This window comes from Solidesulfovibrio alcoholivorans DSM 5433 (assembly GCF_000702665.1).
GTDB lineage: Bacteria > Desulfobacterota > Desulfovibrionia > Desulfovibrionales > Desulfovibrionaceae > Solidesulfovibrio > Solidesulfovibrio alcoholivorans.
In genome coordinates, this window is record NZ_JNJA01000020.1 from 1 (window position 1) to 55,756 (window position 55,756).

Genomic DNA, 55,756 nt, shown 5'->3' on the forward strand with positions numbered 1-55,756 from the left:
GGGGATGATCCCCTCCTGGACCTCCCCGACGCGGGGGTGGGAAACGGGCGGGAGGACGGTCGGTGGGCGGGGCGTCGGGGGCTGTGGTCGCGGAAATGGGGCTGCCCCGCAGGCCGCAAAGCCGGCCAGCACGGCAGCCCCATTTCCGCGACCACGGGCGCCAGCGGCGAAGCGCCGCATCTTAAAATTAGGTCGGTAAAATCCCTTTAAACTCACCCCGAAGGGGCGACGGGCCTCGCCGACGTACTCCCGCCCACGACCACGCCTCCGCCCGGTCCCCTCTCCCCCGTCCAGGGCGGCCGGGGGGGATGATCCCCCCGGCCGCCGGAGGCATCTTCCTCTTATTATCCTACTATTTCACTCTTCCCTTGCCCATCCTCGAGCACCTTGATGGCGACGAGGGTCACGTCGTCTTCGGGCTGCACGTCGCCCAGGTACTCCCGGAGTCCTTCCAGCACGGCTTCGACGATGCGTTGCGCCGATTCGCCGTGGTGCGCGCTGAGCAGGGCGCGGACGCGGTCCTTGCCGAACATTTCGCCGGCGGCGTTGCGTGCTTCCCAGAGGCCGTCGGTGGCAAGCAGGGCGACCTGGCCGGGTTTCATGCCTTCGGCGGAGTTCTCGGCGTAGCGGGCTTCGGTGACAATGCCGAGCGGCGGGCCGCCTTTGTCCGGGATATCCTGGGCGAGGCCGGTTTCGGCGTCGAAAAGGATGATGGGGTCGTGGCCGGCGCGCACCCAGTGGAGGCGTTTTTTCTCGGTGTCGATGGCGAGGTAAAAAAGCGTCATGAACCGGCCGGTATCGGCGAGGTCGGCGCACAGGAGCCGGTTGACGTCGTCCATGACACTGGCCAGGGACCCGGGCTGGAACGAGCGCATGCGCAGGAAGGCGCGGGCGGTGGTCATGAGCAGGGCGGCGGCGATGCCGTGGCCGGTGACATCGCCGATGATGACGCCGAAGCGGTTTTTGTTTTCGTTGGGTTCGTGGATGAAGTCGAAGTAATCGCCGCCGGTTTCGTCGCTGTAGAGGCTGGTGCCGGCGATGTCGAATCCGTCCAGGCCCGGGGCGGCCTGGGGCAGGAGGTTGCGCTGCACTTCCTCGGCCAGGGCCAGGGCCTGTCGCAGCAGTTCGTTTTTGCGCTGGATTTCCATGCGCGCTTCGTTGATCTCCTGATTGATGACGCGCGTGAGCGCCTGGGAGCGGTCTTTTTGCGCTTCCAGGCGTTCACGCGAGTCGTTGGCCCGGGAAAGCGCCTTGGAGAGGGAGCGGATTTCGCGTTCGAGCGTTTCGGTTTCGCCGGCCGGGCAGGGCGGTTCGCCGGGCTGGGGCAGGGGCGCATGGGGCGGTTCGCCGCCGAGGACCAGGGCCACCAGCGAACCGTTTTGCAGGTGCAGGGGCAGGTCCGGCGCGGCGGCGCTCAGTTCGCCGTGGCAGTAGAAGCCGGCCACGGGCGTTCCCGGCGGCAGGGCGGCGGTCATGCGGGAAACTTCGTCGTCGGCCTTGGTGCCGAGGATGTCCTTGCGGGTGGAGCAGGAAAAGAGGAGCGCGCCGGCCGGGGTGAAGCGGGCCTTTGCGTCGGCGGCCAGGGCCTTGGCCGTTTCCCGGAGGTCTTCGAGCATTTCCGGGCGGTTGGCCTCGGCCAGCTGGACCATGGACCCTTCGGGCACGCCGGCGGGAAACTGGATACTGCCGTCGCCTTCGCTGAAAAAGGCCGGGGCGCGCAGGATGAAGTCCTTGTGTTGCTCGCAGGCCACGGCCAGCGGCAGTTCCACGGCGGGTTCGGCGTGGGGGCCGAGGTAGTGGCGGTAGAAATCGAGCGCCGAGCCTTCGCCGATGCGGCTGACCACGGACCCGGAGACGCCCGTGACGCGCGCCAGGCCGCCCACGGGCCGCCAGCCGCGCGCGAGGCGGAAGCGCATGGGAACTTCGCCGGAAAGGAGCAGGAACGGTGCGGCGTGCAGCAGGATTTCGCGGTTGCAAAACTGACGCACGGGCCGCCGGTCGCTGAGTTGCCGGCCGGCCACGCCGCCGAGCACGAGGCCGCCTGGGCCCACGACGGCGGCGAGCGCCTGGCCGAAGTCCTGGACGCCGCCCCGGCCGCCGTCGGGAAAGGCGAGGCAGAGTTTCACGTCGCCGGGCAGCGGCTCGCGGGCCTGTTCCAGGGCGGCCACGGCCGCGGCGCGGATATCGCCTCCGGGCGCGGCGAAATCGCGCACCAGACCCGTGGCGCAGGTTACGCCCTCGCCGGCGAACGCGACGAGCAGCACGGAATCGTCGCTGACGCCGCCGGCGGCGGACATTTCGCCGGCCGAGGTGGCCCCGGCCAGGGGCACGCCTGGGAAGGCCTCTTCGATGGCGGCCAGGATGGCCTTGTGGTCGTAGCTGACGCCGGCGAAAAGGAGCAGACCCACGGGCGTGCGCCCGCCGAGCTGTTCGCTGCAGGAAGCCGCCGCGCCACGGGCGGCGCAATCCGCGTCCAGGCACTTCGCGTGCCCCACGGCCATTCGCAACATGGAAAACCTCCCGGCATCGGGTGCAAGCGGCTCTTGTGGCCGCGACGCGTCGTAACGAAAGAATCGGTTCGTTGCGGCGAAAGGCAAGGGCCTACGTCATGTACCAGCCGCCGTTGACCGAGACGGTCTGGCCGGTGACGTAGCCGTTTTCCACGAGCGTGGCGACCACGGACGCGGTTTCCTCCACGGTGCCGAAGCGCCCGACGGGCAGGAAATCGGGCCGGGCCACGGGGTTTTCGGAAACCATGTCGGTGCTGATGAGCGCCGGGGCCACGACGTTGGCGGTGACGCCCTCCCGGGCGAGGTGGGCGGCGTAGAAATGGGCCAGTCCGTGCATGCCGGCCTTGGATGCGGCGTAGTGCGGGCCGACGATACCGCCGCGCTGGGCGGCCACGGAGGAGATGAAGATCAGGCGGCCGTAGCGGCGGCGGCGCATGTCCGGCAGCACGGCCTGGGCGCAGTAGAAGGCCGAGCTGAGGTTTACGGCCAGGGCGTCGTTGAATTCCTGCGCGGTGACGTCCTCGATGCGGCGCGGCACGGCCACGCCGGCGTTGGCCACGAGGATGTCGGGAGCGCCCAGGGCTTCGCGCACGGCCGCGACCATGTGCGCGACCTCGGCCTCCACGGCCACGTCCGCCGGAAAGACCTGGGCACGCCTGCCAAGGGCGGCCACGGCGGCCGCGACTTCCGCGGCGGCGTCGCGGCCCGTGCGGCATCCCACGGCCACATCCGCGCCGCGCCGGGCCAGGGCCAGGGCGATACCCCGGCCGATGCCCCGGCTTGCGCCGGTCACCAGGGCGACCTTTCCGGAAAGGGGCAGGGCTTCGGACATGGACGACCTCCAGGATGTCTTGCCGAAGCGGGCGGCGTTTGTCGCCGCCCGCTTCGGGGCATCATACGCTTAGCACTTTCCAACCGCCTTTCAAATAGGCCGTCAGCGGCTCGCCCGCGTATTGCACGGTGACGCCGAGCGCCCGCAGGGCCTCGGCCACGCCGTGGTGTTCGGCGCAGGCGCGGCAGGCCAGCACGGTCACGCCCGCGGCCATGCACTCGGCCACTTCCTCCTGCAGGGCCGGGTCTTCGGCGAGCAGCTGCGCCGAGGGGCCCCAGACCAGCAGGTGCACGGTGTCCCACCAGCCCTTGAGGCGGGAATTTTTCGCGTACATCAGCGCCATGTTGCGGGCCGCGTCGGGATCGCGGCTGATCCACAGGACCACGAGGCCGGGGGCCGTATCCTTGTCTGCGTTCATGGGCGGACGCCTCCTTCCGTACGCCGCCGCGCCGCCGGCCGGGGCGGCGCGGCGGCGACGTCTCAGCCGTTAAGCTTTTGCAGCACCCAGGCCATGTTCTTGCCGAGGTTGTCCATGGTCTGCATGCCTTCCTCGTCCTTTTCCACGTCCCCGGGCGAAAGGCCCCGGCCGAGGTTCCAGTAGCTCGAGCCCGGCACCACCACCTGGTTGATGAAGTAGAAGTGGTTGATGGCGTCGAAGACGGCGATGGCCCCGCCGCGGCGCACGGCCACGACCGCGGCCCCGACCTTGCGCGCGAGCAGGTAGCCGCCTGCCAGGGCCACCATGCCGGCGCGGTCGATGATGGACTTGATGTTGCTCGTCACGTTGGCGAAGTAGGTGGGCGAGCCGATGAGCATGCCGTCGGCCGCGACCATCTTGTCCATGATTTCGTTTAGCATGTCGTTCTTGACGACGCAGTGGCCGTCTTTTTTCTCCCAGCATTTCATGCAGGCGATGCAGCCGTGTATGTTCTTGCCGTGCAGCTGGAGCAGTTCGGTTTCGATGCCCGCGGCCTCTATGGGCGCAAGGGCGGCGCGCAGCATGGCGGCGGTGTTGCCGTCCTTGCGTGCGCTGCCGTTTATGGCCAGGACTTTCACGACGCTTCTCCTTTCCTGCGTTTTTTGCCCACGCTCCAGGCCTCGGCCACGTGTTCGCCGAGGGTCCAGTAGCGGTTGTCGGGCATGGTGAGCAGAAGCGGTTTGTATTTTTCCACATCCGGCCTGCCGTTGCTGAGGATCTCCGCGTCGGCCCAGCCGGCCTTGATTTCCCCGATGAAAAACGTGTGGTGGGGCAATCCCACGGCCTGCACGAGCGCCATTTCCAGGCAGAGCGGACACTGCCGGATCATGGGCGCGTGCGGCGTGTCGCCGTAGAAGACGTCGAAGAGCGCGGACTTGTCCACGTTTCGCCCGGAAACCAGGCCGCAATAGTCGGTCAGCTCCACGAGGTCGGGGCCGGGCAGGCACAGGGAGAACGCGCCGTTTTCCCGGATGCCCTTGCCCGTGTGCTGGCGGTGGTTGATGGAGACGCCGATCATGGGCGGCTTGTGCCCGACGCGCGTGACCCAGGCGGCGGCCATGAAGTTGACGCGGCCTTCGACCACGGCTCCGGCCAGGACCACGGGCATGGGCGGCAGGATCTCCGCATCGAGGCGGACCTTGTCGCTCATTTGATCGCCTTGCCGAGCGACCAGCCCGGGCCGAGGTCGACGCCGAGGCCGTAGTAGTGCCGGTCCTCGGGCGCGAACACGATGGGCTTGATCGCCAGGGGATCGGGTTTGCCGCCCTTCATGGCCGCTTCTTCCACCTTCACGTCCAGGACTTCGCCGACGAACATGGTGTGCACGCCCAGTTCCTGGATGTGGATCACCTTGCATTCGACCACGAGCGGGCATTGCGCCACGTAGGGCGCGTCCACGAGCTCGCTTTGAACGGGCGTGTAGCCGCAGGCCGCGAACTTGTCGTGGTCGCGGCCGGAGACCATGCCGCAGTAGTCCACCTTGGCCACGTCGGCCTCGCCGGCCACGTTGATGGTGAAGGCCTTGCGCTCCATGAGGGCGGCGTAGGAGTACCGGGGCTTTTGCAGGGAGACGGTCATGCACACGGGCTTCGAGCAGCAGATGCCGCCCCAGGCGGCGGTCATGAGGTTGGGCTTGCCGGCGGCGTCGTAGCTGCCGATCATCCAGGCCGGGGTCGGCAGGGTCATGGTTTTCGCGCCGAGGGATACTTTGGCCATGTCACTTCGCTCCTTTGGCGGCCACGTAGGCCGGATGGTCCCGTCCGGCCCGCCAGCAGGGGGCCACGGGTTCGCCGAGTGCGTAATACCAGCCGCTTGCATAGTCGAATAAAAGCGGCCGGACCTTTTCCAGATCGACCTTGTCGCCGTCGCGCAGGCAGTCCTCGTCCACGTAGGTGGCGACGAGCTCCCCCACGAACACCTCGTGGGCAGGCAGGTCCATGACGTCGTGCAGCCTGAGTTCCATGTTGACCGGGCACTCCCTTATCATGGGCACGTTGCCGCGCGCGCCGTAGAAGACGTCGAACACGCGCGACTTGTCCACGCGGCTTCCCGAAACGATGCCCACGTAGTCCGTCGCCACGGCCATGGACGCGCGCGGCAGGCAGATGGAGAAGCCGCCCGTGTCGCGGATGGCCTGGCTGGTGTGGCGGTACTTCTTGAGGCTGACCGTCAGGTACTGGGGCGCGGCGTTATTTAAGATGCCCACATGGGCGATGGCCAGGAAATTGGGCCTGCCGTCGGCCATGGCCCCGACGAGGGTCGCCGGCATGGGGTAGAGGGCGCACACGGGTCCGATCGGGCGTTGCATCGCGTGCCTGCTACCAGTGGTTTTGGTGGATACGCTCGGGCTTGAAGCGGTCCACGCGCTTGAAGTCCTGGGCCGGGTGGCCCATGACCACCAGGGCGTGGGCCTTGACGCCCTCGGGCAGGGCGAGCAGCCTCGCGAGCCCTTCCATGCGCTCGGGCCGGGGATAGATGCCGCACCAGACCGTGCCGAGCCCGAGCCCCCGGGCGGCCAGGAGCAGGTTCTCCACCGCGGCCGAACAATCCAGGGTCCAGTAGCCGAAGCCCGGGTATTTCTCCTGGGCCAGCTCCGCGACCACGGCGATGGCCAGGGGCGCCTGCCTGACCATGGCCGCGTGGGCATGAATGTCCGGGATGGCGTCGAGGACCGCGCGGTCGGTGATGACCACGAAATGCCAGGGCTGGGCGTTGCCGGCGCTCGGCGCGGCCATGGCGGCGCGCAGCACCGTGTCCAGGTCTTCCCCGGACACCGGGGCGTCGGTGAAGGCGCGAATGCTGCGCCGGGTATGGATGGCTTCCAGCAGTTCCATGGGGCCTCCTTTACGGTTTCCGCTTTACGATTTGGGGAAATTCTGTCAGTATACCCAAAAAAGCAAGTAGGCACAAAAAAGTTCAGTAGTACCTATTTGGATACCATGGAGGCAGACATGGCCGAACAAGGAATTCCATGCGGGCGCAAACGCTGCCTGGGCAAGGAATATTCGTGCAGCATGGAGCTGTCGCTGGCGGTCATCGGCGGCAAATGGAAGCCGCTGATCCTGTGGCATTTGCGCGACGTGCCCACGCTGCGTTTCTCGGCCTTGCGGCGCACCATGCCGATCATCACCCAGAAGATGCTCACGCAGCAGCTGCGCGAACTGGAATCCGACGGCATGATTTCGCGCACGGTCTTCGCCGAGGTGCCGCCGCGCGTGGAATACGGGCTCACGGACTCCGGCCGGGACATCATCCCCATATTGGAAGCGCTGTGCCACTTCGGCAAGCAGTTCGAGGCGCGGTTCGGGGTGGAAAGCGCGGAACACGTCCCGTCGCAGCCGGCCGATGCGCTGGCGGACGACACGGATCTGGCGCTGCCGGACGGCCCGGCCCGACGCCGCGCGGCGCGTTGAAGTGGATGCTTTCCAGGCGATGTATGATTTCTGGCCGCATTTCCTTCTGCGTTCGTATAGATTTTGTCCAGCGGGACGCCGCGTAGCGCAGCGGCGATGGGACGCGGCGCGGGAGGCGGGGAAGCGGGGTGCAAAAAATGCATAGTGATTTAGTCGGGTAAGCGAAAGGGGAGGCCCGACGGCGCGACGGCGCGGGCGCTTCTGGCACGGGCGATGCTTCAAGGCAGGCATACTCGCAAAGGAGGCGCACCATGCGCAAAAGCATTCGTATCCCCGCCGTTATCGCGTTGTCCCTGGCCCTGACCGTTCCGGCCCTGGCCCAGTCCACCCACCAGCAGCACGCCGCCGCCGCGACGGCCGATGCCGCGAAGGCCGCGCCCGCCGTCGATCCCAACAAGGCCTACGTCCTCAACCAGGAATACGTCGCCAAGACCGCCGAACTGCGCGGCAAGATCACCGCGAAAAAGGCCGAACTGGAAGCCCAGCTCGCCACCAAGCCCGACGATACGGCCGTCGTCAAAAAGCTCGTGGCCGACATTGCCGCCCTCCGCGGCCAGCTCGACGAACAGACGACCCTGTTTCGCATCCGCTACGCCAAGGAAACGAATACCCCCATCCGCATGACCCGGGGCTTCGGCCACAGGGGCCGGATGGGGATGATGGACGGCAAGGCCAAGGAAGACTGCATGATGATGGGCAAGGGTATGATGATGGGCAAGGACCATGGCGCGATGCAGGGCATGGATCATAACGCCATGCAGGGCCAGCCCCAGGGCATGAGCATGCCGGCCCCGGCCACCGACGCCAAGACCACCGCTCCCCGGCAGGCCGGCTAACGTCCTTTGACATCCTTCAAAAACGGCGACGGCAAGGTGACCAGGGAAGAATACGTCGGCTATGCCGCTTCCAGGAAGGCCATGTACGGCATGTAACACGCTTCGATCCCATCCTCCTTCCCCAAGGCAAGGGTCGCCGGTCCCTCCCCGGCGGCCCTTTTCCATGTCCGGCCCGGACTTGCCAACCCGCGCGGGCGGGACTATGACATCCCCGTTGTCCTCAGGGCGGGGTGGAAGTCCCCACCGGCGGTATCCCGGGAAACCGGGGAGCCCGCGAGCGCTTTCCGGCGCAGCGACAGGAACCGGCCGCAACCGGTCCCCACGGGGGAAACCCCGGCGTCGCCGCGCCACGGCCGCATGCCCGGCCGTGCGCGTCGGAAAGGTCAGCAGACCTGGTGCGAAGCCAGGGCCGACGGTCACAGTCCGGATGCAAGAGGAGCAGACGGCGTTTCCCGCCGCCGGGTCGTTCCGGCGCGTGGCCGACGCACCGCGTGTGCGATGCGTCCGGCCGTCCTTTTTCCGCCCTGATTCTGGCTCTCGCCACGACCTGTTACGGAGTGCGCCATGAATCAGTCCTATTCCGGTATCGCAAGCGAACATCAAAGCGTCCTCGCCGCCATCGCCTCCATGCGCCAGGGCGGCGGCATCGTCGTCACCGACGACGCGGACCGCGAAAACGAGGGCGACCTCATCTTCGCGGCCGAAAACCTCACCGTGCCCCAGATGGCGATGCTGATCCGCGAATGCAGCGGCATCGTCTGCCTGTGCCTGACCGAAGACAGGGCCCGGCAGCTCGAACTGCCGCCCATGGTCGCGGTCAACACCTGCGTCAACCGCACGGCCTTCACCGTGACCATCGAGGCGGCCTCGGGCGTCACCACCGGCGTTTCCGCCGCCGACCGCGTCACCACCGTCAAGACGGCCATCGCCCCGGACGCCGCGCCAAGCGACCTCGCCCGGCCCGGCCACGTCTTCCCGCTCGTGGCCAAGCCCGGTGGCGTGCTCGAACGCCGCGGCCATACCGAGGCCACCGTGGACCTCGCCCGGCTGGCGGGCCTCGCTCCGTGCGGCGTGCTGTGCGAACTGACCAACCCCGACGGCACCATGGCCAAGGGGGCGCAGATCGAAGCCTTCGCCGCGCAAAACGGCTTCCCTCTCGTCACCGTGGAAGCCCTGGCCGCCTACCGCAAGGCCATCGGCGACAAGTAGTTCCTCCGCTCCCTCCCCGACGGGCCGGCGGCGAGGCATGCGCCGCCGGCCCGCCTTGCCACCTCGCCCGGACTGGCCTACACAGGAGAGGATGCCGCCCCCTGAAACCGCTTCCCGGCGTTCCTGCCCCTTCAAGCGCAACCTGACGCTGCGCTACCTTGCGGCCCTGTCCCTGGCCGCCCTCCTGTCCGTGGCCACCTACGCCGTCTTTCGGGACGTCATGGCCTCCATTGATCATGCCGCCGAAATCACGGCCATAAGCGGCTCCCAACGCCTGCTCACCCAGCGCGTGCTGGCCCAATGCCTGCTCCTGGCCGCCGCCGACGACGAGGAGGCCCGGCGCGATATCCGCGCCCATCTGCTGCGCGCCGTCAAAAGGCTTGAAGACAACCACGCCCGGCTGCTGGCCGACTTAAACGACCCCGATTCCCTCGTCGCCCACTCCAAGGAACTCGCCGCCATCTACTTCCAGCCGCCGCTGGACCTCGACGCGCGCATGCGCTTTTTCATCAAAAGCACCCGTGAATTCGCCCAGGCCGAGGGCGGCCGGCCCGCCCTGTCCGACCCGAAATTCCTCAACGTCCTGGCGTTCGGCGAAAACGAACTGCTCCAGGATTTAAGCGTTGTGGTCCAGGCCTACCAGCGCCGCGCCGTTTCCCGACTCGCCGCCCTGCGCCAGATGGAACTCGGCGCGACCGTCGCCATGCTCGCGCTGCTCGCCGGCGTGGGTCTGTTCCTGCTGCGTCCCATGGTGGCCCGCATCTGCGCCGACCGCAACAGCCTCACCGCCGCCAACCAGGCGCTGACCGAACTCGCCGTCACCGACCAGCTCACCGGCGCGCACAACCGGCTCAAATTCAACGAGGTCATGACCCGAGAAATCCACCGCGCCAAACGCTACGACACGCCGCTTTCCGTCATCATGTTCGACATCGACCACTTCAAACGTGTCAACGACGAACACGGACACGCCGCCGGCGACGCCATGCTGCGCGAACTCACCGACCGCGTGCGCCGCTCCATACGCCGCGTGGACTGGCTGTTCCGCTACGGCGGCGAGGAATTCGTCGTGGCCGCGCCCCATACCCCGCTGCCCCAGGCCGTGTCCCTGGCCGAAAAACTGCGCGTCCTCGTGGCCGCAACCCCCTTCCCCGGCGATATCCACGGCTCCATAAGCCTCGGCGTGGCCCAGGCCAGACCCGGCGAAACCGTCGAATCCCTCATGGGCCGTGTGGATGCCGCCCTCTACGCCGCGAAGAACCGCGGCCGTAACCGTGTGGTGGCGGATGCGCAGGTGGAAGGCGAGGGGGAAGAGAAAGGCGGAGAGGAAGATGCCTCCGGTGGCCGGGGGGGATCATCCCCCCCGGCCCCCCTGGGCGGGGGGATTGGGTAAGCGGATGGAGGCGTGGTCGTGGGTGGAGGTGCGTCGGCCTCGCCGGCCCGTCGCCCCTTCGGGGCGAGTTTGTAGGAATCTACCCCTTTAAAATGCGGCGCTTCGCCGCTGGCGACCACAGACCCCGACACCCCGCCCACCAACCGTCCTCCCACCCGCTTGCCAATCCCCCGCCGGGGAGGTCCAGGAGGGGATCACCCCCTCCTGGCCGCCGGAGGCATCTTTATCTTCTTCTCCTCACCCTCCTCTTTCCTTTCACCCTTCCCGCACGAACGCACCGGGCGTGATGCCGAACGCGTCGCGGAAGGCGGCGATAAACGCCGAGGTCGAGTCGTAGCCGCATTCGAGGGCGGTGGTGGTGACGTTTTTGCCGGATTCGAGCAGCGACAGGGCGGTGAGCAGCCGCGACCTCCGTCGCCAGCCGCCGAAGGTCAGGCCGGTTTGGGCCTGGAAGAGGCGGCCGAGGGTGCGTTCGGTCATGCCGGCGTTTTGGGCGAAGTTTTTGGCGGTGCGGTTGTCCTCGGGGGTGTCGGTGAGGGTCTGGCAGATGGCGGCCAGGCGCGGGTCCTGGGGCCAGGGCAGGCTGTAGGCGGCTTCGGGCAGCGTGGCGAGCTGGTCGAGGAGCACGGCCACGAGGCGGCCGGGTGGGCCGTTTTCGTCGTAGGCGGCGGGCAGGGCGGCCACGGCGAGGAGGAGTTCCCGGGCCAGCGGCGTGACGGAGAGCACGAGGCAGCGGGGGGGCGAGAAGACGTCCTGGTCGGCGCGGATGTAGAGGCTGCGCATTTCGGCGCGGCGCGTGGCGGCGACGGCGTGGCGCATGCCGGGCGGCACCCAGACGGCGCGTTGGGGCGGGGCGACGTGGCTGCCGGATTCGGTGCGCACGAGCAGCACGCCGTCACCGGCGAAGGAGAGTTGGCCGAAGGGGTGGCTGTGGGCCGGGGAGGTGGAGTCCGCGGCCAGGCTTTCGCTGCGCGGGAAGACCAGCCGGGGCAGCGTCTCCAGGGGGGGCAGGGTGCGCAGCGTCGCCATGTCTGTTTCTCGCTATATGTTGTCAACCTAGCGCGAGACGGCGCGGCTGTCCATGCTTAAGTACGTTTCAGGCGCGGATGCATGGCGATGCGCCGCAACATCAGGCGGCCGGATGGCCGGGGAGACGGACATGGTGGGCAAACTGTTGCGCAAGATGGCCAAGGATTGGTTTCTGGCAGGGATGATCACGGCGGTGGCTTTGGCCACGCTTTTCCCGGAGTTCGGTTCCTCGGGCGGGACGATGCATGCGGAGACGGTTTCGGATGCGGGCATTTTCGCGGTGTTTTTCCTGCATGGCCTGGCGCTTTCCACGCGCAGCCTGCGCGAGGGCATGTCGCGCTGGAAGTTGCATCTGCTCGTGCAGTCGCTGACGTTCGTGGCGTTTCCGCTGCTTTTCATTCCCTTCAAGGCCGTGTTTGGCGGTATTATTCCCGAAGGGCTGATGCTCGGGTTTTTGTATCTGTGCGCCTTGCCCTCGACGATCCAGTCCTCGGTCGCGATGACGGCCATCGGCAAGGGCAACGTGCCGGCGGCGATTTTCAACGCCACGCTGTCGAGCCTGCTCGGCATCCTGCTCACGCCCGCCATCGTGGGCCTGGCCATCGACATGCAGGGCTCGGGCGGCATGTCGTTTGGCAAGTCGGTGGTCAACATCGCCACCATGCTGTTTTTGCCGTTCGTGCTCGGGCAGGTGTTGCGGCCGCTTTTCGGCAACCTGGCCGCGCGGCACAAGAAGTTCATTAATGCTTTCGACAAGCTGGTGATTTTGATGCTGGTGTACGGCTCGTTTTGCGACTCGGTCAAATCGGGTCTTTGGACCAACAACGGCATCGAGGTGATCGCCATGACCATGGGCGGCGCGGCGGTCTTTCTGGCCATGGCGCTCGCCCTCTCGTCGAAGCTGTCGAAGTGGCTCGGGTTTTCCATGGAGGACCGGATCACGGCGATTTTTTGCGGCTCGAAGAAGACCCTGGCCTCGGGCGTGCCCATGGCGCGGTTGCTTTTCGGCGCGCATCCGGCGCTCGGCATGATCGTGATGCCGATCATGTTCTACCACCAGCTCCAGCTCTTCGTGTGCTCGATCATGGCCGGCCGTTTCGCCGACCGTTTCAAGAAGGCGGAAACGCTTGAAGCGGAGTCCGTCGGGACGGCGCGGAAAGGCGAGCCGGTCCTGGCGGCGGTGCGCGCACGCGGCTGACGCTGCGTTGCGAAGAGGCGAATGACGCACGGGCGCGTCCTTGGTCACTGGAAATCGGTGGCCAGGGGCGCGCCCGCCGCTTGTTCGCCGGGACGGCTGACGGGCACGGGCGGCGGGGGGCAGGCTTCATTGGGGGGAATGGCGAGCACCCGGCCCACGGCGAGCTTTTTGGGATCGAGGTCCGGGTTGGCCCGGGAGAGCGTTTCGAGCGCAATGCCGAAGCGCTCGGCGATGGCCGCCGGGTTGTCGCCGGGGATGACGACATAGCGCACGCCGGCCGGTTCCTCGTCGGGCAGCGGGATGGGCGCGGCGGCCGCGTCCGGCGGCGCGCCCGCTGCGGGCGAGGCTGTCACCGCGCCCGGCGAAGGCGGGGCTTGCGGCGGCTCTTCGCCCGGCCGGGGCACCAGGATCACGTCGCCGACCTTGATGCGGCAGGGGTCGAGGCCTTTGTTGCGGGCCAGGATGGCGGGCACGGAGACGTGGTAGGCCTTGGACAGGCGAACGGGAGTGTCGCCGGGCCGGGCGACGTGGGGGATGTCCTGGGCCTGGGCTACGCCGGCCGCGAGGGTAGCGGCCAGAAAGAGCAGCGCGCGCCGGAACATGGCGATCCTCCGGTTTGCGGTGAAGATATCCTGTTCGTAGCAGCCCGTCTGCGGTTTGACAATCGGGACAGGCTTTGGGATAGCCTTGGAATCGCTTGTAAAGCCAACGGAGGTGGGGTCATGACCTTTCGCCGTCTTGCCACGCCCGTGTGCCTGGCCGTGCTGCTTTTCGGCCTACCCGGCTGCGGTTCCATGAAATTCTCTTCGTCCGAACCTGCCGGGGGCGATCCCCTGGCCCTCGGCAACGCCGCCTACGACAGAAAGGACTATGCCGCGGCCTGTCGGGAACTGTCCAAGGTCGGGTCCGCAGGGCCCGAAACCCTTGCCCGCGCCGGGGACGCCTGCGTCCGGGACGGCCGGGAAAAGGGCGAGCGCGCCTTCACCACGGCCCTGTCCGCCAATGCCTCCTACGCGCCGGCCATGGAGGGCATGGGCCTGATCGCTCTTTCCGACGGCAACGTGGGCCGGGCCCGGGACATGCTGGAAGCGGCGGCCAAGGCCGGGGGCAACGACCCGCGCGCGGCCGTGGCCCTTGGCGACGCGCTGCTGCTTTCCGGGCAGTGCGACAAGGCGTTGACCGCCTACCAGACCGCCGTGCGCGGCGGCGGGGCGGGCCAGGCCAAGTCCCGCCTGGACGCGGCCAGGGTGTTGTGTGCCGCGCGCGGCAAGGGCACGGCTTCCCCGGCCGCGACGTCCGCGCCGGCGTCGTCGCGGTCAGCGGGCGCTACCGGTTCCGAGCTGTCGCCGTCCGCGTCGCCCACGCCGTCGGCGGGCAGTCCCAAGGAGCCGGCCAAGCCCAAGGCCGCGCCGCGCACCATCGACCTCAACGACATCTGATCGGTGGGCCGCCCGACTCCGGCATGTCCCGGAGCCGGGCGGCGACGCCTCGGGGAACGGGCCGCGCGCGCCCGTCAGGATACGGGCAGGTCGGGTTCGGGGCGCGTGATTTCGGGCATCGCGGACGGGTCTCCGCCTCCGGTCCAGACGGGCAGTTCCACCACGAAGGCGGTGCCGTGCGGCGTCCTGTCCTCGGCCCGGATGCTCCCGCCGTAGCGTTCGACGATATGCTTGCAGATGGCGAGCCCCAGACCCGTGCCGCGGCGTTCGACGGGGGTGGTGTCGCCACGGCCGGCCTGATGGTATTTTTCGAAGATGCGTTCCCGCTCCGCGGCCACAATGCCGGGGCCGGTGTCGGAAACGCGCAGTTCCAGGCGTTTTCCGGGCAGGGACTGGGCCGAAAGCGTCACCTCGCCTTCGCCGGTATGGCGCACGGCGTTGGTGAGCAGGTTGACGAGCACCTGCATGAGCCGGTCCGGGTCCAGGCACAGGGGGGGAAGCTGCGGTGGCATGTCCACCACCAGGGCCATGGCCTGATTCTGCTCGTATTCGCCGCTGACGGCGTCGATGGCCGCGCGGGCCACCGCGCACGGGTCGATGACGCGGTCGTTCCAATCCAGGCGGCCGGACTCGATCTTGGACAGGTCGAGGAAGTCGTTGACGAGCCTGGTGAGGCGCGCCCCCTCGGCCTCGATGATGCCGAGGTTTTCGGCGATGCGCGTCCCCTTGCGGCGCAGCTTGTCGCTGACTTCGGAAAACGGCATGAAGTCCTTGAGAAAATCGCGCCTGGTCAGCTTGGCGAACCCGAGCACCGACGTCAGCGGCGTGCGCAGGTCGTGGGTGACCGTGGCCAGGAATCCGGATTTCAGGCTGTCGAGTTCGCGCAGCCGGGCGTTGGCTTCGGCCAGGTCCCCGGCCTGGCGGGCGAGGGTGTCCGTGCGCTCGCCCACGCGGCGTTCCAGGTCGCGGTTGAGGGATTTGAGCCGCGACAGTGCCATGTTGCGGTCGGTGATGTCGTAGTACAGGGACAGCAGCAGCGGTTCGCGCTCCGGCAGGCGCAGGGCCGTGCTGGTCATGGAATAGAACCTGCCGTCCAGGGGGCTTTGGATTTCCATGGTCACGCTCTGGCCGCTTTCGGCCAGATCCCAGGGGCACCAGGGACAGGGGGCGTCGCGGCCGTGCAACGCCTTGTGGCACGGGTCGCCCACCGGGTCGTGCCCGTTGCGGGAAATGACCGGCGCGTTGGCGAACGCCACCCGATGCTTGCGGTCGCAGGCCACGATGAAGCCCGGAAAGGCGGCGATGAAGGCCTCGCGCCAGGTTTCGGCCTGCCGCGCGGCCTGGGTCGCGTCGTCGCACACGGCGAGAATGTCGCACACCGCGGCGATGGACGCCGCATCGAGGCCGGAAAACCGCCGCAGGCCGGACCAGGCCGGGGCTGCGGCGTCGGCCTCGAGCAGGAAGACCACATGGACCGGCAGGTCGCGCCACCAGGCGAGCAGTTCGAGGAGCTGCCCGGGCGGCGCGTCGAAGCAGGGCACCACCGCGACGTCGGGCAGGGCGTCGCGGGCGAGTTGCAGGGCGGTTGGCAGGGAAAAGGCGGCGGTGCGCCTGCCGGGTGCGGCCAGTTTGGCGGCGAGCAGCCGGGCGTCCCGGTCCGGACCGCCGCAAACGAGCAGTCGCCCCCCGGTCATGTGGCCTTCTCCGGGAGCGGTGCAGTGGGCAAGACGAACGACGCGGCCGACGTCGTCCCGTCGGCGCTGCGCCAGGGCAGCTGTTGCATGGCAGGCTTCTCCATGCGGACGGGTCGGTCCGGGAAAGGATCGCCGCGTCGCTTCGGTGATTTCTAACATAGGCCCGCGCGGGGCACAACTCGCCGGGGACCCCTGCGCAAAAGGGCTTCCCATGCCGGGGCAACGGGGATACACACCGCGCTTTCGGTCAAGGAGGAAGCGTGACGGAGAGAACATGGACCGCACGCGCGGCCTGGCTGGTACGCCGGCTGGGGCTGCGCCATGCCCTGCGCACGGCCACGGCGGCGGTGGCGACGCTGGCCCTGGTCACGGTTCTGGCGCTGCCCCAGGGCTACTGGGCCGTGGTCACGGCCGTCATCGTCATGCAGGCCAACCTCGGCGGCTCCCTCTGGGCTTCCTGGACGCGGCTGGCCGGAACGGCCATCGGGGCCGTGGCCGGCGCTTTGGCCGCGCACTGGGGCGGGCAGTCGTTTCTCTCCGTGGGCCTGGCGGTCTTCGCCACCCTGGCCGTGTGCGCGGCCATCCCCCGCCTGCGCGAGAGCTCGCGCGTGGCCGGCATCACGGCCGTCATCGTCATCCTGGCCGGCCATCCCGGCACGTCCGCCCTGACCATGGGCATGGACCGCTTCATCGAAATTTCCATCGGCATCGTCACCGCCCTGGTCGTCTCCGCCGTGGTGCTGCCCTCGCGCGCCAGCCGCGCCCTGGAGCACGGGCTGGCCACGGTTTTCGACGACGCGGCCTCCTATTTCGCCCTGGTGGTCGAGGGCCGGCTGCACGACGACTACGTCGAACGGCAGGTCTTCGCGATCAAGGACCGCATCCTGCGCACCCTGGCCCGTTGCCGGGAACTGCGCCGGGAATCCGTGATCGAAGGCCGGGGCGGCGACGAGGGAACCCTGCGTTCCATGCTGCTCTACCGGGGCGAGCGGCTGTTCGAGCACATCCTGGCCATGGACCACGTGGCCGCCGAATGGCGCGGCCAGGGGCTGCACCGGCACCTGCCCGAGGAGCTCACGGTCCTCGAGGGGGCCGTGGCCGCGATGCTGCGCGGGCTGGCCGCGCACATGCGCCGCCAGGGGCCGCTGCCCGAAACGGACACGCTGTCCGTTGCCGTGGGCAAGGCCCGGGAGAAGCTCGCGGCCATCCGTCGCGAACGCGCCCCGGCGGCCTACGACCTGAGCGAGGTCATGCACTTTTTCAGCTTCATGCACGGCATGCTCTCCTGCGCCTCCGACGCCGGCGAGATCGTCCGGCGCATCCGCGCCTTCGAGGAGGAGACTTAAGCTCGCGCAGGGGTCACGCATGCCGCATGAATTTTTCCTTAAAAGATCCTGACGATTATTTTAAAAGCCGCGACATGGGGTCGCGTTGCCCGCGCGCCCCGGCGCTGCTACCCTTGGCGCGCGGGCCGGCCGGGCCGGCGGGGAGGCGAAGCGCCGCATGCAGGCTGTTCAGGTGTTTCATCCGGAATTCGATGCGAAGGCGCTGCTTGCCGCCGCGCGCCGCGTGCGCCTCGGCGGCGACGCCCTGTCCCGGGACGCCCTGGCCGGCGGCTACCGCGCGGTCTTTCGCGGCACGGGCATCGAATACGAGGAATCCCGCGAATACGTTCCCGGCGACGACGTGGCGGCCATGGACTGGAAGGTCACGGCCCGGTTCGGCCGACCGTTCGTCAAGCGTTTTCGCGAGGAACGCGCCCGCACGGTCATGCTCGCCGTGGACGTGAGCCCCTCCATGGCCGTGGGGGGGCAGGCGGGCGGCGTCGCATATTGCGCGGCGCTGGCCGCCGTGGTGCTGGCCGTCAGCGTTGCGGCCAGCCGCGACCGGGTGGGGCTCGTGCTTTTTTCCGACCGCGTCGAGGCGTTTTTGCCTCCGGGCAAAGGCCCCGGTCAGGCCCATGCCGTGGCCGCCGCCCTGGCCGGTGCAAGGCCCGTGGGGCGCGGCACCGATCCCGGCCCGGCGCTCGCGCTTGCCGCGTCCGCCCTTTCCCACCGCTGCCCGGTCTTCGTTTTTTCCGACTTCGCCGCAGCCGATTTCGTCGCGCCGCTCGGCCGGCTGGCCGCGCGCCACGAGGTCACGGCGGGCCTTGTCGCGGGTATTGTCGCGCCGTCCTTGCCGCAACGGGGCGTGGTGGAATTTGCTGAAGCCGAATCCGGCCGGCGCGCTACGTGCGATTTTGCCGATGCCGCCGCCCGCGCCCGTTTCGCCGGCGAAAGGGAAAAGCGCCGCGAGCGTACTGTCGCCGGCCTTCGCGCCGCAGGCGTCGGCGTGGTGGAACTCGACCCCGCCGCGCATCCCGCGTCGGCGCTCGACGCGCATTTCCGCCAGCGTCGCCGCCCGGGCTTTGCCGCCGCCGGTCGCGCGCCCGGAGCCGCCCGTGGATGACATCCGCGACATCAAGGCCCCCGTGCCCCTGCCGTCGGCGGCCGGGCCCGACACATGGCTCGCCGGACTGGGGTTGGTCCTTCTCGGGGGACTGGCGCTGTGGCGCTGGCGGCGGCTGCGCGCGCGTCCGGCAAGCCGGGAGCTTGCGGCCGTGCGGCGCGCCCTGGCGCGGCTTTCGCGCGAAGCCGGCGGCCTTGGCGACGGCGACTACTATTTCCGGCTGGCCGCGCTCGTGCGCCGCGTGCTGGCCGTGCGCCTGGGGGTTGCGGCCACGGCCATGAGCGCCGCCGAACTCGCCTCCCGTATGGACGTCCTGCCGGCAGGCGCGCGCGAGGCCGTGGCCGGGCTTTTCGCCCGGGCCGAGGCCGCCTGCTACGCCGGGCAGGCCATTCCCTCAGACCGGCGCCATGCCGACGGCCTGACCGCCGCGCGCCTGGCCGCGGACACGCGTCCATGCTGACCCTGGCCCAGCCGTACGCCCTGCTTTTCGCGCTGCTCGTCCCCCTGGCGCTTGTCGTACGCCGTGTGCGGCGCGGCGCGGCAGCGGCCGTCGTGGCCGACCTTGGGCCGGCGCTTGCCGCAGGCGCGCCGTCTGCGCTCGCGTGGCTGCCTATGTTGTGCCGGCTGTGCGGCATCGCCGCCCTGGCCCTGGCTGCGGCCGGGCCGGCGCTGCGCGAGGAGACCGCGACCTACGCCGGGCGCGGCATCGACGTCATGCTCGCCATCGACCTTTCCGAATCCATGGCCGCCATGGACATGACCGAGGGCGAACGCACGGTCACGCGCCTGGAAGCCGTGGCGCAGGCGGCGAAGCTGTTCGCGGCGGCCCGCCCCGGGGACCGCATTGGCCTTGTCGCCTTCGGCTCCCGGGCCTACGTCGTCATGCCGCCAAGCGCCGACCGGCAGGCCCTCGACCGGGCGCTCGCCGACCTCTCCGTGGGCGCGGCCGGCCGGCGCACGGCCATGGGCGATGCCGTGGCATTGGCCGTGAAGCGCCTCACGGACGCGCCGGGACTGGCGAAAATCGTGGTCGTCTTCGGCGACGGTCGCTCCAACGCCGGGGAGCTGCGTCCCGAAACCGCCGCCCTGGCCGCCGCGGACCGGGGCGTAACCGTCCTTGCCGTGGGCGTGGGCGGTGATGCGCCGGCCCCGTTTCTGGTCAACCATCCGCTGCTTGGCCAGGAGATCGTGCGCGAGGCCGCACCCGTGGACACGGCCGCGCTTGCCGCGCTGGCCTCGGGCACGGGCGGAGCGCTTTTCCGGGCCGAGGACGCGGCCGGGCTGTCGCAGGCCATCGACGCCGTGCTTGCCCGGGCGCAAAGCGACATGGTGCGCGTGCCGGGCAGGCGCGACATCGAGCTTGCGCCCCTTGCCGCCGCCCTGGCCGTCTGCCTGCTCCTTGCCTGGGCCGCGCTCGGGCCCGTGCGCTCGCCGAGGTGGCCGTGAGCTTCGCCCGGCCGGAATTTTTGCTCCTCGCGGTCGCGCTGCCCCTGGCCGCGTTGTGCCTGTATCTGGCCGCACGGGGCCGCCGCGTCCTGGCCGATGCCCTTTCCCTGCCGCGCGCCGCCGGAGGGCGGCGCGGCAAGCATGTCCTTTTTCTCGCCGGCCTGGCTCTGGCCGTAATCGGCGCGGCCGACCCGCGCCTGGGCGTTGCGCCAGCCGCAGCTCCCGCGCCAACGGGTAATCGCGCCCTGGTCGTTGCCGTGGACTGCTCGCGCAGCATGCTCGCCCGCGACGTGGCCCCGGATCGGCTCGCGGCGGCCAAGGCCGCGGCGCTCTCCGTGCTGTCCCGGCTGCCTGACGTGCCGGTCGCGGTCGTGGGCTTCGCCGGCCGGGCCTGGCTCGCCTGCCCGGTCACGAGCGACCGCGCCGGACTGGCCCTTTTTCTCGACGCGCTTTCCCCGGACGCCGCCCCCCTGGGCGGCACGTCGCTCGCGGCCGCGCTCGAGGCTTCGCGTCTGGCCCTGGCCGGCGTCGAATACGGCGCGGTGCTGCTTTTTTCCGACGGCGAGGAAACCCTTGCCGCCAGGGATGCCGGCGCGGTCACGGCCGGCGGGCCGCCGGTGCTGACCGTGGCCGTGGGCGGCCCCGCGCCCGTGCCTGTCCCGACCGGCCGGGGGCAGGTATTGCGCGACGCTTCGGGCGCACCGGTGCTGGTCGGGGTCGATGCGCCGTCCCTGGCCGCCGTGGCCGCGACCTCCGGCGGCCGGGCCTTCCGCCTCGCCCCGGACGCCGCCGATCCCGTCCCGGCCATCGCCGCCGCCCTGCGCGCGCGGTTTCCGGAACAGGCGGCAGGGGAGGGCGCCGCGCCGCCCAGGGATCTTGCCGCGTATTTTTTCCTGGCCGCGCTTCTTTTTTTCGCCTGCGACCTCGCCCTGCGACCCGGGCGTGGGGCCTCGGCCCTGCTCGTGTTGCCGCTTTGCCTGCTTGCGCCGACGCGGGCCACGGCCGGGCTCTGGGGCGGCCTCGACAGGGGCGAGGCCGCACGCCGGACGCAAGCCGGGCTCGAGGCCTTTGCCGCCGGCCGCGACGACGCGGCCCTGCAAGCGTTTTTGCGTGCCCGGGTCCAGGCCCCGGACAGCCCCGAATTGCTTTATGACCTGGGCACGGCCAGCTACCGCCTGGGCCGCTTCGCGCGCGCCCGGGAGTTTTTCGCCCGCGCCGCGGCCACGGCGGGCACGGACAGCCTGCGCGCCAAGGCGCTTTACAACCAGGGCAACGCCGCCTACCGCGCGGGCGATGCCGACGCGGCCATCGCCGGCTACGAGGCTGCCCTGACAGTCGATCCCCGCGACGCCGACGCCCGGGCCAATCTCGACTGGCTGCGTGCGCGGCAGCAACAGAAGCCGCCCGAGGGGCAAGGAGACAAGGCCGGCGAGAAGCCGAAAACTGCGGCGGAAGCGAAATCCGGCGACAAGGAAAGCGCGGAAGGCAAGGGCAACGCGCCTTCGCCAAAGGGCCAGGACAACGGCTCCGGCGGGGAGCGCCAGGACGGGCGGCAGCCCGTGCCTGCCGCCGACGCTCCCGGCCGGCCCGGTCCCGGCGAGGCGGTCGTGCCGCTCGCCGCGCCGCAGGGGGAAAAGGCCGGGGAGAAGCGGGCCGCGACTCCCGGCAGCGCGGACGACCCGATTCTCTCTCGCGTGCCCGATCTGCCGGGGTTGCCCGAAACGCCGGGTTACGGCCGGCCGACGGTGGCGAAGGACTGGTGATGGGGCGCTATCGTATTGTTTGCGCCTGGGCGCTTGCATGCCTCCTGGCCGTTGCGCCGGGCGTCGCCGGAGCCGGGGAGGCGGGCGTGACCGCGACGGTCGAGCCCGGCGTCGGCGTGGTCGGGCGCGGCCTGACGCTGCGCGTGACCGTACCCGGCCGGGACACGGCGACCATCGACGTGCCGGACATGGCGGACTGGACCGTGATTCCGCGCGGCCGGGCCCTTGGCGCGCGCGGCGAGGACGGCGAACCGGTTTCCGCCTACCGCTTCGAGCTGGTGCCAAGGCGTGCCGGGACACTCGCCGTGCCGGCCCTGACCGTTGAAACCGGCGGCGCGCGCACGCAAACGCCGCCCCTTGCCGTGCGCGTGCGGCCACGCCCCGAGCCGCCGGCCGCCTTGGCTGGCCATGACGTATTTCTCGATGCGACCGTGTCCGAGGAAAACCCCTACGTCGGCCAGGTGTTCGTCTACACCGTGCGCCTCTACCGCGCCGTGCCCGCCGCCGGGGTGTCCCTCACGCCGCCGGCATTCGCCGGGTGCGTCGCGGACCCCCTGCCCGGCCAGCGTGACGGCGAGGCGCGCACGGGCGGCAAGGCCTACGTGACCGCCGAGGTGGACTACCTGCTTGCGCCACTTCGCGACGGAACCCTCACCCTTGCCCCGCCTGCGGCCCGCATTCGGGGCCTGGGCAAGGCTTCGGGCGAAACCGTGCTCGCCGGGCCGCAGCGCACGGTCGCCGTGCGGCCGCTGCCGCCCTACGCCGGCGCGGCCCCTTTCACGGGGCTCGTCGGGCACATGGCTCTGGAGTCGCGGCTCGCGGCCGACGCCGCAAGCGGCGAGGCCGTCTACGAATTGATCCTTTCCGGCCGGGGCAACCTGGACGCGGCCGCGCCGCCCGCCCTGTCCCTGCCGCCGGGGCTCGCCGCGCGGGCGCTGCCCGGGGAAAGCGCGGTCCAGCCCACCCTGGCCGGCTCCGAAGGGGAGCGGATCTTCCGCTACGCGCTGACGGCCGCGACGCCGGGCACCTACACGCTGCCCGCCGTGTCCCTGGCGGTCTTCGACCCCGAGGGAGCGCGCTACGTGACCGTCGAAGCCCCGTCGCGCGCCTTTGCCGCCGCGCCGCAGGGCGTGCCCGCGCCCGTCGCGCCGCCGCTTTCTTCCGTTTCTTCGGGCCAGGGCGCGGCCCTTGATTGGACGGCCTGGACGGCCTGGGCGGATTCCCTGTCCTGGCGCGTGACGTTCGGGATTTTCCCGCCGCTTCTTTTCGCCCTGACGTTCGTGCCGCGTCGCAGACGCCGTCTGGCGCAGGCGAGAGAGGCTCAGGACCCGGCCGGTGTGGCCGAGGCCCTGCGCCGGGCGTTGCGCACGGCCGAAGATTCGTCCCGCGCGCCGTGGCCCGAGGCCGGGGCGGCGCTCGCCCGGCTGGACAGGCTGCTCTATTCGGGAGAAGAATGTGATGCGGCGGCCCTGGACGCGGCCCGCGCAAAGGGGCTGGCCGTGTTGCGGAGGCTTGCGTGATGCGGCGTGGCGCGGCACTGTTCTGGCTCGCCCTCGGCCTGTGGGCGGCGCTTTTTGCGGCCACGGCGCGGGCCGGCGACGGCCGGCGACAGGTCGCGGCCGCGCGGCAGGCCTACGCCGCGGGCGAGTATGCCGGGGCGCAGCAGGCGTTTGCCGCCGCCATCCAGGCGGAGCCGGCCTTGCTGACTGCCGGCCTGTGCCTGGACGCGGCCACGGCCGCACGGCTCGCCGGCGAGCCCGGCCGCGCCGCGGTCTGGCTCTACCGCGCCACCCTGCGCGCGCCGCAAGACGCCCAGGTGCGCAAGGCCCTGGCCGCCGCCGGTCTTGATGCCGGGGCGCTTTTTGCAGGCGCTTGGACGCCGCTTGGCTGGCTGACGGCGCGACAGTGGTGGGCCGTGGCCCTGGCCGCCAATGCCGTTTTCTGGCTGGCCCTGGCCGGGGCGCGGCTTGCGGCACGCCCCGTGCCGCCTCGGGCGGCGCTTGGGGCCGGGGCGCTCGTTTTTTGCTGCTGGTTCGGAGCAGGCTGGGTCGCGCTGGTGCCGCGGGTCTGGCCGCGGGGCGTCGTGCTCGGCGAAACGCCGGCGCTAAGCGCGCCCGAGGCCGGGGCCGAAGCGGTGGAGCGCTATGCGCCGGGAACCCTCGCGCGCCTTGGCCCCGTGCGCGACGGACAGGCGCTCGCCGTTGCCGCGGGCGGCCTTGCCGGCTGGGTCCCCCGTGACGCCATCGTCACACTGGTCCCGTAGAACCCGTGCCCCTGACAGGGCGAGCCTTGCGAAAAAGGGGCGATATGTTATCGGGGAACCGTTCTTTTTCTTTTCCTCTTTCAGGACGGGTTGTCGCTCCATGAAAGATGCCCTGGCCGCTGTTGTGCGCACGAGCCTCGACATGCATTTCGGCAGGCTCGCGCCGCTGCCTTCCGAAGACGAGGCGCGGTCCGCGCTTGCCCAGGCCGCGCTGACGCTCGTGCGCGATGTCTCCGAGCATCTGTTGCACCATACGGGAAACGGCGTGGCCGATGCCGCGGTGCTGCGCCACGTCCTGCGGCCCGAGGCGGCGCTGCCGGGCTGGCTCGTCAACAAGGGGCTGGTGGTCTGCGAAAACGACCGTTCGGCCCTGGAGAAGGCCGTCTGCGGCGTGCTGCGCCACAACTTTCACCGCCGCCGCTTCCTCGATTACGTCAGCGGCGAGCTGCTGCATTCCTGTTGGCACTGGACGCCGGCGGACGAGCGGGAAAACTGGCTCGTGCGGCGCGTGGCCGACGCCAGCGAAAACGAATATTCCGTCGCGCTCAACACCTACGATTACGTCCTCAAGTTCGACGGCGCCATGTTCACGCGGTCGCTCGAGGACGAAAAAGTGCTCGCGTGGTACGTGCGCTCCGTGGGCTCGGCCGTGCTGGTGCCCATGGTCGGCAAGCCCCTGTTCGAATTCACCGCCCGCCTGATCGAAGCGCGCTACAAGACGCCTTTCATCATGACGCTTTTTCGCAATCTCTTCACCGCGGCGAGCCAGGGCCGCCCCCTGGACCGCTACGGCGTGCTGGTCATCGGCGACGTGCCCAAAGCCTTTGCCCTGCGCGACTACTTCCGCGCCATCCATGCCTCCACCCCGGAGGGTCTGCCCGAGGACATCGGCGTGCTCGACCTCTTCGCCCGGGTGCTGTGCAATTTCGACAACCCGAGCGCCCGCCGCTACCCCGAGGCCCGGTTCCGCATCGCCGGCGAACCGCCCCAGATGCTGCTCAACCGGATCGGAGCCATGTTCTGGCTTCGCCGCACCCTCGACGCGGCCAAGGCCATCCAGCAGAAAAAGGCGGCCCCCACCCGGGGCCTGCGCGTGGAGGAGCTCACGGTCCTGACCGAGGCCCTGAAGCAGAAAAGCATCCTCTATTTCCGCCTCTTCGACGACCCCAACGACTCGGCCATCAACCCCTGCCACCTGAAGGCGGTCCGGGAGCAGGCCATGGTGGTCCAGTCGCCGCGCGACAACCGCCTCAACGAGGCCCGGCCCGGCCAGGAGGTCCACGGCTATTTTTCCATCACCGGCACCAACCGCAAAAGCACCTACCTGGATTTCCGTTCCAACGTCATTTCCGTGGAAGCGTCCGATCCCGCCTTCTGCCTGGTGGAACTTTCCCTGCCCGCCGCCTTCGAGCTGACCCGGCGCTCCCACAAGCGTCTGCCCCTGGACCCGAGCCAGCTCGCCTGCTTCGAGCTCGCAAGCCCGCCCATGGGCGCGGACTGGTCCATGTTCACGTCCATGGAGAAATGGCCGTCGCCGTTTTGCATCATCCCCGACAGCGCCGCCGATTGCCACATCCGCGACCTTTCCGCCGGGGGGCTCATGCTGGAAATCAACCAGGACGCGCCATCGTATGAGTATTTCAATGACCACAACAAGATGTATCCGCTGCTGGGGTTTCTCCACCTGGTCGCGCGGTCCAACCTCCCGGACCTCAAGCTCGGCCTGCGCATGGAGGTCAAACGCATCCGGGATTTTCCGCCCCTGCGCAAGAAGTACGTCGGCTTCCAGTTCGTCGAGGCCGGCGAGGTGCGCCAGGACCGCTTCGTGCGCTTTTCCCCGGTGGGCAAGGACGGCGTCTACCTTGTCAACGACTGGATTTTCCGCAATTCCCTCGGCCGCTGACCACCCTTTCGGAGAACCCGCATGCCGCTGATCGATCCCGCGCTCCTGGCCGACGCCGCCGCGCGCATCGCCGCTTTCCGCGCCGCCATGGGCATGGTGCTCGTCGGGCGCGACGCGCTCGCCGACCGGCTGCTCATCGCCCTGCTGTGCCGGGGACACGTCCTGATCGAAGGCGTGCCGGGCCTGGCCAAGACCCTGGCGGTCAAGACACTGGCCGCGACCGTGCGCGCGGAATTTCGCCGCGTGCAGTTCACGCCGGACCTCCTGCCCGCGGACATCGCCGGCACCGAGGTCTACCAGCCCGCGGCCGGCACATTTACCGTGCGCAAGGGCCCCGTTTTCACCAACATCCTGCTGGCCGACGAGATCAACCGCGCGCCGTCCAAGGTCCAGTCGGCCCTGCTCGAGGCCATGGCCGAGCGCCGCGTGACCATCGGCGGGGAGACCTTCCCGCTGCCCGAGCCGTTTTTCGTGCTCGCCACGCAAAACCCCATCGACCAGGAAGGCACCTACCCCCTGCCCGAGGCGCAGGTGGACCGCTTCCTCCTCGCCCTGGTCCTCGATTATCCCGCGCCAGAGGAGGAGATGGAGGTCGTGCGCCGCGCCTGTCGCGACGATGCCCCGGCCGCGTCGCCCGTGCTCGACGCGGCGCAGGTGCTTGCGCTGTGCGATCTGGCTGGCCGCGTGCATCTGGACGAGCGGCTGCTCGCCTACATCGTGGCCGTGGTCGGGGCCACGCGCGACCCCGTCGCGGCGGGCCTTGACGATCTGGCCGGGGCCGTGGCCTACGGAGCCTCGCCCCGGGCGGCCATCGCCCTGGCCCGCACCGCCCGGGCCCAGGCCCTGCTCGACGGCCGTGGCTATGCGACCCCGGGCGACGTCAAGGCGCTGGCCCCGGACGTGCTGCGCCGCCGGGTGCTTCTGACCTACGAGGCCGCGGCGTCGGGCCTGCGCCCGGAAACGGTCGTGGACAGGGTGTTGGAGACGGTTCCTGTCCCGTAAGGTTGCAATGTTTTCTACCGGGGCAGGCTGTTTCTTGCCCGCCCCCCCGCTTGTGAGGATCTTCGCCTTCAGGTCAGGCTAGGTGCGTGTTTCCCTGAAGTGGAGGCTTGACGCGGGAGTGGCATGGCCAAGGTTGCTATCGACGACGTGCGTTGCGGCATGACGCTTGCGGGCGACGTGCTCGGAAAAAACGGGCGCAAGCTGCTTGACGCCGGCACGGTGCTCGAGTCCGGGCACCTGCGGGTGCTGCGCATCTGGGGCGTCAGCGCCGTGGACGTGGCCGGCGGGGAGGCCGCCGGGGGCGCCCGGGACGACACGTGCGGCGACGGGGAATCGGAAGCGCTGGCGGCGGCGCACGAGCTTGCGGAGTTGCGCTTCGCTTTGGCCGACCGATCCCATCCGGCCGTGGACGCCCTGTACCGCTGCTGCCTGCGCGACCTCGGCAAGGAGGACCGCTGCCCCCTGCCACCCCCGTTTCCATCGGTGTCCGATGCCTCCCTCCTGCCCGAGGCCCCGGACAGCCCCGAAGCCCTCGTGGCCGGCGACCCTGCCCTGGCCAGCTTCCCCGATATTTATTTCCGCCTCCAGGAGGCCATCGCCGACCCCCGCGCTTCGGCCGGGAGCATCGCCGGGATCATCGGCAACGATCCGGGCCTGTCCGCGACCCTGTTGCGCCTGGCCAACAGTCCCTTGTACGGCCTGTCGCGCCCCATCGACTCCCTGGCCCGGGGCGTGATGCTCATCGGCGCGGGGGAGCTGGCCCAACTCGCCCTGGGCGTGGCCGTGGCGGACCGTTTCCGGGACATCCCGGCCTGCTGCCTGACCATGCGCCAGATCTGGGAGCACGCCGTGGGGTGCGCCGTGCTGGCCCGGGTGCTGGCCGCCCATGTGGGCGGCGTGTCCCAGGAGCGGCTGTTCGTGGCCGGCCTGCTCCACGACCTGGGCCGGCTGGTGCTGTTGCGCCGGCTGCCGGTCCACATGGCCAGGGCCATGACCATGGCCCGCGAGGCGCGCCTGCCCGTGGCCGCGGCCGAGCACGAATTGTTGGGCTTCGACCATGCCGCCGTGGGCCGTGCGTTGCTTGCGCAGTGGCGGTTGCCGCAGGAACTGGCCGACGCCGTGGGCGGGCATCACGGCCAGGGGGCGATGGCGCGCGATGCCTGCATCGTGCATGTGGCCGACATGGCGGCCGTGGCCGCGGGATACGGATCCAACGGTTCGCCTGTGGCCCCGCCCCTTTCCGCCGTGGCCTGGGACGCCCTGGGCCTGGAGCCGAGCGTGCTGCCGGTGGCCCTGTCCCAGGCGGGGCGGCAGGTGGACGACATCGTCTCGGGCCTGCTCGGCTGAGAATCGCCGTGGACGAAGCGCAGCGGTCGCGATTTCTCGCCGCCCGGGTGGAGAGCCTGACCCGGGAGAAGGAAGCGGCCTTGCAGGCGTTGCAGGCCGCCGCGGGCCTGGGGTATTTCGACACCAGCTATTCCCGCCTGGAAAGCCCTGAACCGATCCTCGCCGAAATCGCTTGCCGCGCCGGGGAGCTTGCGCCGCTTCGCGCCGTGGCCATGTGGCTGGTGGACGAGGATACCCAGGACATGGTGCTGTCCCTGTCGCGGGGCGGGGCGGCCGGCTTCGATCCCGACACGGAGATCGAGGCGCTGATTGCGGACCACTCCTTCGCCTTCGTCCTGGACCAGCCGGGGCCGGCTTTTTTCCGTCCCGCGGGCGGCGGGGGAGGGCGGCTCGTACTGCACCGCCTGGCCACGTCGTCGCGGGTGCGTGGCATGTTCCTGGGGCTGCTCGACGCCGATGCATCTGTCTCGGACACGGCGCTGGCGCTGCTCACCGTGGTCCTCAATGCCGGCGCGGCGGCCCTGGAAAGCTACTTCCTCTACCGACACCTCGCCGCCGTGAACCTCGGTCTCGAGCGCAAGGTGGCCGAGCGCACGGCGCAACTGCGCCGCGCCCACGACGAACTGCGCCTCATCATCGATTCCCTGCCGGCCGGCGTGGTGGTCATCGACCCGGCCGACTACCGCATCGTGGATGTCAATCCCGCCGGCGCGGCCATGATCGGCCAAAACCGCGAGGCCCTGGTCGGGCGTGACTGCTTCGACTCCTTTTGTCCGGGCCGGCGCGGCGACTGCCCTATCGTCGACGGCGGCAGCGGGGTTGTCAGCATGGAGCGCTCCATCCGGGACGCCGCGGGCCGTGAGATTTCCATCCTCAAGACTGCGGTGCGGGCGAGCCTTGCCGGCCGCGACTGCATCATCGAGAGCTTCGTGGACATCTCCGAGCAGAAAAAGCTCGCGTCCCTGCGCGAGGACGTGGAACGCATGACCCGCCACGACCTCAAGGCGCCGCTGACCGGCGTCATCGGCCTGCCCGACGTGCTGCTCTCCGATCCCGATTTTCCCGCGCGCTACTGCGCGCTGGTTGAAATGATCAAGGAGTCCGGGCTCAAAATGCTCGGCATGATCAACCTCTCCCTGGACCTCTACAAGATGGAGAGGGGTAGCTACGAGCTTGCCCCCCAGTCCGTGGACCTCGTCAAGGTCTTGCACGACGTCGGGCGCGAATTCGGCCCCCTGTGCCGGGCCCGGTGCGTCGCGATCGCGTACGAGACCGACGGCGCGCCGGGACTGGCGGGGCCGGTCGTGGTGCTCGGCGAGGAACTGCTGTATTTTTCCCTTTTTTCCAATCTGCTCAAAAACGCCGTGGAAGCCTCCCCCGAAGGGGGGGATGTGGTCGTTTCCGTGACGGGGCGCGACATGGTCTGGGTTTCGCTCAGCAACGCCGGGGCCGTGCCCGAGGCGGTACGGGAGCGGTTTTTCGAGAAGTACGCCACCTCCGGCAAGGCCGGCGGCACCGGGCTCGGGGCCTACAGCGCCCGGCTCATCGTGGAAAACCTGGGCGGGCGCATCTTTTTCACGAGCGACGCGGCGGCGGGCACCACCCTCGTGTGCATGCTGCCGCGGCCAAAGCCTCCCCTTCCCGATTTCTAGGGCGCAGCCGCCGCCCTTGCTGCGTCCCTTGAAAAGACGGCAGCATTTTTCAAGAAAGAATGCTCCGGGTGTGCTTCGCGAAAATGCGGAGAGCCCTCCGGGGCTGCGACGAGGCGAAGTGACGGCGGGGCGACGATCGGGCGTCAGGGCGTGGAAAAAAACGGTCCGTGTTGCCAACGCGACGGAAATCGGGCACGAAATCATGACGATTCCCGCGCCCCCGTCCGGGGAGCGGCCACAACAGCCAGGAAGGAGCCTCGTATGAGCGATCTGATCGTCGTTGGCTATGATGATGTATTCAAGGCCGAGGAAGTACGGCTCAAACTCCTCAAGATGCAGAAGGAATACCTGGTCGATCTGGAAGACGCCGTGGTTGCGGTCAAGGACAAGGACGGCAAGGTCAAGCTGCGCCAGATGTACCACATGGCCGCTTCCGGGGCCATCGGCGGCGGTTTCTGGGGCGCGCTGATCGGGCTCATCTTCATGATGCCGGTGCTCGGCGCGGTGGTCGGCGCGGCCTCCGGCGCGGCGGCCGGAGCGCTCAGCGACGTCGGCATCGACGACGATTTCATGAAGAAACTGGCCGAAACCCTCACCCCCGGCTCCTCGGTGCTGTTCGTGCTCATCCGCAAGATGACCGAGGACAAGGTCCTCGACGAACTCAAGGGCACGGGCGGCAAGGTGCTCCAGACCTCGCTCTCCCACGACGACGAGGCCAAGCTCAAGGACGCCCTGGCTACGGCCGCGTCCGGCGCGTAGCGTCCGCCGCGTTTTTTTGTTCGCCAGCCCCGCCGCGCCCTGCGGCGGGGCTTTTTTTGCGTCCCCGCCGGTATGGCCCGGCATGCCAGGCCACTTTCCGGTGCCTGCTTCCGCAGGCCTTCGCGCTGCGCTATGCTCTTCTGCGAAACCGGCCCCCGGGCCGCAAGGAGGATGTCATGAAAACGCTGTTCGACGCCGTGACCGTCAAGGGCGTGCGCTTCCCCAACCGCCTGCTGCGCTCGGCGACCTGGGAACGGCTGGCCGACGCCAAGGGCCGGATCACCCCGGCGCTGGACGCGGTCTATGCAAGGCTCGCGGCAGGCGGCGTCGGCGGGATCATCGTCAGCGCCACGTATCTGGACGCGACCTCCCGCTCTTTGCCCGGGCAGATCGGGCTTTGCGACGCCACGCACCTGCCGGGGCACAGGCGGCTTACGGAAACGGCAAAGGCCGCGGGTGTGCCCCTGTTGCTCCAACTGAGCTTTGCCGGCCGCGGCGGCGTCCTGTGGCGCGCGGGCGATCCTTCCACGGGGGAACTCGACGCCCTGCCGGCGCTTTTCGCCCACGGCGCGCGCCTGGCCCGGGAGGCGGGCTACGCCGGGGCGCAGATCCACAGCGCGCACGGCTATTTCCTGAGCCAGTTTCTCCATCCGACGGCCAACACGCGCACGGATGCCTACGGCGGCTCCCCGGCCCGGGGGCGGGCTCTGCTCGAGGCGATCCACGCGGCCATGCGCCGCGAGGCGGGCGAGGATTTCCTGCTCGCGGTCAAGCTGGACTGTCGGGACCTGGAGGAAATGCCGGGCGTGTTCGAGGCCTGCCTGGACACGGCCAGGGCCCTGGACGCGGCCGGCATCGACCTCGTGGAGATCAGCGGCCTGGGCGGCAACAAGGGGCTTTGCAACGGATCGGAGCAGGCCGAGTCGGTCTTCGCCCGCGAAGCGGCGGCCGTGGCCGCGGCCATCCGCGCGCCGGTGGCCCTGGTCGGGGCCGACCGGTCCGTGGAAACCATGGAAGAACTGCTCGGACGGACGGCTATCGCCTTTTTCGCGCTGTCGCGGCCGCTTCTGTGCGAACCGGAACTGGTCGCGCGCTGGCGCGCCGGCGATCGCACGCCAAGCGCCTGCATCTCCTGCGGCGGCTGCTACAACGACGACGGCAACCGCTGCCTGTTCGTCGACCTCTAGCGCCGCATCCCCGGCGAAAGCGGGCGTCTTTCCCAAGGGAACAGCCGCTTTCTCCGAGGGCGCGGCATTGGCGCGAAGGTGCTCGGTCGCCGCATGGGCGGCTTGCCGGAAATACGCCAGGGCCCCGTCCCATGCGGGGCGGGGCCCTGTTCCGGTCCCTTGCGGCGCCCGGTCGGGCGGACGCGGGCGCGGACTAGGAGGCGATAGGGCCGTTGAAGGTGATGGACACGACCTCGTAGTTGATCTTGCCGCGCGGGGCGTCCACCACGAGTTCGTCGCCCACCTGCTTGCCGAGCAGGGCCTGCCCCACCGGCGAGAGGATGGAGATGGTACCCTTGCTGGGTTCGGCCTCGTCCGGGCCGAGCAGGGTGTATTTCTTCAGGTCTCCGGTATCCACGTCCTCGATCTCCACCGTGGCCCCGAAGATGGCCTGGTCGCCGCCAAGGGTGTCCAGATCGATGACGTTGAAGCGCGGCATGCGCGATTCGATGAAGTTGATGCGGGCTTCGAGCATGCCCTGGCGTTCCCGGGCGGCGTCATACCCTGCGTTTTCGCGCAGGTCGCCTTCCTCGCGGGCCTCTTTGATGGCCAGGATGACTTCCGGCCGCTCTTTTTTGAGCCGCTCCAGTTCGCGCTCGAGTTTCCTGAAACCTTCCACGGAAATAGGAATACTGTCCATCGTCATACCTTGCGATCGGTTGGATTGTCGGGAAAAACCAACGACAACGGCCCCGTCCGGACGGACGCGGCCGCGAAAAGGTCGTGGAGACACTCGGGTCACGGACGGTTTTTGGGTTAGACCATCCTGTGCCAGCGGTCAAGCCCGGGCTGTCCCGGCCGTCCGGCCGCCCGGTTGCCCGGGGGGGTGTTTCGGTCTAAGATGGTGCGGCCTCACCGCATTTCCCCAGCCCACGACACTTTTCCCGGAGATCTTGATGCGCGTCTATCTCGCCGGACCCCTTTTTTCCCAGGCCGAACGCCGGTTCATGGCCCACCTGCGCGACCGCGTCGCGGCCCTGCCGGGGGTCGCGGCCCTGTGGCCCGGGGACCTTTTCGCGGACGACGACCTCGAGGCCATGGGGCCGGCGGCCAAGGCGCACATTTTCCGCGGCTGCGTGGAAGGACTTGCGGGCTGCGACCTGGTCACGGCGGTGCTGGACGGGCCGCAGGTGGACGACGGCACTGCCTGGGAGGTAGGGTTCGCCCATGCCCGCGGCATGCCGGCCTGGGGCCTGCGGACGGATTTCCGCGTCGCCGGCGACACCGTCCATTCCCTCGTCAACTGCATGATCGAGTGCTCCCTGGAGAGAACCTTCCGCGATGTCGAATCGTTGCTCGAGGCCTTGGCCGCCCGCGCGGCCGCGCCGGCCCGTCCGGCGCGAAGTTGACCAAAGTTTCATTTGCAAGAGTGTTACGAATGGCATATTGGACGTGACACTGCTCTGACAGGTTTTCCCGCTCCGCATACCCCAAGCTGGAGGGATGGCGCCAGTCATGACGGAAGTCTGCTACGATCCGCTACGCGATCTCGTCGAACGGCTCTGTTGCCAGGTGTACCTCGACGCCGGGGGCAACGTGCGCCTGGGGTTTTCCCGGCGGCACGACCTCACAGCCATGATGACCGCCCAGGGCATCGCCCGGTCCAACGCCGGCGAACTGCGCGCCCGCCTGCGCCAGGGCGAGGCGGCCGAACCCGACGGGAAAAACGTCCCCCCCGACCTCTCCGAAAAAAACGCCACTTGGCCCGAGCAGATGGTCAACGGCGCGTTTTGCCCCCTGGTCTGACCAGCTCCCGGGACTTTTGCCGGCGTCCCCGGCAACGGTTTTTCAGAATGGACCGTTTCGCGGGTTATTGGAAAATCGCGAAAGCGCGCCTCGCTGACGCGCGGCAAAGCGCATGGGGCTTTGCACGCCTTTGCGTGGAGCGCCCGCAGGCGACGCGGCGGGCGCGGCGCTTCTCGCCAAGACGACCTTATTCCCTGGACCTTGTCGCGCCCGGTTCGGGCTGGAGCCTGGAATCCGATTGCGCCGCCCCCTACGGCCATGGCCTGGCCACGGCAGGGGATTGGCTGATCGTGGCCGGGGCTCGCATGCTCGACCCGGTCTCCCAGGCGGCCTACTCCGAGTAGTTATTATACCGCCCAGGCGGACACGGACGCGGCCGTCGCCGCCCAGGCCTGCCCATCCATCGGCTGATCATGACCAATGCCACGGCCCCGGGCTACGCCGCCGCGTCCGCGCGGCTGGCGGTTTCCTGAACGTCGGCGTTCCCGGGCCGGGGACGGCGGATTTTTTTGGCGGGAACCGTCGTTATCGTTGACAATGATATTGAGTATCATTTACATCTCGTTCCGACGCCGGGCTCGCCCAATCGGAGCCGTTCCCACGGTCCAGGGCCAGCCCGCGCTTCAAGGCCGCCGCACAGATTGCACGCGGCGGGCGCAAAAGGAGGGAAACCATGGTCACATCGATGCGGCAGTTGGCCGTCAATCAGAGGGGATGCATCAGCGCGGTCACGGCGAGTGGGGAGCTGGGGCGCCGCATCCGGGACATGGGGCTTGTGCCCGGCACGCAGCTCATGGTCGTGGGGCGTGCGCCCCTGGCCGATCCGGTGGCGGTGCGCATGAAGGGGTTCACCCTGTCGCTGCGCAACAGCGAAGCCGACTTCATCAGCGTGGAGGCGCTCTAAGATGTCGCAGACCATCCGCGTGGCCGTCTCCGGCCAGCCTAACTGCGGCAAGAGCACGATGTTCAACGCCATCACCGGCGGCTCGGCGCGGGTAGGCAACTATCCCGGCATCACCGTGGACCGCCTGGAGGGCATCTACCGGGAAAACGGCCACATCAGTCAGCTTGTGGACCTGCCCGGCACCTATTCCCTGACCTCCTATTCCATGGAGGAACTCGTCGCGCGAAACGTCATCGTGGACGAGCACCCGGACGTGGTCATCAACATGATGGACGCCACGGCCCTGGAACGCAGCCTCTACCTCGCCGTGCAGCTCATGGAGATCGGCGCGCCGCTGGTGCTCGGCCTCAACATGATGGACGAGGTGCGCCGCAGCGGCGTGACCATCGACGTGGACAAGCTCTCGCAGCTCCTTGGCGTGCCGGTGGTGCCCTGCGTGGCCCGCCTCGGCCAGGGCCGCAAGGAGCTCATGCACGCCGTGGCCGAAACGGCCGAGCGGACGCAGGGCAAATGGACGCCGTTTCGCCTGTCCTACGGCCCGGACCTCGACCCGGTCATCGAGCGCATGACCAAGGCCATCGAGGACGCGAATTTTTTGACCGGTCGCTATGATCCGCGCTGGCTGGCGGTCAAGTACCTGGAAAACGACGAACAGGTCATGGCCGAGGGCGTAAAGGCCGGCACGGCCCACGAGGCTCTGCTCGCCCTTTGCACCGAGGCCGAAACCCTCACTCGGAAAAACAGCGCCACCACCCCGGACGCCATCATCGCGGACTGGCGCTACGGCTTCATCAACGGCCTCATCAAACAGGGCGTGGTGCGCGGCAACGACGAGCTGCGGCGCAACAATTCCGACGCCATCGACAAGATCGTCACGCACAAGCTGTTCGGACCGCTGATCATGCTGGCCGTGCTCTACGGCATGTTCCTGGTCACCTTCTCCCTGGGCGCGTATCCGCAGGGCTGGATCGAGAAGGGCTTCGAGTGGCTCGGCGAGATGGGCACGACGTACATTCCCGAAGGTTACCTGCAGTCGATGCTCGTGAACGGCGTCATCGGCGGCGTGGGTTCGGTCATAGGCTTCACGCCGCTTATCTGCATCATGTTCGCCATGCTGGTTTTCCTCGAGGACCTCGGCTACATGGCGCGTGTGGCCTACATGCTCGACCGGGTGCTGCGGATTTTCGGCCTGCACGGCATGTCGGTCATGCCGCTGATCATGTCCGGCGGCATTCCGGGCGGCTGCGCCGTGCCGGGCGTCATGTGCGCGCGCACCCTGCGCAGCCCGCGCGAACGCCTGGCGACCATCCTCACGGCGCCCTTCATGGTTTGCGGTGCCAAAACCACGGCCTACCTCATGCTCGTGGCCGCGTTTTTCCCGGCCAATCCGACCCGGGCCATGTTTTTCGTGGTGCTCGCGGCCTGGGGCTTCGTGCTGCTCGTGTCCAAGCTCCTGCGCTCCACCTTGATCAAGGGCGAAAGCACGCCCTTCGTCATGGAAATCCCGCCCTACCGCCTGCCGACCCTGCGCGGCGTGCTGCTGCACACCTGGGAGCGGGTCTGGCAGTACGTGAAAAAGGCCGGTACGGTGATCCTCGCCGTCTCCATCCTCATGTGGGCGGTCATGACCTTCCCGGAACTGCCCGCGGACACCGTGGCCCAGTACGACACGCAAAAGGAGCAGGCGGCCGAACAGGTCAAGGCCGCCCATCCCGATGCGGGCGAGGAGGAACTGGCGACCCTGACCGAGGACGCCCAGAAGGAGGTCGAGGACGCCCGGAACGAAGAGGCGCTCAAGTACTCCGTGGCCGGCCGGGTGAGCGAGGCGCTCACGCCGCTGACCAATCTGGCCGGCTTCCCCTGGCAGGCCAACATCGCGCTGATCGGCGCGTTCGCGGCCAAGGAAGTCTTCGTCTCCACCATGGCCACGGCCTATTCCATGGGCCAGGTGGACCCGGAGGAGCCGGAATCCTTAAGCGAGCGCCTGGCATCCGATTCGGCCTGGACGCTGCCCGCAGTGCTTTCGGTCTTCACCTTCATGCTGCTCTATACGCCCTGCATGGTCACGGTGGTGGTCATCGCCCGGGAATCGAACTGGAAGTGGGCGACCTTCTCCGTGGTCGGCAGCCTGTGCTTCGCCTTCGTGGTTTCGGTGATCATTTACCAGATCGGCACGGTGCTCCTGACATAGCCCGGCAAATGGTCCTTCTCTCGCGCCGACACGCGATCCGAACGCCCGGGGCATGCCGCTTCGGGCGTTCGGCTTTTCGTGGAAGCGCTTCAGGCCTGCCGCCAGGACGTGCACGGCGACCAAGGCTTTGCCTGCCCGTTCATGGACGGGAGGCGGCATTTTGTTGCGGTCGGCTTGCCGCGCGCGCGCACCTGTTGTATCGGGATAAGACCGGCAACAGGAGGCGTACGCGCGGCAGGCAACCTGAGAGCGGGAGGGTAGGGACGTGTTCGAGATCCTTGAAGGCTCGTCCGGAGATGTTTTGGCGGTGGAGATCAGCGGCGGATACACCAAGGGCGATGTGGCCCTTTTCAAGAAAGCGTTCGAGGACACGCTGCAAGGCGGCGTTGCCCGCATCAACGTCCTGTGCAAGATCGACAGGCTCAAGCTTACCGAGAGCGAAATGGGCGCGTTTGTCGAGGACGCCCGCTACGGTTTCGCCAACATGGACAAGATCCGCCATATCGCGGTGGTCGCGGACAGCGCGTTCGTGAAGTTTCTCGTCGCCTGCGACAACGCCGTGTTCGGCGACCCGAAAAAGGGGCTGGTCGAGAAGTATTTCAGCACCAGCGACTTGGCTGCGGCCTGGGCTTTCGTGCGCGGCTGAAGGGCGCGTCAACCAGGAAGAAAAACGCCCCGCTTCCCGGAGTCCGGGAGCGGGGCGTTGCGGTCTCGGGGCGCGGCTGCGGCAGCGGTCACTTGACCAGGAAGTCCATAATCCTATCGAGGAGCCAGTCTATAAAATAATTATAGAATAATGGGTGATTGTCCTCGCCGACCCAGAGCTTGTCGGCTTCGATCCGGTCACGGCATGCTGCCGCGTACTGCTGCGCTTGCGGGAGCCCGTTGTCCGCAGCGGTTTGCATCGCCTCGAGCGCCTGCTGGAGATGACCCGGGCGATGCAGGCAGATGCCGCGGAGGAAATGCGCCTCAGGAGACAAGGGATATATGGCCAGGGCAAGATCGCATTGCTCCAGCGCTTCGGCGTAGCGCTCCCGGCGGACGTTGTCGCAGGCCATTTCCAGGTAGAGTTTGAAGGCTGCGTCGTCCGCCATGGGAATGTGTCTCGCTCTCCTGCGGATTTGCCGTACCGTGCGGCTTTCCTGCGCTATCCCCGGTCCGCCGGCATGGTCAAGCGCCGGCGCAACGGAAAAAGGGGCCTCGCGGCCCCTTTCTATTCTCCGAAGGCGCGCTGCGCCTACACTTCGAACAGCGACTCCAGGTCGGTTCTTGTCAGCGACTTGAACGCGTCCTGGCCCGGGATGATGGCCTCGGCCACGTCCTTTTTCTGCTCCTGGAGCTTGAGGATCTTCTCCTCCACCGTGTTCTGGCAGATCATCTTGTAGGAGAACACCTGCCGCAGCTGGCCGATGCGGTGCGTGCGGTCCGTGGCCTGGTTTTCCACGGCCGGGTTCCACCACGGGTCGTAGTGGATGACGTAGTCGGCGCTCGTGAGGTTGAGCCCCGTGCCGCCGGCCTTGAGCGAAATCAGGAACACCTTGATGCTCTCGTCGTCGTTGAAGCGGTCCACCTGCTCGAAACGGTCCTTGCTCGAGCCGTCGAGGTAGGCGAACGGCACCTGGCTGATGGTCATCCACGAGCGGATGATGTGCAGCATCTGCACGAACTGCGAGAACACCAGCACCTTGTGCCCTTCCTCGATGCAGTCCGTGATCAGGTCCTTGAAGGCGTCGAACTTGCCCGAGGGGAGGTTGGTGTTGACTCCCGGCAGGTCGAGCTTGAGCAGGCGCGGGTGGCAGCAGATCTGGCGCAGCTTGAGCAGCGCATCCAGGATCGACATCTGCGACTTGGCCAGGCCCTTTTCGTCGACGGTCGCCAGCACCTGCTCCTTGAGCTTTTTGGCCAGCGCCGCATAGAGGTCGAGCTGCTCGTCGAGGAGGTTGCAGTAGTAGACGTTTTCCACCTTGGGCGGCAGGTCCTTGGCCACCTCGGACTTGGTGCGGCGCAGGATGAACGGCCGCACCCGGCCGCGCAGATACTCGAGCGTCTCCTCGTCGCCGTCCTTGATCGGCTTGACGATGCCGCGCTGGAAGGAGTTCTGGCCGCCCAGGAAACCGGGCATGAGGAACTCGAACAGCGACCACAGCTCGAACAGGTTGTTTTCGATGGGCGTGCCGGACAGGCAGATGCGCGTGCGGCCGTTTAAGCGCCGCACGGAGCGGGCCGTGATCGTGTTGGGATTCTTGATGTTCTGCGCTTCGTCCAGAATGATGGTCGCGAACTCGAACTTGAGCAGTTCGTCGAGGTCGCGGCGCAGCAGCGCATACGTCGTGATGACCAGATCGGACTCGCCGATCTTTTTAAACATGTTCTCCCGGCGTGCGCCGTAGATGATGAGCTGCTTGAGGCTCGGGACGAATTTGTCCGCCTCGCGCTCCCAGTTGGGCAATACCGACGTGGGCACGATGATGAGGTTGGGGCCCCTGACCCCGCGCTCCACGTTGTGCTGGATAAACGACAGCGTCTGCACGGTCTTGCCCAGGCCCATCTCGTCGGCCAAAATGCCGCCGAAGCCGTAGTCCTTGAGGAAATTGAGGTACGACAGGCCCTGCACCTGGTAGGGGCGCAGGTCCGCGTGCAGCCCCTTGGGCGGGCGCACCTGCACGATCTCCCGGAAGCTGTGGATCTTCTGGCGCAGCGTGTTCCAGAACGAGTCCGTGCGCGCCTCGGGCAGGTCCTCGAGGATCTTGTCGAGCACCGGGGCCTCGAACTGCTTGAACTTGGCCTGGGGCGGCTTGTCCGTGTCGTAGCCGAGGGCGCGCAGCTTGTGGGAGAGCTTTTCCAGCCACGATTCCGGCAGGCTGGTGTACGAGCCGTCCTTTAACTGCACGTAGCGCTTGCCCTGGGTCCAGGCCTTCCAGATCTTTTCGATCGGCACCTTCTGGTCGTCGTACTGGACCTGCAGGTCGAGGTTGAACCACTTCTCCTCTTCCTTGGACTCCACTTCGGCCACGATGACGGGGGTCGAGAGGCGCACCTTGTAGCGCGTGAGGTTCTTTTCCCCATAGACCCGGTACTTCTCCACGAGCTTGGGGTAGGCGTCGAGGAGGAAGACGATGGCCTCTTCGGTCTCCAGGAACCAGTTGGCGTTGTTCCTGGCCTGGAAACGCATGTCCGTGAGCATGTTGATCAGCGTCTGCTCGTGGTTGCAGTCCCGGGCGATGAGGTAGGACTTGCCCTCGTAGAGGTAGGAGGCGGTCATGAGGTCGGGGTTGGGTCCCGATACCGTGATTTCGCCGTGCTCGGTCTGGTAGATGTTCTGGATTTGCAGGGTGAGCAGGCTGCCTTCCTCGTCCAGGAAGATCTTTGGGTCGTAGTTGGCCGGCACGAAGAAGGGCTGCATTTTGACCAGGAATTCCTCCTGGCCGTACAGGTCCGCCATGGGCAGATGGGTCCAGACGCGGTCGAGGAACTCCGACACGTCGGACGTGGGGATCGCGGGCGGATTCTGCACGATATCGGAAACGAGCTGGGGCGGCAGGCCCGTCTGCACCGGGTAGAAGGCGTTTTTCCAGCAGACCCAGATGGGCATCTGGCCGTAGAAATAGACTTCCTGGCCGAGAATGGAGAAGGGGGCCTTGCCGGGGCTGCCGAGCAGGATGTCGAAGGACAGCCCTTCCTCGGCGAGCTTGGGCGCGAGCTGCAGGCGCATGGTCTTGGACTCGATGCGCACGGGCTGCTCGGTGTCGCGCCAGTAGAGGTAGTATTCCTTGCCGATGGCCCAGAAGAACCAGGCCAAAAAGCCCGGCGGCAGCTCCACCCTGTGCCCGGCGTAGTCCAGGTGGTGGGAGAGCATCTCCGCCACCACGGGCAGGGTGGGGGAAAGCTCGGACCAGTCCGGGTTCTTGATGATCTGTTCCAGGGTGATCTCGGAGTGGACCTGGGAGATGCCGGACTTGTTCTGGCGCGCGCGGAAAAAGGCCACTTGCAGCCGGCCGGGCTCGGGATGGAAACGGAAGATCAGGTAGTGGCGGCCGGGTTCGGGCTCGGGCTCGGAGGAGAAATAGGCGCGGAAGGTCTGCCGCCATTCGCCGCGCGGCGCGGCCGCTGCCTCGGTGCCGCTGCCTTCGGCCTCGTCCAGGGTGCGGATGCACTTGAGCGCCGTGGCCCCGATGTGGCGGCAGACGCCGGAAAAGGAATCCGGGCAGTTGCAGAAAAAGTTGACGGTGCCTTCCTTGAGGTTGACGGAAAGCTCCGAGGAATAGACCTGGAAGTCGTCGCCCTGCACCTGCCCTTCCACGTCCCAGAAGTGGTCGTGTTTGTTGACGGCCAGCTTCTGGATGCCGTCAGCGGCGACGATGGCGTGGGCCCCGTCCAGGATGTATTCGGGAATCGTCTCGCGGACGAATTCCGAAAGCAGCGATTTGATTTTCGTTTCGTCGTTTCCAGAGGCCATGGGCCAGGGACTCCTTGCGTAGCGTACTTCAGCCGCGACGCCGCCTGCGCGGCGCAAAACGGTGCCTGCGGGTTATCCGGCCCGCATAACGGATTCCAGAGGAATTGGGAATGGAAATATTGCCGGGCCGTCCTGCTTCCCATGCCACCCGGCGGGCCATGCGCGGGGAAAAAGGACTTTTAATTTACGCCGGCCCCGTATATCCCTAAGGCACGGAGCCTTGCGCATCCGCTCCAATATGTCGAATTGGGCGCATGATGCAAGCGAAAAGGAGTTCTATGCTCGCGGTTCGCACGGCTTTTTTCGTCATTTTGGCTTGCTCCCTCGCCTTTTGGGGTTGCGAAGGCCCGTCCGGCAAGGCGGATGACAGCAAAAAGGGCGACAACGCGCCCGCGGCCCGGGTGAGCCAGGCTTCCGTCGGCGAACCCGTGCCCGGCGGACGCATCGTCATGGCCGTCATCGGCGAACCTTCCAACCTCATTCCGCCGCTGGCCTCGGACTCCGCTTCCCACGAGGTGGCCGACCTGCTCTATGTCTCGCCGCTGCGCTACGACAAGGACATCAAGCTCGAATGCTTCGCCGCCGAGCGCTACGAGGTGCTCGAAGACGGCAAGCTGCTCAAATTCTGGCTGAAACCCGGCATCCGCTGGACGGACGGCGTGGAGCTCACGGCCGAGGACGTGGAATTCACCTACAAGCTCATGATCGACCCGAAAACGCCCACGGCCTATGCCGAGGACTACAAGGCCGTCACGCGCTTCACGGTCACGGGCAAGTATTCCTTCGAGGTTCGCTACGACCGGCCCTTCGCGCGCGCCCTGGTCACCTGGGCCGGGTCGATCCTGCCCAAGCACCTCCTGGCCGGACAGGACCTCATGAACACCAAATACTCCCGCGAGCCTGTGGGCGCGGGGCCCTACACGCTCGAAAGCTGGGAGCCCGGGCGCAAGCTCGTGCTCGCCGTCAACAAGGACTACTTCGAAGGCCGGCCCTACATCGACCAGGTCGTCTACCGCATCATCCCCGACGCGGCCACGATGTTCCTGGAACTCAAGGCCGGCGGCATCGACATGATGGGGCTCACCCCCCAGCAGTACCTCTACCAGACGAACGGCCCGACCTGGGACGCCGACTGGCGCAAGTTCAAGTACCTTTCCTTCGCCTACACCTACCTGGGCTACAACCTCAAAAGCCCCTTTTTCAGCGACGTGCGCGTGCGCCGCGCCCTGGCCCACGCCGTCAACAAGGAAGACGTGGTCAAGGGCGCGCTCCTCGGGCTCGGCGTCCCGACCATCGGCCCCTACAAGCCGGGCACCTGGATGTATGACGAGAACATCCAGGACTACGCCTACGACCCGGTCCTGGCCAAAAAACTCCTGGCCGAGGCCGGCTGGGAGGACAGAAACGGCGACGGGGTGCTCGAAGACGCGAGCGGTCGCCCCTTCGCCTTCACCATCCTCACCAACCAGGGCAACGACCAGCGCATCAAAAGCGCGACCATCATCCAGAGCCAACTGGCGGCCATCGGCGTCAAGGTCGAGATACGCACCGTGGAATGGGCGTCGTTCATCAAGGAATTCGTGGACAAAGGCAATTTTGACGCACTGATCCTCGGCTGGACCATCACCCAGGACCCGGACGCCTTCGACGTGTGGCACAGCAGCCGTGCCGTGCCGGGCGGGCTCAACTTCGTGGGTTTTAAAAACGCCGAGGCCGACGCCCTGCTGGAACAGGGGCGGCACACCGTGGACCAGGCGCAGCGCAAGAAGATCTACGACGCCTTCCAGGAGATCCTGCACCGCGAACAGCCCTACCTGTTCCTCTACGCGCCATACTCCCTGCCCATCCTGTCCTCGCGCTTCCAGAACGTGGCCGCCGCCCCGGCCGGCATCACCTACAACTTCACCAAGTGGTGGGTGCCCCGGGACAAGCAGAAGTTTCGGCTGGAAAAATAGTCCCCGCGACCGTCCCGACACATCGCGAAACGCTCCCAACCCCCCGGTGAACGAGGCCGGGTCGGCCATGATCCGCATCAACGAAATCCTGGACAAGACAGCCGTCTACCTGACCGAACAAGAACAGGCGCTGCTCACCAAGGCCTACGTGTTCTCCGCCGCGGCCCACGCCGGACAGGTGCGCCTGTCCGGCGAGCCCTATCTGTCGCACCCGCTGGAAGCGGCCGGCATCCTGGCGGACATGCGCCTGGACGCGGCCAGCATCGCCTCGGGCCTGCTCCACGACACCGTGGAGGACACCAAGGCCACCGTGGACGAGCTGGAAGAGCTCTTCGGCGAGGAAGTGGCCGACATCGTCGACGGCGTCACCAAAATCAGCCTCATCCCCTTCGAATCCAAGGAAGAGGCCCAGGCCGAGAACATCCGCAAGATGATCCTGGCCATGGCCAACGACATCCGCGTCGTCCTGGTCAAGCTGGCCGACCGCCTGCACAACATGCGCACGCTGGAGTTCCAGAAGCCGCAGAAGCAGGCGCTGATCGCCCAGGAAACCATGGACATCTACGCGCCCCTGGCCAACCGCCTGGGCCTGCACCGCATCAAGACCGAACTGGAAGACCTGAGCTTCAAGTACCTGAAGCCCGACGTCTACAACCAGATCAAGGCCGGGGTGGACCGCCACCACACCCTGGACGAGGCCTACATCGAGCGCGTCATCGGCCAGATCAAGGAGATGCTCGGCGAAAACCACATCCGCGCCCGCATTTTCGGCCGGCGAAAACATCTCTGGAGCGTCTTCAACAAGATGCGCGTCCAGGGATTGACCATCGACCAGGTCCACGACCTCGTGGCGTTTCGCGTCATCGTCGAAACTATTCGCGAATGCTACGCCGTGCTCGGTCTCGTGCACTCCATCTGGAAACCCGTGCCCGGGCGCTTCAAAGACTATATTTCGATGCCCAAGGCCAACATGTACCAGAGCCTGCACACCACCGTCGTCGGCCCCGACGGCGAGCGCATCGAAATCCAGATCCGCACCGTGGAAATGAACCGCCTCGCCGAAGAAGGTGTGGCCGCGCACTGGAAATACAAAGAACGCGAAAAAAGCAAGTTCAATCCCAAGGATGTCGAGCGCTTCACCTGGCTGCGCCAGATCATGGACTGGCAGCGCGAACTCAAGGACTCGCGCGAATTCGTGGCCAACCTGCGCTTCGATCTCTTCCAGGACGAGGTCTACGTCTTCACCCCCAAGGGCGAAGTCAAGGAACTGCCCGAAGGCGGCACGGCCGTGGACCTCGCCTTCCTCATCCATACCGCCATTGGCGAACACTGCGCCGGGGCCAAGGTCAACGGCAAGCTCGTCCCCCTGGAAACGCCGCTCAAGAACGGCGACACCATCGAGATTATCACCGACAAGAACCGCCACCCCAACCGGGACTGGCTCAAGTTCGTCAAGACCGCCAAGGCCCGTACCCGTATCAAACACTTCATCCGCACCGAGGAACGCGCCCGCTCCATCGTCCTCGGCCGCGAATTGCTGGAAAAACAAGGCCGCAAGGACGGCGTCAATATCCAGAAGGCCATCAAGGACGGCTCCATGCTCGCCCTGGCCCGGGAACTCTCCCTCCCCGGCGTCGAAGACGTCCTCTCTGCCGTGGGCTACTCGCGCGTCACCCCCAAAAAGGTCATCGGCCGTCTCCTGCCCAAAAAAGAGGGAGAGGAGGGCGACGTCCATCTCAAGGTGGAAGCGCCGGTGGCACCGGCCGACAGCGTCGCCGGCACGGGCAAGGGCAAGCCCGGCGAAGGCGTGCGCATCCAGGGCGTGGACAACGTGCTCGTGCGTCTGGCCCAATGCTGCAACCCCGTGCCCGGCGATCCCATCGTTGGCTACATCTCGCGCGGCCGCGGCGTAGTCGTGCATACCCACGACTGCCCCAACATCCCCAACCTCGAATCCGAACGCCTCATCCAGGTCAACTGGGAAGGCGAAAAAGAACATCCCTATCCGGCGGGGCTCTCCATCCTGGCCAAGAACCAGAAAGGCGTGCTCGGCAAAATCTCCCAACTGCTCGCGGAGGAAGGCGTCAATATCGACTCCGGCGCCATCCACTCCAATATCGACGGCACCAGCCAACTCGTGTTCCGTATCGAAGTGCGCGACTCCAGCCACCTCTATCGCACCATCGACCGCTTGAGCCGCCTCGATGCCGTCATCGCCGTCAAACGCCGCGCCGTCACCGACGAACTCGGCGCAGGCCCCGACGCCGACGAGAACAGCGAATAGCAAACGGGAGGGGGAGGGCGCGGAGATACGCCGGCGGCTGGGCGCTCCGGCGGCTGGGCGCTGCCCCAGACCCCGCGGGGGAGTCACTCCCCCCGGTCCCCTCCGTCCGGCGTGGTGGCGCGGGGGAGGCTGCGGGCACCGGGAGGTCCGGCGTTGACGGAACGAAGACGGGGCCGGAAATGCAGGGCGAATTGGAAGGAATTTTGTTTTGAAAGCTCGGAAAAGCAAAAGACCTTAAAGAGAATTTCTTAGCATGCGGCGCTTCGCCGCGACCACAGATCCCGACGTCCCGCCTTCCGACCGCATCTTCACCCGCTTGCCAATCCCCCGTCGGGGAGGTCCAGGAGGGAATCAGCCCCTCCTGGCCGCCGGAGGCATGCCTTGGCCTTTTTCCCCTCCGCTCTCCGACTATCCTCCGCCGGCTTGTTCGGCGACGAGGTAGCCGATGAGAGCGGCGCTCAGGATGGAGCCGGCCGAGCCGCCGGTTGTGGCCGAGGCCGAGGCGGCGGCGAATGCCGAGGAGGCGGTGGTGGTGATGGTTGGCGTGGTGATGTTGGAGGTATCCGCGCCAACCTGGGCGAGGGCGGTCTTGATGGATTCCGTGATGCTTGAGGCTTGTGTATTGAGGATATTCGCGCCGCTGGCGACGGCGCTGAGCCAGGCGCTGCCGGCGTTGGAAACCATAGATTTGATGTTGGCGGCGGCGTTGGAGACGGCGGTCTGGTTTGCTGTGGCCAGGTCGGCGAGGGTGGTGGATGTGGCTGAAGGCATGGTGATGCCTTCCAGCGTCGAATAAAGCGTGGTCATGGCCGCCTGCCGCCCCTTTTCGGTCGTGGCGGAGGCCATATTGGTATTGTATTGGGTCAGCGCGTCCATGTATTGGAACTGCACGCTGGTCTGAGCGTCTGTCGGCACCAGGCTCTTCATGGTGGCGTTGAAGTCCGCCTTGGCCGTGGCGATGTCCTTGCGACGCGTGGCCGAGGAGCTGGCCGCGTTTTCCGCGGCCGTGAGCTTGCCGCAGGCCAGGCTGTACTTGTAGGCCCAATTGACGACGTCATTGGTGTTGGGGGAAGTGATGGTCGTGGCCATACGCGCCTCCGGGCGGCAAGTTCAGCCGTAATCCCTGGGGGAAGTCCGCCGTGCAGGGGAAAAAGCAAGAAAGCTGCCAGAAAGTCCGCTTGGTAACATGCTGAAACTATTGACTGCGCTTGGATGCGGGCCGGAAGATTTTGCCGCCGCCGGGTAACCGGCCGGCCAAAAACGCCGTCACGCACTCTCCACACGGCCGTCACCGTCGTTCCAAATCCATCGGGCAAACGGGTAACGCTCGGTTTCCGGGAGAGTTCCCGATCCCGGGCTTTCGACAACCCTTCGCCGCGTGGAGAAACGCCATGGGACATCTTGATGTGGATCGCTTCCGGCAGGTGTTGAGCGACATGCTTGAAACCCTCATCGGCCAGTCGCGCGACGCGCTGGACGTCATGTCGCAGGAAGTGGCGAGCTTCGCCGACGTCACGGACCGGGCCACGGCCGAGTCCGACCGGCATTTGGGCATCATCATGGGCGAGCGGGACCGGCAGCTCATTGCGGAGGTCCGTGAGGCCCTGGGCCGTGTCCGGGAAGGTGAGTACGGCATCTGTCAGGAATGCGGCGAGGAAATTGGCGAAGCGCGGCTTCGCGCCCAGCCTACGGCGACCTTGTGCGTGCATTGCAAGGCGCTGCTCGAGGACATGGGCCGGCCGTATCTGTCTCCTTCCCGCAGCGAAAGCGCGTTTCTGGAAGAGTAGCGGCGTGCCGCTTCCGGGAAGGGGGCTGCCACCTTCCCGGAAGCGCCATCCCGCCATGGGGGCGGGGGTCAGCCGCTTGTCGCGTCGGCGAGTTGCAGCACGGCCAGGCAGCCGCCGTCGGGGCCTGGCGCAAGGCTGAGGCTGCCGCCGAGTTCCTCGGCGTCGCGTTTGGCGATGGCGAGCCCCATGCCCACGCCCACCGCTTTGGTGGTGAAGAACGGATCGAAGACGAAGGGCCGGATGTCCTCGGCTATGCCCGGCCCCTGATCCGTCACCGTGAAGCGCAGGCTCCCGTCCGCTTCGCGGCAACAGGATACGGCGACCGCCGCCTGCGGGTTGCCGCACGCCGCCAATGCCTCCAGGGCGTTGGCCAGGATTTCCGCCAGCGCCTCCACCGCCAGCGCCGCGTCGATGCGGGCGAGCCCCACGGACGACTCCAGGACGAAGGGCGCGTCGCAGCCCGTGCGCGCCCGCGCCGATTCCATGGCGCGCATGGCCAGGTCGCGGGGATCGGCCATGACCGGGGCGGCTTCGCGTTTCCTGGCGTAGGACGACACGGCCCGCACCACGGCTTCCAGGCGTTTCGCGCCGTCGAGGATCATGGACAGGGCGTCGCAGTCGGGGTCGCCTTCGGGATGGCGGCGCAGCAGCCGCCCGGTGAAGCCGCCGATGACCATGAGCGGATTTCTGATCTGGTGGGCCACGGCCAGGGAGAAGCGGCCCAGGCTTTCGATGCGCTGCTGCTGGGCCGCGTGGATGCCGAGCAGCATGGCCTTTTCCCGTGCGTGCAGGGCGTAGATTTCCGTCATGTCGTCGATTTCGAACAGGATGCCGAAGATCTTCTCGTTTTCGAGCAGCAGCGAGGCGGACAGCCGCAGATGGCGGTCCGTGCCGTCCGGGTGGCGGTAGCGGAAGGCGATGGGCTCGGGTTTGCGGCCATGTTTGATGGGCGCGGCCAGGAAGCGGGCCAGGAGCCGGGGCTTGTCCGTGCGGGCGATGATGGACCGGGCCGTGGCCTGCTCGGCGAGGGCTGCGGCGGTTTCGCCGAGCAGGTCCGAGGCGGCCTGGTTGGAGGCGTAGACCAGCCCCTTGATGTTGGCGATGACCACGCCGGCCGAAAAGCTGGCCAGCAGGTCGTGAAAATAGGTGGAGTGGGCGAAGGTCAGCATCTCGGCCTCGTTGGTTGGGGGGACGGCGCGGGCAGTATGGAAGGCGCGGGTTACGGGGCGGTGACGGCCGGGCCGGCGGGTTGGTCACGATTTTGTAGGCCGGTAGGGACAGTTTTGTCGCGGGGGAGCGCCACCGGTTGTACAGCCGGTTGAAATCCTGAGGCTATTTGAATGGATCAATTTATGCTTGCAGCAAAGCATGGAAAACGTGACGACTCCTTATGGTCCATTGCCCGTGGCTGGGAAGCCGGACCTGTATCCGGACGGCGTCGTGAAGGCCATGTACGTGCGGGGGCCCGTGTCCCTGGAAACGTCCGTGGGCCGGCTCATGCCGCAGTACACCATCGACGATTCGCGGCGCATGCATCAGCCGCCTCTGACCTTCCATGCCAACGGCCGGGTGCGGTCGCTGCCGCTGGAAACGCGTACGGTGTTGGAAACGCCCCTCGGCCCGCTGCCTGCGGAACTCGTGACCTTTCACGACAGCGGCGGCGTGGCCCGGGTGTTTCCCCTTAACGGCAAGTTGTCCGGCTATTGGACCGAGGCCGACGAGGCCGGCCTGGCCGAGGTGCTGCGCCTGGAAACGCCGGTCGGCGTCGTGGCGGCCCGGTTCGTGGCCGTGGCCTTCGACACCGCAGGCGCACTGCGCAGCCTGACACTCTGGCCCGGCGAGGAAGTCACGGTGCGCACGCCCGTGGGCAACGCGCCCGTGCGGCTCGGGCTCAGTTTTCATTCGGGCGGGGCGCTGCGTTCCGTGGAGCCGGCGCGACCCCTGGAAACGCCCACGCCGGTCGGGCGCGTCTGGGCGTTCGATCCCGACGCCGTGGGCATCAGCGGCGACGATAATTCCCTGCTTTTTTCACCGGAGGGTGTCGTGGAGCGCGTGGCCACGGTGCGCACGAGCCTGGCGGCGCGGCTGGCCGACGGTACGCGCCTGGAACTCGCCCCGCAGGTGCGCGAGAGCATCTGCGGCGACGGCGACCGGGAGGTGACGCCGCTGGTGCTGGAATTTTCCGAAGCCGCCGTCACCGCCCGTCACGGCAGCCTCGGCCGGCCCCATGCCGTTGTGCCGGTCGCCGGCTCCGCCTTCGAAACCAAACCCTTCCTGTCCGCCTTCGCCGTGGCGCTCACACCTAAACAATGTTCCATGTAGGCCGGTTTCCCTTGACGCCTCCCCCTTGCATGCTGATATTGCTATTGAACCGAAGTCTGTTGCGTGCGGGATTCCCCCTGCGGGAATCTGCCGCGCATCCTGCGCCGGCCGGCTGATCGTCCGCCGGAGCCGCAAGCACGCCGCGCGACATTGTGGCGCAACAGGACGGGAGGTTTCCCCGGTCAGGCAGAAAAACGGCCGGGGCTGCACACAAGGAGGATTGTCGTGCGCAAGGCCACCGGGTTACTGATGGCTCTTTTCGTTCTGGTTTTCCTGTCCGTGGGCGACGTTTCCGCCAAGCGCCTGGGCGGCGGCGGTTCCATCGGGAACCGCAATTCCTTTTCCACCACCACGCGTCCGAGCACGGGCGCGCCGTCCGGCGCTTTCGGGACGCAACAGCAGGCCCCGCGGCAAAATCCCACGGCCGCGACCAACCCCGGCGGCGGCATGTTCTCCCGCCCCGGTTTCGGCGGCATGCTCGGCGGGCTGCTCGTGGGCGGCATGCTCGGTTCCATGCTCTTCGGCGGCGGGCACGGCTGGGGCGGCCCGAGCCTGCTCGATATCCTGCTGATCGGCGGCGGGCTCTTCCTGCTCATGCGGTTTTTGCGTTCCCGCCGCGCGGCCACGCAAAGCGGTCCGACCATGGCCCGTACCCACGAGGCCGAGCCGTTGCGGGAAGCCTCTCCCATGCGCGACGCCGCCGCCAGCGGCTGGAGCAATCTGGGGGCCGCGCCCGGGGAAGCGCCTGCCGGGCCGCAGGTGCCGCCTGGCTTCGACGCCGAGGATTTCCTGGCCGGGGCCAAGACGCTCTTCGCCCGGTTGCAGCGCTCCTGGAGCGCCAGGGATATAAAGGATATCGAGACGTTCGCCACGCCGGCCTTCATGGAGGACGTGCGCAAGCAGGCGGCCGAGGATCCGACTCCGACGGCGACGGACGTGCTGCTCGTCAACGCGCAAGTGCTGGAAGTCCGCCAGCAAGGCCCGGCCACCATCGCCTCGGCCTACTTCGACACGCTCCTGCGCGAAGACCCGAAAGCCTCCCAACCCGAACAGGTGCGCGAGGTCTGGCATTTCGTGCGCCGCGACGACGTGCCGGGAGACCGCTGGAAACTCGATGCCATCCAGCAGTTAGAGGGGTAATTAAGAAATGCCTCCGGCGGCCAGGAGGGGCCGAGGGCCCCTTCTGGACCACCCCGGCAGGGAAGAAAGGACGCGCCCGGCAGTGTTGCCGGGCGCGTTTTTATTGGGGTGAGGTCAGGACGTGACGGTGGGCAGGCCGGCGCGGGTCCAGGCGATCATGCCGCCGGCCACGGAGCGCACGTCGGCGCAGCCCGAGGCTGCCAGGGCGCTGCCGATGATGTTGGAGCGGTAGCCCGAGCCGCAGACGACGGCCACCGGGCCCGTGAGGCACACGTCCGGGCCGCGCTCCAGGATATCGGCAAAGGGCCGGTGCACGGCCTGGGGCGCATGGCCGTCCTCCCACTCCGCATCCGTGCGCACGTCGAGGAGCAGGGGCGGCGTCTTGCCGGCCAGGGCGGCAGCCAGGTCGTGGACGGACATCTGCGGCAGCGAGGCCACGGGCCGGCCGCTCAAGGTCCAGGCGGACATGCCGCCGGCAAGATGTCCCAGAATGTCGTCGTAGCCGATGCGGAAAAGCTCCAGGCGCATGGCCGAGGCCCGTTCCCGGTCGGCGGCGACGATGCAGATTTTCGCGCCCGGGGCCACGGACATCCCCACCCAGTTGGCGAGCTGCTTCTCGAAGCCGATATTGAGGCTGCCCGGAATGTGCGCGCCGCCGTAGGCCGCGGCGTCGCGGCTGTCGATGACGACGGTGTCCGGCACCTCCATGAGCGCGGCGAAACGCTCAGGAGAAAGTTCGCGCTCCAGGGGACAGCTGTCGCGCAGCGGCGCGCCCCGGCGGTTGGTCTCGATGATGTGCGAAAAGCTCTTGGGCCGCGCCGGCAGCCTGGAGAGGACGGCCTTTTTGAACGCGGCGAAATCGGCAAAGCGCAGCATGGCGTTGGCCCGGCGCTCGTAGCCGAGCGTCGAGACGCCCTTGGCGCTCATGCCCCGGCCGCACAGCGACCCCTGGCCGTGGGCGGGATAGACCTCGAGTTCCGGCGGCAGCTTGGCGAGCTTCACGTAGAGGCTGTCGTAGAGGTTTTGCACCTGCTCGTCGAGAATGGCCGCGCCGGCCAGGTCCGGCCGGCCGATGTCGCCGACGAAGAGCACGTCGCCGGTCAGGATCATGGCCGGGTCCGGCGAGCGCACGAGGTCGCTGACGAGCAGCGACACGGAATTGGGCGTGTGCCCCGGTGTGTACAGCACTTCCATCCGCGCCGCGCCGGCTTCGATGATTTGGCCTTCGAGCAGCGGCTCGTGGGGGTAGTCCACGCCCGCGCCGGGATGGATGTAGATGGGCGCGCCCGTGGCCGCGCGCAGTTCCTGGCCGCCGCTTACGTGATCGGCATGCAGGTGCGTTTCGATCACGCCTGTGATGCGCATGCCCTCGTCGCGGGCGATTTCCAGGTAACAGTCGATGTCGCGCCTGGGATCGACCACCACGCACACGCGCTTGGCCGGGCAGCCGAGGACGTAGGAAAAGCAGCCGAGCCCCGGGGTCTGGATCTGTTTGAAGTACATGACGCCTCCTTGGAATGGGCGGAAGTTTCGATGCTTCCCCTTTCTCGCGCCATGGGGCGTGCGGGTCAAGCGGGTGCGTCAGGGCCGGATGCGCAGGCCGCAGCCGCTCTCCACGGTCTCGCCACGGAATGCGCCGCGCAGGTATTCCACGCCCTCCCGGCCCGTGCAGTGGCCGGGGAAAAGCCGCCGGACGCCGTGCGTCTCGAGGGCCTTTGCCGCCTGCTCGAGGGCTCGTGGCTCCGCGCCGCCGAGGTGCAGGCCGCCGGCCACGGCTTCGATGCGGGACAGCCCCAGGCGCTCCCGGGCATGGGCCAGGGTGTTGGCGAGCCCGGCGTGGCAGCAGCCGAGCAGCACGAACGGGCCGTCGCGGCCGTCGAGGACGAGGAAGGCGTCGTCTGGCACGTCGTCCGGCACGTGGCCGGCGGTATCGCGAAAGAGGTTGTTCGTGGCCGTGAAATTCCCGGGCCGGCGGGGAATGCCCGTGACCATGACCACGCCCGGGGCCAGGACGGCGATGTCCGTGACCGGAGTGAAATTCGGGAGGTTTCCGGCAAGGCGGCCGTCGCCCATGCCGATGGAGCGGAAGGTCGTGCCGCCGCGCCGGCTGTAGCGGCGCAGCCACACGTCCGGATGCCCAAGGACCGTGCCGGCGTACCCGGCCGCGAGCAGGGCGGCCAGGCCGCCGGCATGGTCATGGTGTCCGTGGCTTAAAGCCACGCGGCGGGCCCCCACCGGGTCCATGCCGAGAATGCGGGCGTTTTGCAGAAAGACGTCGGTCTGGCCGGTGTCCCAGAGGATACAGCCGTCCGCGCCGCAGTCGATCCAGGCCGACCAGCCGTGCTCGAAAACCAGGTTGTCGGCATCGGACCGGTTGTCCGCGAGCACGTGGATGGCGGCGGCTCCCATGGGTGGTTTCCCTTTCAGCCCAGGCCCAGGTCCGCCAGAGCCGTGAGCAGGGCGTCGGCTTCAATTTGGCCCGGCGCGGGCGGCAGGCGCATGAGGATGCCCAGGCCCTCGCCGGCTTCGTGGAAGTCCTCGTCGGAAAGGGTCGAGACCACGGCCGTGTTGACCATGGCGTTTTGGCGCATGATGCGCGCCACCAGGGCGAAGGGATCGGCGTCGGGCAGGCCGGCGTCCACGACGCACAGCTGCGGCGCGGCGTCGGCCACGGCCTTGGCGGCATCCTCGGCCGTGGCGACCACGTGGACGGCGTGGCCGGCGTCGGAAAAGGCGTCGAGAAAGGCTGTCAGGGCGTTTGCGTCCGGGCTGGCGATGAGAATGCGCATGCGTTGTCCTTCTTGTTACGCCTTGCCGCAGCAGGAGCCGGGGCCGGCGCAGCCGGCGTGGCCGGGATGGGAGCCGCAGCAGCCGTGGTCGGCGGGGCCGGGCAGGCCGGAGGCCGCCTTGCCCGTCAGCGAGCTCGTGGGCGAAAGCCGTTTCACGGCCGGCGCGCCGCACTGCGGGCAGGCGGGCGCGTCCTCGGCACGGGTGCGGATGACTTCCCCGGCATACCCGCAGGCCGGGCACTCGATGTCGTAGATCGGCATATTCTTTCCTTTCCCCATCGGGGTGGTCCAGGAGGGGCCCTCGGCCCCTCCTGGACGCCGGAAGCATTCTCTCTTCTTAAACTACCCCAGGCCGCCGCCGCAGGTATGCTCCTGGGAGAACTGCGGCAGGTTGCCGGACAGGAAGGCGGCCACGGCGTCGCCCACGCTCGCGGCTTCGCCGCCGTGGTAGACGGTGATGCCGACCTGGGCGAAGCCCATGAGCGGGCGCATGCCCATGCCGCCGGCAATCAGGGCGTTGACGCCGTTTTGCGACAGGTGGTTGACCGGGGCCATGCAGCCGCCCTGGACGTGGGGGACGTTGGGCAGGGTCGAGACCTCGGTGATCTTGCCGTCGGCCACGTCGACCAGGGTGTAGCAGTCGCAGTGTCCGAAGTGCGCGCCCACGGCGCTTTCCATGCCGCCGGGCTGGGTCGAGGGGATGGCGATGCGACAGGTTTCCATGTGTGTCTTCCTTTTATTTGGCCTTGGCGCAAGCGTTGGCCAGGGCGTTTGCGGCCTCCCAGAGCCGGGCGATGTCGCCCTCCAGGGGGCCGCCGTATTCGGGCAGGGTTTTTCTGGCCTTCATGGCCAGGGTCACGTCCGGGGAGTAGGGCAGGCGGCCGAGGACCGTGCGGCCTTTTGCCGCGCAAGCGGCTTCGATGCGTGCGGCCTCCTCGGGATTGATGTCCGCCTTGTTGATGATCACGCCCATGGGCAGGCGGAAGTGGTCGCACAGCTCGGCCACGCGCAACAGGTCGTGGGTCCCTGACGGGGTCGGCTCGGTGACGAGCACGGCCAGGGTCGCGCCGGAGAGCGAACTGATGACCGGGCAGGCGATGCCCGGTGCGCCGTCGCACAGGATGAGCTCGTGCCCTTGCCTTTCGGCCAGTTCCTTGGCGTTGCGCTTGAGGAGCGCCACCAGCCGGCCGGAATTCTCGCCGCCCGGATCGAGGCGGGCGTGGATGAGGGGGCCGAAGCGGGTGTCGGAGCGGGCGAAATAGCCGCAGACGCGCGGAGGGAACGCGATGGTCCGGCGCGGGCACAGGGCGACGCAGGCCTTGCAGCCTTCGCAGCGTCTGGGGTCGATGGCGGCCTTGCCCCGGGCGGTGAGCGTCACGGCTTCGAAGCGGCAGACGTCGCGGCAGATGCCGCAGCCGTCGCAGTCGCTTTCCTCGACCTGGGCGATGTTGCCGGAGACAAATTCCTCGGCCGCGGTGTTTTGCGGGTCGAGCAGGATGTGCAGATCCGGGGCGTCCACATCGAGGTCGCAGACGACCTTGTTTTCGGCCAGGGCGGCGAAGGCCGCGGTGACCGAGGTCTTGCCGGCCCCACCCTTGCCGCTTAAGACGACGATCTCACGCATGGCGGGCCTCCCGGCACAACGCGGCGAGCTTTTTGGCGACGTCGCGGCACAGTTCGCGGTAGCGCGGGGAGACGTCCGGCAGGAGTCCGCCCCGGGCGTAGGTTTCCACGATGGCCCGGTCGTCGGGGATGGCGGCCAGGATCGGCAGGTCTTCCCGGGCGCAGATCTCCGCCAGTTGCGCGTCGGGTTCGCCGGCCTTGTTGATGACCACGGCGAGCGGCTTGCCGAGCGGCGCGAACGCTTCCACGGCCAGGGCGAAGTCGTGGACGCCGAAGGGCGTGGGTTCGACCACGAGCAGGATGGCGTCGGCCGTGGCCACGGCGTTGACGGCCGGACAGCTGACCCCGGGCGGGGAATCGAGGAGCACGTCGGGGCGCTTTTCTTCGGGCAGGGCGGCCAGACGCGCGTCCACGCGCGCGGTCACGGCCCGGATGAGCACCGGGCTCATGGCCTCGCCCACGCGCAGCCGGCCGCAGGCGAAGCCGATGTCGCCGGCGACGCCTTCCTCGATGCGCCCGACCTCGCGCGTGCCGGGGCGCATGGCCGCAACCGGGCACAAGGCCAGGCATGCGCCGCAGCCGTGGCACATCTCGTCAAAGACCAGGGGCGTGTCGCCGAGGATGGTCACGGCCCCGAACTGGCAGATTTCGCGGCATGCCCCGCAGCGCGTGCACAGGTCGGCGTCGATGATCGGAATCTCCAGGTTGGCCACGTGGGT

The 55,756-nt window shown here is 68.0% G+C and carries 53 protein-coding genes and 1 riboswitch (1 of these 54 cut by a window edge); of the genes, 30 read left to right on the top strand and 23 right to left on the bottom strand.

All coding sequences use genetic code 11. The features are described from left to right. Window positions 1–344: 344 nt before the first annotated feature. From Q368_RS0120385 to Q368_RS0120420, 8 genes are all read right to left on the bottom strand, one after another. The gene (locus Q368_RS0120385; protein WP_029460887.1) at window positions 345–2,510 is read right to left on the bottom strand and encodes a SpoIIE family protein phosphatase; all 2,166 of its coding nucleotides are present in this window, start codon (window positions 2,508–2,510) and stop codon (window positions 345–347) included. Window positions 2,511–2,601: 91 nt separating this feature from the next. Further along, window positions 2,602–3,342: an SDR family NAD(P)-dependent oxidoreductase gene (locus tag Q368_RS0120390; RefSeq protein ID WP_029460888.1), complete on the bottom strand. Its 741-nt coding sequence runs from the start codon at window positions 3,340–3,342 to the stop codon at window positions 2,602–2,604. 61 nt (window positions 3,343–3,403) lie between these two features. Beyond that, window positions 3,404–3,760 (bottom strand): DsrE family protein, encoded by a 357-nt coding sequence (locus Q368_RS0120395; RefSeq protein WP_029460889.1) that lies wholly within the window; start codon window positions 3,758–3,760, stop codon window positions 3,404–3,406. 62 nt (window positions 3,761–3,822) lie between these two features. After that, window positions 3,823–4,398, bottom strand: a complete 576-nt coding sequence (locus tag Q368_RS0120400) for a flavodoxin family protein (protein WP_029460890.1) — start codon at window positions 4,396–4,398, stop codon at window positions 3,823–3,825. Then, window positions 4,395–4,970, bottom strand: coding sequence for a flavin reductase family protein (locus tag Q368_RS0120405; protein WP_029460891.1), 576 nt, complete (start codon window positions 4,968–4,970; stop codon window positions 4,395–4,397). The genes Q368_RS0120400 and Q368_RS0120405 overlap by 4 nt, the downstream gene beginning before the upstream one ends. Then, window positions 4,967–5,536, bottom strand: coding sequence for a flavin reductase family protein (locus Q368_RS0120410; protein WP_029460892.1), 570 nt, complete (start codon window positions 5,534–5,536; stop codon window positions 4,967–4,969). Before Q368_RS0120410 ends, Q368_RS0120405 begins: the two co-directional genes overlap by 4 nt. A 1-nt stretch (window position 5,537) precedes the next feature. Continuing rightward, window positions 5,538–6,128 (bottom strand): flavin reductase family protein, encoded by a 591-nt coding sequence (locus Q368_RS0120415; RefSeq protein WP_029460893.1) that lies wholly within the window; start codon window positions 6,126–6,128, stop codon window positions 5,538–5,540. 10 nt (window positions 6,129–6,138) lie between these two features. Continuing rightward, on the bottom strand, window positions 6,139–6,654 hold the full coding sequence (locus Q368_RS0120420) for a nitroreductase family protein (RefSeq protein WP_029460894.1): 516 nt from the start codon (window positions 6,652–6,654) through the stop codon (window positions 6,139–6,141). 117 nt (window positions 6,655–6,771) lie between these two features. On the opposite strand from Q368_RS0120420, the gene Q368_RS0120425 reads away from it, so the two are divergent. The 4 genes from Q368_RS0120425 (at window position 6,772) to Q368_RS0120445 (ending at window position 10,671) form a co-directional block, all read left to right on the top strand. Next, window positions 6,772–7,233, top strand: coding sequence for a winged helix-turn-helix transcriptional regulator (locus Q368_RS0120425; protein WP_052360313.1), 462 nt, complete (start codon window positions 6,772–6,774; stop codon window positions 7,231–7,233). Between the two features lie 251 nt (window positions 7,234–7,484). After that, window positions 7,485–8,069, top strand: coding sequence for a hypothetical protein (locus tag Q368_RS0120430; protein WP_029460896.1), 585 nt, complete (start codon window positions 7,485–7,487; stop codon window positions 8,067–8,069). Between the two features lie 212 nt (window positions 8,070–8,281). Continuing rightward, a riboswitch (FMN riboswitch) is annotated at window positions 8,282–8,512 on the top strand. Window positions 8,513–8,633: 121 nt separating this feature from the next. Then, complete coding sequence (gene ribB / locus Q368_RS0120440) at window positions 8,634–9,278, top strand: 3,4-dihydroxy-2-butanone-4-phosphate synthase (protein WP_029460897.1); 645 nt, start codon at window positions 8,634–8,636, stop codon at window positions 9,276–9,278. A 91-nt stretch (window positions 9,279–9,369) separates the two neighbouring features. Then, window positions 9,370–10,671, top strand: a complete 1,302-nt coding sequence (locus Q368_RS0120445; protein WP_029460898.1) for a GGDEF domain-containing protein — start codon at window positions 9,370–9,372, stop codon at window positions 10,669–10,671. Between the two features lie 255 nt (window positions 10,672–10,926). Here Q368_RS0120445 and Q368_RS0120450 read toward each other — a convergent pair whose 3' ends face one another. Continuing rightward, window positions 10,927–11,700, bottom strand: coding sequence for an AraC family transcriptional regulator (locus Q368_RS0120450; protein ID WP_029460899.1), 774 nt, complete (start codon window positions 11,698–11,700; stop codon window positions 10,927–10,929). A gap of 130 nt (window positions 11,701–11,830) precedes the next feature. Here Q368_RS0120450 and Q368_RS0120455 point away from each other — a divergent pair, with 130 nt between their 5' ends. Further along, window positions 11,831–12,898, top strand: coding sequence for a bile acid:sodium symporter family protein (locus Q368_RS0120455; protein ID WP_043786547.1), 1,068 nt, complete (start codon window positions 11,831–11,833; stop codon window positions 12,896–12,898). 44 nt (window positions 12,899–12,942) lie between these two features. Here the strand turns inward: Q368_RS0120455 and Q368_RS0120460 are convergent, their stop codons facing one another. Beyond that, the gene (locus Q368_RS0120460; RefSeq protein ID WP_029460901.1) at window positions 12,943–13,500 is read right to left on the bottom strand and encodes a LysM peptidoglycan-binding domain-containing protein; all 558 of its coding nucleotides are present in this window, start codon (window positions 13,498–13,500) and stop codon (window positions 12,943–12,945) included. 120 nt (window positions 13,501–13,620) lie between these two features. On the opposite strand from Q368_RS0120460, the gene Q368_RS0120465 reads away from it, so the two are divergent. Then, window positions 13,621–14,337, top strand: coding sequence for a tetratricopeptide repeat protein (locus Q368_RS0120465; protein ID WP_029460902.1), 717 nt, complete (start codon window positions 13,621–13,623; stop codon window positions 14,335–14,337). 74 nt (window positions 14,338–14,411) lie between these two features. Here the strand turns inward: Q368_RS0120465 and Q368_RS0120470 are convergent, their stop codons facing one another. After that, window positions 14,412–16,031: a PAS domain-containing sensor histidine kinase gene (locus tag Q368_RS0120470; RefSeq protein ID WP_029460903.1), complete on the bottom strand. Its 1,620-nt coding sequence runs from the start codon at window positions 16,029–16,031 to the stop codon at window positions 14,412–14,414. A gap of 260 nt (window positions 16,032–16,291) precedes the next feature. On the opposite strand from Q368_RS0120470, the gene Q368_RS0120480 reads away from it, so the two are divergent. The 13 genes from Q368_RS0120480 to Q368_RS0120540 all read left to right on the top strand — a co-directional run bounded on the left by Q368_RS0120480 (window position 16,292) and on the right by Q368_RS0120540 (window position 31,801). Continuing rightward, window positions 16,292–17,377 (top strand): FUSC family protein, encoded by a 1,086-nt coding sequence (locus tag Q368_RS0120480; RefSeq protein WP_029460904.1) that lies wholly within the window; start codon window positions 16,292–16,294, stop codon window positions 17,375–17,377. A 157-nt stretch (window positions 17,378–17,534) separates the two neighbouring features. Beyond that, complete coding sequence (locus Q368_RS0120485; RefSeq protein ID WP_052360314.1) at window positions 17,535–18,479, top strand: DUF58 domain-containing protein; 945 nt, start codon at window positions 17,535–17,537, stop codon at window positions 18,477–18,479. Beyond that, a complete protein-coding gene (locus tag Q368_RS0120490) occupies window positions 18,472–18,939 on the top strand; it encodes a DUF4381 family protein (RefSeq protein ID WP_052360315.1) in 468 nt (155 codons plus the stop codon). Before Q368_RS0120485 ends, Q368_RS0120490 begins: the two co-directional genes overlap by 8 nt. Further along, entirely contained in the window at window positions 18,933–19,925 is a 993-nt protein-coding gene (locus Q368_RS0120495; protein ID WP_029460907.1) for a VWA domain-containing protein, read from the top strand. Before Q368_RS0120490 ends, Q368_RS0120495 begins: the two co-directional genes overlap by 7 nt. After that, a complete protein-coding gene (locus tag Q368_RS0120500) occupies window positions 19,922–21,688 on the top strand; it encodes a VWA domain-containing protein (RefSeq protein ID WP_029460908.1) in 1,767 nt (588 codons plus the stop codon). Before Q368_RS0120495 ends, Q368_RS0120500 begins: the two co-directional genes overlap by 4 nt. Then, the gene (locus tag Q368_RS0120505; protein ID WP_029460909.1) at window positions 21,688–23,208 is read left to right on the top strand and encodes a BatD family protein; all 1,521 of its coding nucleotides are present in this window, start codon (window positions 21,688–21,690) and stop codon (window positions 23,206–23,208) included. The genes Q368_RS0120500 and Q368_RS0120505 overlap by 1 nt, the downstream gene beginning before the upstream one ends. Next, the gene (locus tag Q368_RS0120510) at window positions 23,208–23,951 is read left to right on the top strand and encodes a hypothetical protein (RefSeq protein WP_029460910.1); all 744 of its coding nucleotides are present in this window, start codon (window positions 23,208–23,210) and stop codon (window positions 23,949–23,951) included. Before Q368_RS0120505 ends, Q368_RS0120510 begins: the two co-directional genes overlap by 1 nt. Window positions 23,952–24,051: 100 nt before the next feature. Further along, the gene (locus tag Q368_RS0120515; protein ID WP_029460911.1) at window positions 24,052–25,854 is read left to right on the top strand and encodes a PilZ domain-containing protein; all 1,803 of its coding nucleotides are present in this window, start codon (window positions 24,052–24,054) and stop codon (window positions 25,852–25,854) included. A gap of 21 nt (window positions 25,855–25,875) precedes the next feature. Beyond that, window positions 25,876–26,856 (top strand): AAA family ATPase, encoded by a 981-nt coding sequence (locus Q368_RS0120520; RefSeq protein WP_052360316.1) that lies wholly within the window; start codon window positions 25,876–25,878, stop codon window positions 26,854–26,856. A 123-nt stretch (window positions 26,857–26,979) separates the two neighbouring features. Further along, window positions 26,980–28,203 carry an HDOD domain-containing protein gene (locus Q368_RS0120525; RefSeq protein WP_029460913.1) on the top strand — a complete coding sequence of 408 codons (1,224 nt, stop codon included), beginning with the start codon at window positions 26,980–26,982 and terminating at the stop codon, window positions 28,201–28,203. A gap of 8 nt (window positions 28,204–28,211) precedes the next feature. Then, window positions 28,212–29,855, top strand: a complete 1,644-nt coding sequence (locus Q368_RS0120530; protein ID WP_029460914.1) for a sensor histidine kinase — start codon at window positions 28,212–28,214, stop codon at window positions 29,853–29,855. A 261-nt stretch (window positions 29,856–30,116) separates the two neighbouring features. Then, window positions 30,117–30,614, top strand: a complete 498-nt coding sequence (locus Q368_RS0120535; protein ID WP_029460915.1) for a DUF1269 domain-containing protein — start codon at window positions 30,117–30,119, stop codon at window positions 30,612–30,614. A gap of 176 nt (window positions 30,615–30,790) precedes the next feature. Beyond that, on the top strand, window positions 30,791–31,801 hold the full coding sequence (locus Q368_RS0120540) for an oxidoreductase (RefSeq protein WP_029460916.1): 1,011 nt from the start codon (window positions 30,791–30,793) through the stop codon (window positions 31,799–31,801). 193 nt (window positions 31,802–31,994) lie between these two features. Here the strand turns inward: Q368_RS0120540 and greA are convergent, their stop codons facing one another. Then, window positions 31,995–32,480 (bottom strand): transcription elongation factor GreA, encoded by a 486-nt coding sequence (gene greA / locus Q368_RS0120545; RefSeq protein WP_029460917.1) that lies wholly within the window; start codon window positions 32,478–32,480, stop codon window positions 31,995–31,997. A gap of 256 nt (window positions 32,481–32,736) precedes the next feature. Here greA and Q368_RS0120550 point away from each other — a divergent pair, with 256 nt between their 5' ends. The 6 genes from Q368_RS0120550 (at window position 32,737) to Q368_RS0120575 (ending at window position 37,327) form a co-directional block, all read left to right on the top strand. Next, a complete protein-coding gene (locus Q368_RS0120550) occupies window positions 32,737–33,189 on the top strand; it encodes a nucleoside 2-deoxyribosyltransferase (protein ID WP_043786536.1) in 453 nt (150 codons plus the stop codon). Window positions 33,190–33,295: 106 nt separating this feature from the next. Then, the gene (locus Q368_RS27140) at window positions 33,296–33,586 is read left to right on the top strand and encodes a hypothetical protein (protein WP_029460919.1); all 291 of its coding nucleotides are present in this window, start codon (window positions 33,296–33,298) and stop codon (window positions 33,584–33,586) included. Between the two features lie 134 nt (window positions 33,587–33,720). Continuing rightward, window positions 33,721–33,930: a hypothetical protein gene (locus Q368_RS0120560; RefSeq protein WP_156955799.1), complete on the top strand. Its 210-nt coding sequence runs from the start codon at window positions 33,721–33,723 to the stop codon at window positions 33,928–33,930. A gap of 329 nt (window positions 33,931–34,259) precedes the next feature. Continuing rightward, a complete protein-coding gene (locus Q368_RS0120565) occupies window positions 34,260–34,490 on the top strand; it encodes a FeoA family protein (RefSeq protein ID WP_029460921.1) in 231 nt (76 codons plus the stop codon). 1 nt (window position 34,491) lies between these two features. Further along, window positions 34,492–36,681, top strand: a complete 2,190-nt coding sequence (gene feoB / locus Q368_RS0120570; protein WP_029460922.1) for a ferrous iron transport protein B — start codon at window positions 34,492–34,494, stop codon at window positions 36,679–36,681. 265 nt (window positions 36,682–36,946) lie between these two features. Continuing rightward, on the top strand, window positions 36,947–37,327 hold the full coding sequence (locus Q368_RS0120575) for a SpoIIAA family protein (RefSeq protein ID WP_029460923.1): 381 nt from the start codon (window positions 36,947–36,949) through the stop codon (window positions 37,325–37,327). Between the two features lie 88 nt (window positions 37,328–37,415). Here the strand turns inward: Q368_RS0120575 and Q368_RS0120580 are convergent, their stop codons facing one another. Together Q368_RS0120580 and Q368_RS0120585 are read right to left on the bottom strand one after the other, a co-directional pair. Next, complete coding sequence (locus Q368_RS0120580) at window positions 37,416–37,775, bottom strand: tetratricopeptide repeat protein (RefSeq protein WP_029460924.1); 360 nt, start codon at window positions 37,773–37,775, stop codon at window positions 37,416–37,418. Window positions 37,776–37,918: 143 nt separating this feature from the next. After that, on the bottom strand, window positions 37,919–41,137 hold the full coding sequence (locus Q368_RS0120585; RefSeq protein ID WP_029460925.1) for a DEAD/DEAH box helicase: 3,219 nt from the start codon (window positions 41,135–41,137) through the stop codon (window positions 37,919–37,921). 278 nt (window positions 41,138–41,415) lie between these two features. Between Q368_RS0120585 and Q368_RS0120590 the strand changes: the two genes are divergently transcribed. After that, on the top strand, window positions 41,416–43,092 hold the full coding sequence (locus Q368_RS0120590) for a peptide-binding protein (RefSeq protein ID WP_029460926.1): 1,677 nt from the start codon (window positions 41,416–41,418) through the stop codon (window positions 43,090–43,092). 67 nt (window positions 43,093–43,159) lie between these two features. Then, window positions 43,160–45,376 (top strand): RelA/SpoT family protein, encoded by a 2,217-nt coding sequence (locus Q368_RS0120595; RefSeq protein WP_029460927.1) that lies wholly within the window; start codon window positions 43,160–43,162, stop codon window positions 45,374–45,376. A gap of 408 nt (window positions 45,377–45,784) precedes the next feature. Here Q368_RS0120595 and Q368_RS0120600 read toward each other — a convergent pair whose 3' ends face one another. Beyond that, complete coding sequence (locus tag Q368_RS0120600; RefSeq protein ID WP_029460928.1) at window positions 45,785–46,465, bottom strand: hypothetical protein; 681 nt, start codon at window positions 46,463–46,465, stop codon at window positions 45,785–45,787. Between the two features lie 302 nt (window positions 46,466–46,767). Between Q368_RS0120600 and Q368_RS0120605 the strand changes: the two genes are divergently transcribed. Next, window positions 46,768–47,163 (top strand): TraR/DksA family transcriptional regulator, encoded by a 396-nt coding sequence (locus Q368_RS0120605; RefSeq protein ID WP_029460929.1) that lies wholly within the window; start codon window positions 46,768–46,770, stop codon window positions 47,161–47,163. A gap of 68 nt (window positions 47,164–47,231) precedes the next feature. Here the strand turns inward: Q368_RS0120605 and Q368_RS0120610 are convergent, their stop codons facing one another. Continuing rightward, complete coding sequence (locus Q368_RS0120610) at window positions 47,232–48,332, bottom strand: ATP-binding protein (protein ID WP_029460930.1); 1,101 nt, start codon at window positions 48,330–48,332, stop codon at window positions 47,232–47,234. Window positions 48,333–48,567: 235 nt separating this feature from the next. Between Q368_RS0120610 and Q368_RS0120615 the strand changes: the two genes are divergently transcribed. After that, window positions 48,568–49,485, top strand: a complete 918-nt coding sequence (locus Q368_RS0120615) for a hypothetical protein (protein ID WP_245611420.1) — start codon at window positions 48,568–48,570, stop codon at window positions 49,483–49,485. 225 nt (window positions 49,486–49,710) lie between these two features. Next, window positions 49,711–50,625, top strand: coding sequence for a Tim44 domain-containing protein (locus Q368_RS27310; RefSeq protein ID WP_029460932.1), 915 nt, complete (start codon window positions 49,711–49,713; stop codon window positions 50,623–50,625). Window positions 50,626–50,739: 114 nt separating this feature from the next. Here Q368_RS27310 and Q368_RS0120625 read toward each other — a convergent pair whose 3' ends face one another. The 7 genes from Q368_RS0120625 to Q368_RS0120655 all read right to left on the bottom strand — a co-directional run. Further along, entirely contained in the window at window positions 50,740–52,128 is a 1,389-nt protein-coding gene (locus Q368_RS0120625) for an MBL fold metallo-hydrolase (RefSeq protein ID WP_029460933.1), read from the bottom strand. Window positions 52,129–52,206: 78 nt separating this feature from the next. Then, window positions 52,207–53,034, bottom strand: a complete 828-nt coding sequence (locus Q368_RS0120630) for an MBL fold metallo-hydrolase (RefSeq protein WP_029460934.1) — start codon at window positions 53,032–53,034, stop codon at window positions 52,207–52,209. A 14-nt stretch (window positions 53,035–53,048) separates the two neighbouring features. Continuing rightward, window positions 53,049–53,414: a DNA-binding transcriptional response regulator gene (locus Q368_RS0120635; RefSeq protein ID WP_029460935.1), complete on the bottom strand. Its 366-nt coding sequence runs from the start codon at window positions 53,412–53,414 to the stop codon at window positions 53,049–53,051. A 15-nt stretch (window positions 53,415–53,429) separates the two neighbouring features. Beyond that, a complete protein-coding gene (locus tag Q368_RS0120640; RefSeq protein WP_029460936.1) occupies window positions 53,430–53,675 on the bottom strand; it encodes an FmdB family zinc ribbon protein in 246 nt (81 codons plus the stop codon). An 81-nt stretch (window positions 53,676–53,756) separates the two neighbouring features. Then, on the bottom strand, window positions 53,757–54,137 hold the full coding sequence (locus Q368_RS0120645) for a NifB/NifX family molybdenum-iron cluster-binding protein (protein WP_029460937.1): 381 nt from the start codon (window positions 54,135–54,137) through the stop codon (window positions 53,757–53,759). A gap of 13 nt (window positions 54,138–54,150) precedes the next feature. Then, entirely contained in the window at window positions 54,151–55,038 is an 888-nt protein-coding gene (locus Q368_RS0120650; protein WP_029460938.1) for an ATP-binding protein, read from the bottom strand. Further along, window positions 55,031–55,756 carry the 3' portion of a nucleotide-binding protein gene (locus Q368_RS0120655; protein WP_052360319.1) on the bottom strand. It continues 198 nt past the right edge of the window, so the window shows 726 of its 924 coding nt (coding positions 199–924); the start codon falls outside the window, past its right edge — the gene reads right to left on this strand; its stop codon occupies window positions 55,031–55,033. The genes Q368_RS0120650 and Q368_RS0120655 overlap by 8 nt, the downstream gene beginning before the upstream one ends.

Coding starts and splice junctions, on each gene's coding strand:
- Q368_RS0120535 (WP_029460915.1), top strand. CDS start 30,117: ATGAGCGATCTGATCGTCGTTGGCTATGATGATGTATTCAAGGCCGAG.
- greA (WP_029460917.1), bottom strand. CDS start 32,480: ATGGACAGTATTCCTATTTCCGTGGAAGGTTTCAGGAAACTCGAGCGC.
- Q368_RS0120635 (WP_029460935.1), bottom strand. CDS start 53,414: ATGCGCATTCTCATCGCCAGCCCGGACGCAAACGCCCTGACAGCCTTT.
- Q368_RS0120395 (WP_029460889.1), bottom strand. CDS start 3,760: ATGAACGCAGACAAGGATACGGCCCCCGGCCTCGTGGTCCTGTGGATC.
- Q368_RS0120645 (WP_029460937.1), bottom strand. CDS start 54,137: ATGGAAACCTGTCGCATCGCCATCCCCTCGACCCAGCCCGGCGGCATG.
- Q368_RS0120630 (WP_029460934.1), bottom strand. CDS start 53,034: ATGGGAGCCGCCGCCATCCACGTGCTCGCGGACAACCGGTCCGATGCC.
- Q368_RS0120485 (WP_052360314.1), top strand. CDS start 17,535: ATGCAGGCTGTTCAGGTGTTTCATCCGGAATTCGATGCGAAGGCGCTG.
- Q368_RS0120470 (WP_029460903.1), bottom strand. CDS start 16,031: ATGACCGGGGGGCGACTGCTCGTTTGCGGCGGTCCGGACCGGGACGCC.
- Q368_RS0120385 (WP_029460887.1), bottom strand. CDS start 2,510: ATGTTGCGAATGGCCGTGGGGCACGCGAAGTGCCTGGACGCGGATTGC.
- Q368_RS0120425 (WP_052360313.1), top strand. CDS start 6,772: ATGGCCGAACAAGGAATTCCATGCGGGCGCAAACGCTGCCTGGGCAAG.
- Q368_RS0120505 (WP_029460909.1), top strand. CDS start 21,688: ATGGGGCGCTATCGTATTGTTTGCGCCTGGGCGCTTGCATGCCTCCTG.
- Q368_RS0120445 (WP_029460898.1), top strand. CDS start 9,370: ATGCCGCCCCCTGAAACCGCTTCCCGGCGTTCCTGCCCCTTCAAGCGC.
- Q368_RS0120610 (WP_029460930.1), bottom strand. CDS start 48,332: ATGCTGACCTTCGCCCACTCCACCTATTTTCACGACCTGCTGGCCAGC.
- Q368_RS27140 (WP_029460919.1), top strand. CDS start 33,296: ATGACGGAAGTCTGCTACGATCCGCTACGCGATCTCGTCGAACGGCTC.
- feoB (WP_029460922.1), top strand. CDS start 34,492: ATGTCGCAGACCATCCGCGTGGCCGTCTCCGGCCAGCCTAACTGCGGC.
- Q368_RS0120390 (WP_029460888.1), bottom strand. CDS start 3,342: ATGTCCGAAGCCCTGCCCCTTTCCGGAAAGGTCGCCCTGGTGACCGGC.
- Q368_RS0120430 (WP_029460896.1), top strand. CDS start 7,485: ATGCGCAAAAGCATTCGTATCCCCGCCGTTATCGCGTTGTCCCTGGCC.
- Q368_RS0120625 (WP_029460933.1), bottom strand. CDS start 52,128: ATGTACTTCAAACAGATCCAGACCCCGGGGCTCGGCTGCTTTTCCTAC.
- Q368_RS0120405 (WP_029460891.1), bottom strand. CDS start 4,970: ATGAGCGACAAGGTCCGCCTCGATGCGGAGATCCTGCCGCCCATGCCC.
- Q368_RS0120650 (WP_029460938.1), bottom strand. CDS start 55,038: ATGCGTGAGATCGTCGTCTTAAGCGGCAAGGGTGGGGCCGGCAAGACC.
- Q368_RS0120455 (WP_043786547.1), top strand. CDS start 11,831: ATGGTGGGCAAACTGTTGCGCAAGATGGCCAAGGATTGGTTTCTGGCA.
- Q368_RS0120420 (WP_029460894.1), bottom strand. CDS start 6,654: ATGGAACTGCTGGAAGCCATCCATACCCGGCGCAGCATTCGCGCCTTC.
- Q368_RS0120510 (WP_029460910.1), top strand. CDS start 23,208: ATGCGGCGTGGCGCGGCACTGTTCTGGCTCGCCCTCGGCCTGTGGGCG.
- ribB (WP_029460897.1), top strand. CDS start 8,634: ATGAATCAGTCCTATTCCGGTATCGCAAGCGAACATCAAAGCGTCCTC.
- Q368_RS0120415 (WP_029460893.1), bottom strand. CDS start 6,128: ATGCAACGCCCGATCGGACCCGTGTGCGCCCTCTACCCCATGCCGGCG.
- Q368_RS0120590 (WP_029460926.1), top strand. CDS start 41,416: ATGCTCGCGGTTCGCACGGCTTTTTTCGTCATTTTGGCTTGCTCCCTC.
- Q368_RS0120600 (WP_029460928.1), bottom strand. CDS start 46,465: ATGGCCACGACCATCACTTCCCCCAACACCAATGACGTCGTCAATTGG.
- Q368_RS0120640 (WP_029460936.1), bottom strand. CDS start 53,675: ATGCCGATCTACGACATCGAGTGCCCGGCCTGCGGGTATGCCGGGGAA.
- Q368_RS0120465 (WP_029460902.1), top strand. CDS start 13,621: ATGACCTTTCGCCGTCTTGCCACGCCCGTGTGCCTGGCCGTGCTGCTT.
- Q368_RS0120550 (WP_043786536.1), top strand. CDS start 32,737: ATGCGCGTCTATCTCGCCGGACCCCTTTTTTCCCAGGCCGAACGCCGG.
- Q368_RS0120580 (WP_029460924.1), bottom strand. CDS start 37,775: ATGGCGGACGACGCAGCCTTCAAACTCTACCTGGAAATGGCCTGCGAC.
- Q368_RS0120460 (WP_029460901.1), bottom strand. CDS start 13,500: ATGTTCCGGCGCGCGCTGCTCTTTCTGGCCGCTACCCTCGCGGCCGGC.
- Q368_RS0120520 (WP_052360316.1), top strand. CDS start 25,876: ATGCCGCTGATCGATCCCGCGCTCCTGGCCGACGCCGCCGCGCGCATC.
- Q368_RS0120585 (WP_029460925.1), bottom strand. CDS start 41,137: ATGGCCTCTGGAAACGACGAAACGAAAATCAAATCGCTGCTTTCGGAA.
- Q368_RS0120595 (WP_029460927.1), top strand. CDS start 43,160: ATGATCCGCATCAACGAAATCCTGGACAAGACAGCCGTCTACCTGACC.
- Q368_RS0120515 (WP_029460911.1), top strand. CDS start 24,052: ATGAAAGATGCCCTGGCCGCTGTTGTGCGCACGAGCCTCGACATGCAT.
- Q368_RS0120525 (WP_029460913.1), top strand. CDS start 26,980: ATGGCCAAGGTTGCTATCGACGACGTGCGTTGCGGCATGACGCTTGCG.
- Q368_RS0120540 (WP_029460916.1), top strand. CDS start 30,791: ATGAAAACGCTGTTCGACGCCGTGACCGTCAAGGGCGTGCGCTTCCCC.
- Q368_RS0120565 (WP_029460921.1), top strand. CDS start 34,260: ATGGTCACATCGATGCGGCAGTTGGCCGTCAATCAGAGGGGATGCATC.
- Q368_RS0120450 (WP_029460899.1), bottom strand. CDS start 11,700: ATGGCGACGCTGCGCACCCTGCCCCCCCTGGAGACGCTGCCCCGGCTG.
- Q368_RS0120495 (WP_029460907.1), top strand. CDS start 18,933: ATGCTGACCCTGGCCCAGCCGTACGCCCTGCTTTTCGCGCTGCTCGTC.
- Q368_RS0120410 (WP_029460892.1), bottom strand. CDS start 5,536: ATGGCCAAAGTATCCCTCGGCGCGAAAACCATGACCCTGCCGACCCCG.
- Q368_RS0120605 (WP_029460929.1), top strand. CDS start 46,768: ATGGGACATCTTGATGTGGATCGCTTCCGGCAGGTGTTGAGCGACATG.